The sequence below is a fragment of the Brotonthovivens ammoniilytica genome (assembly GCF_025566885.1).
Lineage (GTDB): Bacteria > Bacillota > Clostridia > Lachnospirales > Lachnospiraceae > Brotonthovivens > Brotonthovivens ammoniilytica.
In genome coordinates this window covers 731,673-789,343 of record NZ_JAOQJQ010000001.1, presented here as the reverse complement: position 1 = coordinate 789,343, position 57,671 = coordinate 731,673, and the positions used below count along the sequence as shown (strand labels likewise).

The window sequence follows — 57,671 nt, the reverse complement described above, 5'->3', positions numbered from 1 at the left end:
ATTATGTGGGAAGAACAGAAGCTGTAGAACAAAAAGATATTATCACAGGGATTGACGGTCTTGAAAAGGAAGACTCTCTGAAAATCAGCTATGAAAATGATAAAGTAGCCAACGTGGGAACGGTGACAGATAAGGTTTATAACGGAGGACAGGTTATCCTGACCCTCAGTGGTACCGCCGAATATACCGGTCATAAAAGCTGGGGAGATACCGGCGTGGAAGAGGATGCCCAAGAGAAACGTCCGGATCTTGAGTTCCAGCTGTGGCGTTATACGAAAAAAGACGGAGAAGATTATCAGCATGCCTCTCCGGTGCAGAATAAAAATGGAGAAATCGTGATTCTCACCATGGACAGCAGCAAATGGAATGCGGATGAGTTTACCATTGATTTTCAGGAAGGTAAGAATGAGGATGGCAGGGAACTTCCCGGATTGGAAAAGGGAAATGCGCTGCTTGGGGATGAAAAACTTCCCAAATATGATCCGGAAGGATATGAATATATTTATTTTGCAAGAGAGGTTGTAAAATCCACATCAGGAGCCGCCTCTTACAATAAGCTTTATGGTGAAGTGGTAAAAAATGAAGACGGAACCTTATCCTTAAAGGATATACTTCCCGATGGACAGACCACGCGGCCGGCTGCAGATACCAGCATTTATAACGGCGGAACCATTGTTAATCAGCTCAGTGATAAAGTGAAAACAAAAGTAGAAAAGAGCTGGGAGGCTGCGTCTTTCCAGGATGAGTTTCAGGACGTCCGCGTGGTAATGACTCTGCAGTCCCGGGTAAGTGAGGAGCCAAAGGGCAGCTGGGGAACGGTTATGAAAAACGGAAAACCGGTGACTGTAACCCTGAAAGACTTTTCGGCGGAGCAGCTGTCCCAAACGGGAGAAGTTTCTTCTGATAAATACGATTATGACGGTTATGAACTGGAATACCGGTGGGTAGAAACAGCAGTATATCAGGGAAAGGACAGTACGACGAATTTACTGGATCCGGATACCGGAAAGATAACATTGACCCAGGCCGGTACAGAGGTGTCCTATACTCCTGAATATGGAGAGACAATTTTTAATGAGGAAGAGAAAACATATACGACACCTGTAAAAAACAGGATGTCAGATACCATCGACTATGAGGTGACAAAGAAATGGCAGGATAAAGACGAAAATCCGGTGGACCCGCCCGAAAATGCCGAGATATCCCTGCAGCTGTACCGCCAGGATCATCTGACCAATGTTGTAGAGACTGGACCCGTTATAAAGCTGGACGGAAAGACGGATGAACCGAAAACCTTTGAGGTAAAGCTGGATGAAGGCGAAGGAGGCCTCTATACCGTTACCTATTATGAGGATCAGCCATGGCATTTATCCGTTGAGGGACTTCCAAAGTACGGCAGCGGCGGTCATGAGTTTTCTTATGTAGTCCTGGAAACTGCAGGAGTCAGCGGATACGTTGCCAGATATTCCACAGAGTTTAAAGATGATACGTATATGACTACCATTATCAATGCGCCTGTAGGAGGCAGCTCAATCTATGTGAAAAAAATGTGGATGGATGACAGTGATGTGCAGCACCGGGGAGATGTATATTTTACCGTTTATGAGAGAAAGGGAGAGAAGCAGTTTATCCCTGTAGCTGGCGCTGACCATGTAAAGATTACCGAATAGGATTTCTGGTGGAAGGAAGTAGGAATTCCTCAGAATGTAAAAGAGGAAGATCTGGTTGTGGTGGAAACCGAAGTGCAGAATATACAGGATCCGGATCGTACGGTTAAGATCTCATATACAGATGAAGAGCTGGAAACTATTTATCAGGAATTAAAGGAAATAAATGCAGAGAATGAAACACAAGAAAATGGGAATGGCGCTGCGATTGGTTCGGAAGATGGAAATTTAGAAGAATCTGATTTTAAAGAATCTGGTTTTGGAACATTAACGGAGTTTCATAAGGAGTTTGACACAGACCAGCATTTATACCTTCAGAGATATTCGATCCGGCAGCTGGAGAATAATAAATTCTATACCGTAACCAATCAGCGGCTTGGAATTATTGATCTTACGGTTACTAAGGACTGGCGTGACGGAGAGGGCGATACAAGAGAAGAATTTTTAAATCTGCTTGAAGAACAAGGCGCTTCCCTTGGAGTACGTCTGGTCTGTACAGATAATGAAGACGCGATAAATTATAAAGATAATACGGTAGATATCGGTGACGGGGCATACCAGATTATGAAACCGGCAGAACAGCAGGATGGAGAGGATTCGGATGATCAGACCGAAACATTAGAGAAAGCCTCTGCGATTCAGAAGATTGATACCGATACCGCTAAGGAGAGTACAAACTATTATTTTTATAATCTCCCGAAATATACCCAGTACGGGCAGGCGGTCCATTATACAGTGGAAGAGGTAGTTATTTATGAGGACGATACGGTGGAAACCTTTGCAGATTTTAAGAAAAAGAATCCAAAGATTATCTATAATGCGACTATGGAATCCACCCCTTATGTAACCGGTGAACAGCATACCCATGATACACAGACCTTCCAGCTTCACAACAGTATCAGCGGCACCAAGGATGTTACCTTCCACAAGCACTGGCAGGATGATTACCGGAATCAGCTGGGAGAACGGCCGGATCTTTCCCTGGATCTTTATCAGAGGCTTCATGACAATAAAGATGACAGGACTGAGGTGGTGTTAAAATCATATTATAAAGATTATGAATGGAGCCGTAATGAAAATGCCGGTGATGATGAGGTATGGGATATTACGCTGAAAGGCCTGCCCAAGTATGATCGGTGGGGCTATGAGATTGATTACTATGCCAAGGAAAACGTAAATATTTCCAGAGAAACCTTTGACTATTTAATGCCTGCCTATCTGTATCCCGCAGACGGTACCACGTATGTGGAGGTTGGCTCCGAGACAGAAGGTCCAAAGGACTCTTATAAGGACGAGGATTATGTTATTCCGCTGGATAACACTAATAGTACATGGCTGCTGAAAGAAAACGGAACCTTTGTAAACAAGATACAGGAGGATGTTATTTTTAACGGTGTGAAGCTCTGGAGACTGATCCCAAGTGGATTCCCGGATGCCCAGCTGCCGGAAGTTACCTTTTCTTTATACAGGAAAGATCTAAGTGGTTCAGGGACGGATGAGAAAGTTGCCTGGGTAACCATTCAGAACTGGGAAAAAGATAGCAGCGGTTCCTATCGTTTTGCTCTTGAATATGAAGGGGAAAACAAAAATAAGATTACAGATGGAAAGCTTGAGGTTACCTGTGGCGGAGATGAGAAAGATGCAAAACGCCTTCAGCAGTATGATGAAAACGGCCGGCTTTACAGCTACTACATCAAAGAAGAGATAAAATTAACAAAAGAGGATGGAAGCACTGTTACAGCTGAAGAGATTTATAATTCGGAAATTTCAGGGTCCACCATCACCAACGGATACAACAGTGAAAAAGGAAATCTTACAGTAAAGAAGATTGTGGAGCTTGGCAGAGACTTTGCCAAAGGAGAAAAATATCCTGAAGTATCCTTTACTCTTACAAGATATTATAAGGATAATGCCGGAAAGCTTTGCCGGGATACTTCCTACAGCGTCACTCAGACAATTACTGCTGCCATGCTGGAGGATGGAGACGGCACTGCTTGGGCAACCTTCCCGAATCTTTTGATTTACGCTCCAAATGGGACGAAATATCAGTACGCAATTAATGAAAATATGGATAAGCTAAAGGGCGGATATGAAGTATTTGCAGGAAGAGGTGATCTGAGTGAGGATCAGGTAACAGCGTCTTATACCCCTCCTGCTGATCTGGAAAATCCAAATGAAGATCTGCTTTTAGAAGCGTCAAAAGATGATACAGAAACACCGGATATTACCTATAAGAACACAAGAAAAGCAGATACAGTAAAACTAGAGGGCAAAAAGGTATGGAACGACCGGGATGACGATGCAGGACTGCGTCCGGATATTGATAAGAATGCTATTACCCTTGAGGTGTCCCGTGAGGCAGCTGCCCAGGGGTCCGGCAATGCGATTCCTAAGCAAAAACTGGCTGAGGATGAGTACGAAGTAGTATGGGAGCAGGATCCTGACAATAAAAATAACTGGACATATACCATAACAGGCAAGGATGACACGGAACTGGAACAATATTCTCCCAACGGAAATCCCTGGAAATATACTGTGAAGGAAATTCTGAGTGAACCCTGGTCAAGCTACTACAGGTATGAAAAGCAGGAAGTGGTGCAATCCGGTACTGTCACCGATAGTACAATTCAGATGCCTGATCTGAAAAACTCTCTGCTTACAAGCAGCATCGGATACAAAAAATGGGTTCCGAAAGATTCAACGGATGGTTTGAAATCTGATTATCTGGGATACAAGATGAAAGTTACCTTCCAGCTCCAGGCCAGAGTGGACGGAGTGGTGGCGGATGGAACCCTTGATAAAGATCAGAAGTCAAACTGGTTTGCGGCAGATAAGCTGTTAGAAAAGATAACTTCGGATAAGGATTTAATTCCAGATCCTATCCAGAAAACAATTGGTCCTAACTTTATTCTGCCAAACGCAAGTAACTGGGGAAATGCAGCTTTCAGTAATTTATTAACGGCGGTGAAAGCAGAGCAGGAAGCTGCTGATCTTGGAATAACCCAGGATAGTATTGTTAAAATCAAATACCGTGTGGTAGAAACTCAGGCAGAGTATTATAAAAATTCTGGCGGCCAGGATACGCTGATTTATACACAGAAATATGGTGTGGATATGGCAAAGGATACCCCGGAGTATACCCTGGAAGGGGCGATTGGGCTTTTTGATCAGGTAACTGTTACCGGCAGCTGGGTAAGAAATGTACTGCCCACGGTGAAACTGGAAATCTGGAAGATCTGGAAAAATGACAGCCATAATGCTTTTAACACAAGACCGCAGGAAAACGGAAATTCTGTAGTGAAATTTGTGGTTCAGAGACGTGAAAAAGGAAGCACAGATGATAATGCCTGGGAAATTGTAAAATCTTATGATAAAGAAGGCAAGGCCACAGATCTGGTACGGACATTACAGCTGGGAAACAGTACCGACAGCGGCCGGGTGATTGTAGAGGCTCTTCCGCAATATGACTTTGTAATTGGGGCTGATAACACGGCAAGGAAAGTGGAATATGAGTACCGGGCCCGGGAATTACAGGCAGGAGCGGATACTTCTAATGGTGTAAAAGAACAAGATATCCTGCAGGATAATGATACTTTTAATACTGCCTATGGGTCAGTGGTGACAGACGGAGCCGAGGCTATTAAGACCGAGACAGGAAAAGTTGTAAACAGTGATTCTGATTATGCCACAGCAGTTACCAACACCATGAAAGAAACAGAGGTTTATGCTGAGAAAGAATGGAAAACGGATGAGATACAGGTTTCTGCTTCCTATCCGGATGTAACACTGATGCTTCAATATTTAAAAGATGATGGCAGTGCTCAGGGCACCTGGACGGACTTTAGCCCGAAAGCAAAAGTGGTGTTAAACGGCGAGCAGGATACGGATACCACAAAACCCTATTATGAGTATGAGGCCTGGAAGGCTCTGTGGAAGGCGCCGGAAGTAATGCCGGGCTCTAAATTAAAAGATAATAAAACACAGTACAGAGTCGTTGAGGTCACAGACAATACCTATCCGGAAGAGGTTGAAAGCGGAACAGGAACAGAAAATGATCCTTATGTGTTCCTGTTTGGAACTGCTGATGGAACCAAGGATAGTCCTTATACAATTACCAATGACAGGACGAAGCTTAAAATAGCAAAATCGGCTGAAACTGGCGGTCTGGATGAAGAATTTATCTTTACCATTAAGCCCAAAGACCAGCGTTCCAGGGTCAAGGCTTATTACGTGAAATATGATGCCGGCGGTACAGCAATACAGGATGGCACAGGAGAGGGAACTCTGGATATGAGCAGCGGAGGCGCGGCATCCTTTACCTTAAAAGACGGCCAGTATGCAGTGATTTACAACCTGGTCAGAGAGGGACAATATCTAGTTACAGAAAGCGGTGTAAAAGGAGAGGAAACCTCACCGGATGCTCTGAAAAATTATGAAATCACCGGAGAGAATCAGGACAATCTTTTAACGATGACATCATCCGGCAAGGGGCAGTTTTCCATTACAACCCCGGAAACAAAACCGGATCAAATACCAGAGCTGACAGTAACCAACAGACTTCAGGGGAAAATCACCATTCAGAAAACAGATGAGAAGGGGAAAGCGTTATCAGGCGTGACCTTCCAGCTGAAATGGAGAGAAAAAGGAAGTCCGGAAGGGACTGAGTATCAGGTGCTGGATGATACGGTGTGCAGTAATGCTGACCTTGTAACAGGGGTTTTAGTAAATGGACAGGAGGTTCCTGGAACGGTTACCACCGATGCAAACGGTGAGGCAGTTTTTGACGGTCTGTACCTTGGGGCTAATGGCCGGGAATACCAGATTACCGAGCTTGCTGCAAAAGACGGCTATAATGTTCTCTCAGAGCCTGTTGAAGGCATTGAGATTCCTTATGAAACTGCTATCAGAACAGTAAATTCAGAACCATGGCGGCGGGTTAAGGGAAAATATTATTATCTGGAGCTTACGCTTACGGTGGAGAATAACAAAGTGTTCCATATGCCTAATACCAGCGGTACAGGTTTCTTCTGGCCGGGAATGGGAGCACTGGCAGTTGCAGTGGCAGCTAGTGGATTTTATATCTGGCAAAAGGAAGGAAAGTACCGAAAAAAACGGCGTAAATCATAAGTAATAAGCAAATATCTGCAGGAGCTCTGCCGGAAAGGGCGGCAGAGTTTCCCGGCAGAAAAGAGGACAGATATGAGGTCCAATGAGGAGGATATGAGATGAAGAAAAAGTGGTTTCGGAGACTGCTGGCGCTTAGTGCAGCGGCTCTGCTGAGTATCGGAAGTCTGACGGCATTTGCCGCTCCGGACGATGATCAGACAAATGTAACGATTACACCTGTGGATCAGGCGTATTATGAATCCCTGCCCGGAATGAATGGAGCAAAGGATGCTGAAATTCAAATAACAAAAAGGATATCGAATGTAGATGGAAATAGTTTTGAGAATAATGCCAAACCTGTAGAAGGTGTAGAATTTGGTATCACACAAGTTGGAATTATGGCTCAGATGCAAAAGGGCAGTACCACGACGATGGTATATGGAATAGAGAATGAACTGGCAAAGTTATTGACCGGTATTGTATGGGATGGTACAGACAGTGATTATAAGTATGTCAAAGATTACAAAAAGATTAATGAGGCATTGCAAAAGATGACGTCGCACCAGCTCCAGGATTATGCCGGACTTCGTAAAGAAAAGACTAACAATTCTGGAGTGGTTACATTCGACGGAGAAGACTTTGGTCTCTACCTGGTTGTTGAAACTGATGTATCAGATGCACAGGTAGATGGAAAGCCTGTTACGATTACCAGAACCCAGTATCCGTACGTGGTGTCAGCCCCTATTTATAATGAAGCAGATAAGACATGGTCAGCGCTTGTGGAGGCCAGGGCAAAAAATGAGACAGGAACTGCCGATTCAGAGAAAAAGATTGTTTACGGAGCAGATGATCTGAATGATTCCAAAGATAAACTGGTGGATAACGATAATACAAATATCGGAGATACCGTGGTTTTCCGTCTGACAAACGGCGTCATTGATCTTAAGCATTCAGCAGATGATGCTGATGTTAAAATTGAGAAATATGTAATTGAAGATCAGTTAAGCAAAGGACTGACCTTTACAAATGATGCATCCGGTATGGAAGTGACTGACAGCCAGGGCGCTGTTTATACGTATGGAACTGATTATAAGGTAAAGGATACAAAAGATGAAAAAGGCACCCAAATTACTATTACCTTTACGAATGCAGGACTTGCTAAATTGACAACGCTTTCAAAAAGCAATGATACGAACAAGAAAGTTTATGTGGATTATACGGCAGAAGTGAATCAGCATGCTGTTGTTGGAACAGCAGGGAATCCCAACCAGTCCAGACTGATTTTTGCTGCCAATGGGAATGCAGAGGTTACAACAGACTGGGATGGAGTAAAAGAATATATTTTCTCCCTAGAAGGAATCAAAGTATTTGATGATCAGCAAAATGATACAAATGCAGCAGAGGTTACCTTTGCGCTGTATCGGGATAAAGCCTGTAAGCAAGCTTTTAATGTATCTGAAGTGACAGAGGGAACACCTGGCAGCTATGTACCGGGCGGAACTTCAAATATTATAAAGCCTGGGACTGACAGTACTTTTATACTGAATGGATTTCCGGCGGACACGACAACCTTGTACTTAAAAGAAACAGATACTGCCGAAGGATATCATCTGGTAAAAGATCCCATTGAAATTAAGCTTACTGCATTTACAAATAAAGATGGAGATGCTGACGCTGGATGGGGAACATTAACAGAAGGAACTGTCAACGGAGAAGATGCCAGAGTGGATGCAGCGTCAGACCCGGCTGTTAACGTTGCATTTACAGTGAATAATACATCGGGATTTAGACTTCCATCTACCGGAGGCCGGGGGGCGGCAATCTTTGCCGTGGCAGGTATTCTGATTATTGCGGCAGGAGGCGGCTTCTACTTTGCGGCAAGCAGAAAGAGAAGATAGGCGTCCGGCTATGAAAAAACCTGTCAGAACGCTGATCAGTATTCTGATTATTGCAGCAGGCGCAGGCTTTGTATCGTACCCCTTTATCAGTAATTATCTGTATGAAAATCAACAGGACCATGAGATTCAGATCTATAACAGGCAGAATCAGGAGCTGTCAGGAAATAAGAGAGAGCAGGAAAAAGAGCAGGCCCAGGCCTATAATAAAGCTCTTTTGGAAAGCCGGGTGATATTATCAGATCCCTTTGATCCGGAAGCCTTTGCAAAAGAAGAGGAAGAAAGCTATGAATCCCTTCTGAATCTGGAAGGGACCGGGATTATGGGATATCTGGAGATACCGGTGCTAAAGCTGAATCTTGGAATCTATCACGGAACAGGAGCCCGTTCGTTAGAGGCAGGGGCAGGGCATTTGGAGAACAGCTCCCTGCCTGTGGGCGGTAAGGGAACACATGCAGTGCTGTCCGCTCATACAGGGCTTCCCGGGAAAAAACTGTTTACGGATCTGGAGCTTATGAAAGAGGGGGATGTGTTTTTTGTCCATGTGCTGGATGATACCCTTGCCTATGAAGTTGATCAGATCAAAGTGGTGGAACCGGAGAATGTCAGCGATCTGATAATTCAGGCTGAGCAGGATTATGTAACTCTTGTCACCTGTACTCCTTACGGTGTTAATTCCCACCGGCTGCTGGTGCGGGGAAGCAGAATCCCCTATGAGGAAGCAAAAGAAGTGTCAGAGGATCTTGTAAAAAGAGAGGGAAGCCAGTGGATGCGGCAGTATGTCTGGGGAATTATGGCAGGCGCTGCACTGCTTTTCGTTATTCTGATCTCATATCAGGTATATTGCAGAAGAAGAAACAGGAAATTCAAAAAAAGAAAAAAAGCAGGCCAAAGGAGAAGCAGATGATGAAACATCAGAAGAGAAAATGGATGTTGCTTTTGTGTATTGCCGCCGGTCTGGCTGTTTTGAATTATCCTTTTCTCAGTCAGCTGGTGAATCAGCGTACACAGAGTACGGTAATCACAACCTATAAGACGAAGCTTTCAAATTTAACGGAAGCTGAGACAAAGAGTTTCATCCAGAAGGCTGCAGACTATAATCAGAAACTTGCAGACAGCCAGACAACCCTTTTGGATGCATTTTCAAAATCCGAAGATGCAGATGCATCTTATGAAGAACTGTTAAATCCCGATGGAAGCGGAATTATGGCTTATGTGGAGATTCCTGCCATAAAAGTATCCCTGCCTGTTTATCACGGAACTTCCGCCAGGGTTCTAGAAGCGGGGGCTGGACATCTTGAAGGCTCCTCCCTGCCGGTGGGGGGAAAGAGCACCCATGCAGTGATTTCAGCCCATAACGGGCTGCCCTCAAAACTGCTGTTTACTGACCTTGATCAGCTTCAGAAAAAGGATCAGTTCTCTTTGTTTGTGCTTGGAGAAGAGCTGCTCTATGAAGTGGACCAGATCCGGATTGTAGAGCCTGAGGATACAAATGAGCTTAAGATCGAAAAAGGAAAAGATTACGTGACTCTTGTAACCTGCACACCCTACGGAGTAAATTCTCACAGGTATCTGGTGAGAGGGCACAGAATCCCTCTGGAAGAGAAGCAGGATACAGACAGGCAGACACAGGGAAAAAGGGAGACAGGACAGCTGGTACTGCTTGTGTCTCTTGCAGGATTAATTGGAACTGTGGTATTCTTATATCTGCCAAAAAGAAAGAAAAGATAACCGTTTTTATGATGTAACGGTCTGTCGAAAAAAGAGAGGAGACCGGTGTGAGGCTGTTAAAAAGAAAGAGATGGTTCACAGCAGTGCTGACCGCCCTGATTATCATTGGAAGCATGGCAGGGGATACAAAAGTATCTGCGGCAGAATATGATAAAAACCGGACAGGAAGCATTACCGTTGAACTCAATGATATTGGCACTGTGAAATCAGAGGTTGGCTTCCGGATCTATAAAGTGTCTGAACTTAATGCACAGGAAGAGCTTGCACAAGCTGATAAATCTTCTGCAGGGGAAATGCGGCAGCTAGCCGAAAATCTGCAGAAAAAAGCTGAAAAAATGAATATTGCATATCTGGAAGAAACCACCAAAACAGACGGCAGGGCAGCGTTTTTGGACCTTGCGCAGGATCTGTATCTGGTCTGCCAGAGCGACAAGGCGCAATACGGTACAGTATCTCCATTCCTTGTTGAGATTCCTTCTGTGGAAGGAAAAGATCAGTGGGTGTATGATGTTGTGGCAAATCCCAAAGGGGAGGCGCCTCAGCGGGAACCGGATAAGCCAGGGGAACCGTCAGAACCGGGTAAAGAAGAGCCAAATGCAGAACCTAAGGCTTCTTCGGAGGGAACAAAACAGGTAAAGACCGGAGATGAAAGCAGAAGTGTTTTATATTTCCTGAGTGCGGCCGGTGCCCTTGCAGTATGTCTGGTTATCGTAAAGCAGAAAAAACAACAAAATATGAAAAACAGTTAATCTATTGATTTTTTCTTAAGTTTGTAATATTTTCAGGGATTTACCAATTGATTTTCTGGACAGACAGCACAGATTGCTTTATGATAAGTTTCATAAGAAGCTGTCCTTTGCGCAGGAACATGCAGAGGACAGCTTTATTTTTTACTCTATAGGAAGTACCGATTCCTATAGAGCAAAAAATGCTCCGCTGTGGATCGCACTGCGGCGGAATGGAACCATGTCGTAAAAGCAACCCGTCGCAGGCGGAGAATATGCTTTGCACATTCTTTTTATATATCAGGAGGAAGTATGGAATTTGTGATTGAGTCACTGGAAAAGAAGTTTGAAAAGAAAGAGGTGTTAAAGGATATTACCTTTTCCTTTGAAAGCGGTAAGATCTATGGTCTGCTGGGACGAAACGGTGCGGGAAAGACTACATTATTTAACTGTTTAAACCGGGATTTAAAGATGGATGGCGGCAGATTTTTTATCCGTGAGGATGAAAGAGAGCGGGATGTTATTTCCTCTGATATGGGATATGTATTATCCACCCCGTCGGTACCGGAATTTTTAACAGCAAGAGAATTTCTAAAATTTTTTATAGAAATCAATGAGAAAAGTATAAAAAATATCAGGCCGCTGGATGAATACTTTGAGTTTATGAATATTGAGCACGGGGACAGAGATAAACTGTTAAAGGATTATTCCCACGGTATGAAAAATAAAATGCAGATGCTGATTAATATTGTGGCACAGCCCAATATTCTGCTTTTAGATGAGCCGCTGACCTCACTGGATGTTGTGGTGGCGGAAGAGATGAAGCAGATGTTAAAGACCCTTAAAAAGCAGCGGATTATCATTTTTTCCACTCACATTATGGAGCTGGCTTTAGATTTATGCGATGAAATTGTGATTTTAAATCATGGGAAACTAGAAGAGATTGACAAGGAAAATCTGAATCAGACAGAGTTTAAGGATAAGATTATTCAGGCGCTGAAGGAGGAAGAGCATGTTTAAATCATTCTGTATTTCTTTCCGCCTGAAAAATACTTACCGTGTTAACAGTATTATTTATTCGCTGAAGCAGTTTCCGGGAATCAGACGGCTGCTTCCCCAGACTTTGTATCAAAACAGAGGCCTGAAAATTCTTGGAAATGTGTTAAGTATTTTATGGGAAATTGTTTCTCTGTTTTTATTTAAGGGCCTGTACCTGGGATTTTTAGTATTTGCTCCGGTATTTTTATATGAGGGACCCAAAGGGGAGAGTTTTCTCCATATTTTTTTCTGTCTGACAATCATTGGGGGATTTTTAAATACCTATATGTTTAATCCCACCAATGATAAGTATTATGCAATGGTGCTGATGCGGATGGATGCCGGAAAATATACGCTTTCCAACTATATGTACGAAATAGGAAAACTGATCATAGGTTTTCTCACATTTATGCTGTTGTTTGGACGGATGCTGGGGCTTCCATACTGGATTTTGATTCTGGCTGTGTTTTTTGCATCGGCGGTCAAGGTGACTGTGATACAGATCACCCTGCGAAAATATGACAGAACCGGGGATACCACCAATGAAAACCTGCCGCTAAAACAGATCTGGATCCTGGCAGGAGTACTGCTGGCGGCCGCATATGGACTTCCCTGTATCGGTGTAACTGCGGGAAACCGGTATTTCTTTTTGACTGCCTGCCTGGTGTTTTTTATCAGTGCTTTTGTGTCTGTCCGGTATATCAGGGATTTTTCCTCTTTTTCGGAAATGTACAAACAGATTTTGGCTCAGAAGCGGCAGGGAGTTACCAATACAAGGGAGAAGCTGGTTCGTGATCAAAGCCGAAAGGCCATCAGTCAGGATACGAACATCACAAGCAATAAAAGCGGATTTGAATATTTCAATGAGTTATTTATCAGGCGCCACCAGAAAATTCTCTGGAAGCCTGTAAGTAAAATGGCGGCGGTCTGCTTGTTTGCAGCTCTTGGAATCGGTTTTCTTATGATGATGAACGGAGAAGTGAAAGCAGGAATGAATAAAATTCTTATGACGTTTCTGCCTTATTTTGCCATTATTATGTATCTGGTAAACCGGGGACTGACATTTACCAGAGCTCTGTTTATGAACTGTGACCACAGTATGCTCACCTATTCTTTTTATAAGGAGCCGAAGTTTATTTTAAAATTATTTCAGATTCGTTTAAGAGAGCTTGTAAAGATGAATCTGATACCCGCAGTTATTATAGCGGCGGCCCTTCCGGTTCTTTTGTACCTTTCCGGCGGCACGGAGCATCCGTGGAATTATGTAATACTGTCTGTTTCCATTCTGGCCATGAGTGTTTTCTTTTCCGTGCATTATCTCACCTGTTACTATCTGCTGCAGCCTTATAATGCAGGGACAGAGACAAAAAGCAGTACGTATCAGGCTGCGGTCTGGGCCACCTATCTGGTATGCGTGGTGCTGATGCAGGTAAGAATGCCCACCTTTGTGTTTGGAATCATGACGATTGTTTTCTGTGTGGCCTATTGTATTCTGGCCAGTATTCTGGTGTATAAGCTGGCTTATAAAACTTTTAAACTGAGAACGTAAACCGGAAGTATTGGAGAGATTTTCCGGACAGAAAAGATAAAAATACGTAAAAAAATCAAAAAGAAAATGTTTGAAATGAGACATAAAAAGTGTCCGGTTTCAGGCATTTTCTTTTTTATTTTCCAAAAGAAATGGCTGAAAAACCGCTGATCATCAGGCTTTAGACCCACTGCAGGGAATATAACCAAACTTTAACGGAAACCCGATAGAAGGGTGAAAAAAAGAATGTTAGTGTAAATAAGGAATTTAAAGAAACGGGAGGAAGTTTCGAAAACATGGAAAGAAAAAAATATTCCAAAATTCTGGCTGCAGCCAGCTGCAGTCAGGTAAAAGAACTTGCAGAACTAGTGACCGCCAGTCATAACGTAAAAAGCCTGCGCCCTCCACAGAAAACACTGACGATGATTCAGATGAAAGATCCTATTGCGTCTACAAGATTTTATCTTGGAGAGGCCCTGTGCAGTGAATGCATGGTGGAAATGGACGGAGTCAGAGGCTTTTCTGTAATGATGGGGGATGACTTTGAGAAAGTAACTGCAGCAGCTGTGATTGATGCAGCGTTCCGGGGGAATATCCCTTTGGCCAAGGAGCTGGAAGTGCAGATTTGTAAACTGGAAGTGGAACAAAAAAATGCGCGCGCTGGATTTAACGGTGAGGTATTAAAATCCAGAGTGAATTTCAATACGATGGGAGGCAGCTGACATGGAGCAGGTCTATACATTTGATTTTGTTTATGATACCCAGAGCATTTTCAGAAAGCTGATGGATGTCATGGCAAAACCCGGGAAGATTCAGAATATCAGCCGGGAAGCGCAGGGGTTTTTAAGAAAAGACAAAGAGCTTCTGGCCCTTTCCTGTACGCTGCTTGACAATGAGGTCAGCTTTTATGTGGAAAAGGATGAAAGCTTTGCCCGGGCGCTTTTAGATGAAACCTTAAGCAGAAGGGGAAAACTGGAAGAGGCAGATTTTGTATTCCTTACCGGAAGCTTAAATTATGAGTCTATACGGAACATGTTTTTTAAAGTAAAAACGGGGACGCTGGAAAATCCTCAGGATTCAGCAGTTTTTCTCATATACTGTCCTGCGTTGTCAGGAGAGGAGACCCTTTGTCTGACAGGTCCCGGAATACAGAAAAGCAAAGAGCTTAAGACCACAGAATATATTAAGACAATTCTTGCAATCCGTCAGGAGACAGCCATTGAATATCCCTGCGGTATTGATTTGATTTTTGCGGATTCCAAGGGAAATCTCATGGCAGTACCAAGATTAGTAAAAGCAGTGCAGAAAAAGGAGTGTTAAATTATGGCATACGTAGCAGTAAAAGGCGGAGAGGCAGCCATTGAACAGTCTTTAAAGCTGTTAAAACACTGTCATGCGGCAAAACGGCCAATCTTAGTGGAAGATATTCTGGAAAATATGCCGTATCTGATTGATCAGATTATGAGTGAAGCTGGGCTTTATGCACCAGAGTATGCCGCTTTGGCCTTAAAACAAAGCAGCGGAAGTACAGAAGAGGCAGTATTTTTGCTGAGAGCTTATAGAAGTACCTTAAAAAGGGACTATTACTCCCTTCCGGAGGACTGTAAAGATATGAGAATCTGCCGGAGAATTTCAGCGTCTTTTAAAGATATTCCCGGAGGACAGATTCTTGGACCGACGTTTGACTATTCTCACAGAATGCTTGATTTTTCTCTGATGGATGATAAAGAAAATTTCGAAGCTGAGGGCAAAGAGGATAACATAAAAGGTTATGAAGGCGAAGCGTGCGGGCAGGAAGAGGTACGGAATGCAGAAGATATTTATTGCACAAGAGTAGACGATATTTTAAGAAAAGATGGAGTCTTAGAGGAAGTATCGGAAGATGATTCGGAACCATTTGATGTAACAACTCATGTACTGACGTTTCCGGCTCCCAGAAGCGCAAGGCTTCAGACTCTAACAAGAAGTGAAACCGGATTTTTAGAGGGTGTTGCCTACAGCGCCATGCGGGGATACGGTGCAGTGCATCCCACTGTCAGCGAGCTTAGGAGCGGATGGCTGAGCATTGAGATTATGGATCCGTTAGAGGAAGGGGAGACCATCGTCATCGGGGAACTGTATCTGACAGAAGTGGAAGCCCTCTGGCCCAGTCATACAGAAACTGACGAAGAATTTGACCAGCTGACACTTTCCGGAGGTTACGGATGTGTGATTGGCAGAAATGAAACCAAAGCCATTGCCATGTCCATTGCAGACGCCAGCTTAAATACTGTGGGCGGGGCGCCTTCTCAGGACGAGGAATTTGTGCTGACACACGGAGACTGCCTGGAGATGCAGGGATTTATTTCCCATTTAAAGCTTCCTCATTACGTAACCTTCCAGTCAAAACTGGACCGTGTCAGAAAGAAGGAGAACAAACATGATTGACAGCCGACATTATAATTTCGCTTTTCTGGATGAGAATTCCAAACGGGAAATTCGAAGAAGTCTGTTAAAAGCCATTGCAATTCCTGGTTATCAGGTTCCTTTCGGAAGCAGGGAGCTTCCTATCGGAAGAGGCTGGGGAACCGGAGGCATACAGATTACTTTGTCTATTATTGGCAGAGATGACCGGTTAAAAGTGATTGACCAGGGAAGTGATGACAGTGTAAATGCAGTAAATATAAAAAAGTTTGTATCTGCCTGCACCGATGTAGAACTTACTGCGGATTCTGAAGAGGCAACATTGATTCAGACCCGTCACAGAATTCCGGAAATCCCTCTGAGGGAAGATCAGATCCTGGTTCTTCAGGTTCCTACCCCGGAGCCCTTAAGGGTAGTAGAACCCAGGGAGGCGGTAACAAAACAGATGCATGCGGAAGCCGAATACAGCCCCATGTGGCTGACACTGTATGAGGATTTAATCCGGTGCGGTAAAATCGGCATCAGTTCGGAATATCCGGTATTTGTGGAGGACCGTTATGTTATGAATCCAAGTCCGGTTCCAAGATATGATACGCCAAAGTTAAATGACAGTGACGCCCTGTATCTGTTTGGCGCCGGAAGAGAGAAAAAAATATATGCAATTCCTCCCCACACAAAAGTAATCCCTATGGCATTTGATGATGTGCCTTTTGAAACAGAAGACTTTTCAGGCAAAACCTGTCGTCTCTGCGGTGCAGAAAATGTTTTTCTGGATGAGCTGGTGGATGAGGAAACAAATGAGCGCTATTACGAATGCAGCGATACGGGATTCTGCAGAAAAAGGAGAGGTCTTTTATGAGCAATCAGGAACAGCCATTGTTACGGGTAAAGGGACTGACCGTGCGGTATGGAAATGGATGTCCCCACTGTATCGGCGGCGGAAGGTTAAATAAAAATACATGTCCGGAGTGTAAAACAGTCTGGGCGTGTAAAGATGTGGGATTTGAATTATATCCCGGAGAGATTTTAGGTGTGGTTGGAGAATCCGGTTCCGGAAAGTCAACCATGATGAAGAGCCTTTATTTTGACTTCCCGGTTACAAAAGGAGAGGCTTATCTTGGCAACTATAAAGATGGGAAAGAAGATATCTTTCATCAGAATTTACAGCAGAAAAAATATATCCGCAATCACATTATGGGAATGGTTTATCAGAACCCTGTGCTGGGGCTGCGCATGGATTATTCCAGCGCCGGCAACATTGCAGAAAAGCTCATTGCCTCCGGACACCGGGAGTTTCAGGGGATGACAGACCGTGCGCTTATGCTGTTAAAAGCAGTGGAAATCCTTCCGGAGCGTATGAAAGAGCCGCCGAAAAACTTCAGCGGAGGTATGCAGCAGAGAGTGCAGATTTCAAAAGCTTTAGCCAACAATCCGGCGGTGCTGCTGCTGGATGAAGTTACAACGGGACTAGATTTGTCGGTGCAGGCTAAGGTTTTAGATCTGATCCGGAAAATCAGACAGGAATTTAATATCTCTATTCTGCTGGTTTCCCATGATCTGGCGGTTATCAGGATGCTGGCAGACCGCACCATTGTGATGCTTGACGGACAGATTATTGAACGGGGACTGACAGATCAGATTCTGGATGATCCCCAGCACAGTTATACACAGCAGCTGGTGCATTCCCTTTTATAAACCTAGGAGAGAAACAAAGCATTATGAAAAAGATATTATATAACGCAAATATCGTAACAGAGGATCAGGTGGTGCACGGAAGTCTGGTTCTTGACGGAGAACTGATACAGGAAGTGATTCCCTCTTCCCAATCGGAAGAAACAGTTTCTGGGGAAAATACTGTAGACTTAAAAGGCGCTTTTATCCTTCCGGGATTGATTGACATTCATTCTGATATGATTGAAATGCTTGTTCAGCCCAGATCTACAGCTTTTATGGAGATTGGTGCTGCTCTTGAGAGTGCAGAGCGGGAACTGGCAGCCTGTGGAATTACCACTATTTTTCATTCCATTGCCATGTACCGTTCCGGCAGCTGGGATGCAAAAGAATGCAGAAAAGCGGACTGTGTCAGAAAGCTTGCAGAGGAAATTAAAAAGATACAAAACCGTCCCCATATGATTCACAACCGCTTTCATCTGCGCTATGAGCTGGATAACCTTGAATGTTATGACCAGGCGTTAAAGATGATGGAAGAGGGGTGCGTAAATCTCCTGTCAGTGATGGATCACCGGCCGGGACAGGGGCAGTATAAAGATCTGAATATTTATCGGAGACATCTTCCCGCAGATCAGCGTTCCATCAGTGAGGCAGAATTTCAAAAGCTTCTGGAAATTGAGAGAACAAAGCCTATGGTAGAGGGAGAAGCTTATGACCGTCTGTTAAAAGAAGCGGCCCGCCTTTCCATCCCCGTTGCCAGTCATGATGACGATACACCAGAGAAAATCCGGAAAAATAAGGCTGACGGTATTTTGATCAGTGAGTTTCCAATTACCATGGAAACAGCAAAAGAAGCGGCACAGGCAGGACTTTATGCCATGGCGGGAGCGCCCAATATACTCCTTGGGAAAAGCCATTCCGGTAATCTGAGAGCGGAGGATGCCATACGGGAAGGATGTATTTCGATTTTGTGCAGTGATTATTATCCCCAGGCGCTGCTTAGGGCAGTGTTTTATCTGAAAAACAAAGGAATACTGACCTTGCCTGCGGCCTGCCGTCTGGTCAGCTTAAATCCTGCAAAGGCAGTGGGGATCTCAGAGGATACAGGCTCTATAACACCGGGGAAACGGGCAGACTTCCTGGTAATCTCAGAGGAGCAGGAACGTCCGTATCTGAAATCTGTCTTCACCAGCGGAAATTATGTAATGAAAAATGAGTATTACAGGAAAGGCAGGGACCGGCAATGGGAGTCATTTTAAATATTGATCATCTCACAAAAGATTTTTATCTTCATGAGCAAAAAAAACAAATCAAAAGCTGCAGCAATATTTCCTTTCAGCTGCAAAAAGGCGGATTTATTGGAATTGTAGGGACTTCCGGAGCAGGGAAATCCACGGTGCTCCGCTGTATTTACCGGACATATCTGGCAACCGGCGGAAGTGTTATTTATGATTCTTTAGCTTATGGGCCTCTTGATCTTGTAACGGCAGATGAGCGGCGGATTATACATTTAAGAAAAGCGGAAATTGGATATGTATCACAGTTTTTGTCTATGCTGCCAAGAACAACTGCCCGCCAGCATGTGATAGATGCCGCCTTGGAGGCTGGATTTTCTCAGGAAGAGGCAGCCAGGAAGGCGGAAGAAATGCTTCGGTATTTCAGACTCAGTGAAGAACTCTGGGAACTGTATCCGGCCACCTTTTCCGGGGGAGAAAAACTCAGATTAAATCTGGCTCATGCCATGGTAAAGGCTCCGCGGCTTCTGCTGTTAGATGAGCCCACAGCCAGCCTGGATCCGGATACAAAGCTGCTGGTAAGAGATCTTCTGCTCCGTTTGAAAGAAGAGGGGACATCCATGCTTGGGATTTTCCACGATCTTGAATTTATGGATGGCCTGTGCGATCAGGTTTATAACTTAAGCAAAGGTCATTTTGCGGATAAAGGAGGGATGTCATGACGGGAGATCTGCATGTGCATTCCACTCATTCCGATGGAAGCGAAACAGTGGAAGCAATCGTAAAGGAAGCCTCCAAAAAGGGTATTTCCTGCCTGTCATTTACAGAACATGACAGTGTTGCCTGGACGAAGCAGACAAAAGAGATTGGAAAAAAGTATAATATCCGGATTATCCCGGGAGTGGAAATTTCGGCTTATGACTTTAGTCAGAACAGAAAAGTACATATACTTGGATACAATTACAAAAACACAGAGGCTGTAAGTGCGCTTGGCGCTCCCCTTTTAAAACGGCGGGATGAAAACTGCCGCCGCCAGATTCAGATACTAGGAGAGCTTGGATATCAGATTACCGTTGCTGATGTTTTGCAGCTGACAGAAGGGACCATTTACAAACAGCATATTCTTAAGTATCTGTTTGAAAGCGGTCAGAGCGAGGCGTTATTTGGACGGATTTACAGTGAGATTTTTAAAAATGGCGGCCCCTGTGATTTTGATATTACATATATTGATGCAAAAGATGCCATCCGCGCCATCCGTCAGGATGGGGGATGTGCGGTTCTGGCTCATCCGGGCCAGCAAAAAACCTTTGATCTGATTCCGGAATATGCACAGCTTGGACTTTTTGGGGTGGAAATGTATCACCCGGATCATTCAAAAGAAGATGAACTGCTTGCTGAGCAGTACTGCCGTGACTTTGGACTGATGCCTTTTGGAGGCAGTGATTTTCATGGTTCTAATGTACGGCATCAGACCTGTCTGGGACAGTGCACAGCACCGGAGCAGACGCTTAAAGCTTTAACCGGTGAGAGGTAAGAAGAAAAAGATGAAAACTATGAAAGAGGTAAAAAGGTGAAGATTATGAAAAAGATGAAAACTATGAAATGGGCAGCTGCAGCATTAAGCGCTGTACTGGCTGCAGGAGCGTTAACAGGCTGCGGTGTGAAAAATGTAAATGAAACAGGCGGCAGTGCAGATACTGCCGAGACCCAGGATGAAAATACATTAAATATTTATACGGCTCTGGAAGATGATCAGATCAATGATTATCTGACAGAATTTAAAGAAAAATATCCGGATGTGCAGATTAATATTACTAGAGATTCTACCGGTATTATTACTGCAAAGCTTCTGGCGGAAAAGGATAACCCTCAGGCTGATGTGGTATGGGGGCTTTCAGCAGCAAGTCTTCTTGTTTTAGAGGACCAGGATATGCTAGAGCCTTATGCTCCGGAAGGAGTAGACAGGATCCAGCCGGAATTTAAAGATTCAGCCGAGACACCGAAATGGGTGGGAATTGATGCCTGGGAAACAGCCTTTCTTGTAAATAAAGAAGTTTTAGCTTCCCATGGAGTAACAGAAATTCCGGAAAGCTACGCAGATCTCACAAAACCGGAATATAAAGGGCTGATTGCAATGTCTAATCCTGCTTCTTCCGGAACAGGAACATTAACAGTTAATGGACTTCTGACACTTTACGGAGAAGAAGAGGGATGGAATTATCTGGATAAACTTCATGATAATGTAGCGGTATATCTGCATTCCGGAAGCGCTCCGGCAAAGGATACTGCCAAAGGAGAATACGGAATTGGTATCAGCTTTGGTTACAGATGTATCAAATCAGCTGAGGAAATGGGAGATAACGGTGTTGTTGTATTTCCAGAAGAGGGTTCCGGCTGGGATGTGGAAGCAAACTGCCTGATTAAAAAGGACGGGGGAGAAAAAGAAATTTCCAAGAAATTCCTGGACTGGGCAATCTCAGATGGTGTGATGGAAAAATATGCACAGAATTATCCCATCGTTGCTACCGGAGTGGGCGATCAGATTCCGGAAGGATATGAAAAAAATCCTATGGATCAGCTGATTAAAAATGTAGATCTGAAATGGTGCGCTGAGAACAGAGACCGCATTTTAAATGAGTGGACCAACCGGTATGATGGTAAAAGCGCAGCAGAAGAATAGGAGGAATCAATCATATGGCTAAAAGCGCAATTCGAATCGAACATGTTGTAAAGCAATATGGAAATCATACTGTTTTAAAGGATATTAGTCTGGAGATCCAGGAAGGAGAGTTTGTCTGCCTGCTGGGACCCTCAGGATGCGGAAAATCAACATTACTCCGATTGATTGCGGGACTGGATATGCCTACAGAAGGCAAAATATATCTGAAAGAGAAGGAAGCCACCTGGCTTCCTTCTTCCAAAAGAAATTTTGGGATTGTATTTCAGTCTTATGCACTGTTTCCAAATCTGACGGCATTTGAAAATGTGGCGTACGGGCTTCGAAACAAAAAAGTCCGGGAGCGGGATGTCAATGAAACCGCGGACCGTTTTCTGCATATGGTAGGGCTTTCTGATGCCAAAGGCAGATATCCTTCTCAGCTTTCCGGCGGGGAACAGCAGCGTGTGGCTCTGGCCAGAGCACTTGCAATTTCTCCCAGCTTTCTTTTGCTGGATGAACCCCTTTCTGCTCTGGATGCAAAGGTAAGAATCCGGCTTAGAAAGGAAATCTGCCAAATCCAGAGAGAACTGCATTTAACAACTATTATGGTGACTCACGATCAGGACGAGGCGCTGACTATGGCGGACCGGATCATTGTCATGAATAAAGCAGAAATTATGCAGACGGGGACACCCCAGGAAATTTATGAACAGCCGGGAAATAAATTTGTGGCTGATTTTATTGGAGCTATTAATTTTTATCGGGATTTTGAGAGGGAAGATCAGTTGAACGCAATTCGTCCGGAAAATATTCAGGTGGAAACAAAAGATTTTGCAGGAAGTATTCTTGCGGTAATTGATGATTTGGAATTCAGAGGTAATTTCTGCCGGCTGACAGCAAAAGTATCTCATGTACTTAGGAAAGATGAGCTTATGGTAGATCTGCCATATTCAGAGGTAAAAAAGAAAAATCTGCATGTGGGTACTAAAATTTATCTGGCTATACCCGGGCAGCAGACGCTGCATTTTGCGGTATAGTCAAAGGAGTGTTTCATGAAAAATAAATTGTTAAAGCTGAAATCCTATACGATGCAGGACTTTATGAAGCTGATTTTGATTCTATGTATTTTGTTTTCCTTCTGCGTATTTCTGCTGGGTCCTCTGTGCATTCTGTTTGTAAAAGCATTTCAGAATAAAGACGGAGACTTTACGGGATTTGCTCAGTTTGCGCAGTATTTATCATCCCCTAATATGGTGGCATCCCTTGGAAATACGCTGTTTATTGCAGTAACATCCACAGTGATTTCGGTAGCTCTTGCATTTTGTATGGCTTATGTGCTTACTAGGAGAAAGATACCCTTCCGGGGATTTTTCCGGTTTTTGTCTATGCTTCCCATGTTTGCGCCCACTATGCTTTTTGGTATGTCGCTGATCTATCTGTTTGGAAACAAAGGATTGATCACACAGCTTGGGCTGCGGCTTCCTATATATGGAAGACTTGGCATTGTCATTGCAGAATCCATCTATTGTTTTCCGGTGGCGCTTATGATTCTTATGGTTGCGTTTTCCGCTGCGGACAACCGGCTGTATGAGGCGGCGGAGGCTATGGGGACCAGTCCCTTTCGAAAGCTGATGACCATTACAATTCCCGGTATCAAATACGGACTTATCAATGCTGTATTTGTGTGTTTTACTTACAGTTTTACGGATTTTGGTGCTCCAAGTATTGTGGGCGGCAATTATAATGTACTGGCCACGGATATTTATAAACAGGTAATTGGACAGCAGAATTTTAATATGGGAGCTGTGGTGGGAATTATTATGATGATACCTACCGTGATTTCTTTTGTGGTAGACCGTCTTACCAGTTCTCGTCAGGCCAGTGCAATTACAGCCAGATCTGTACCTTATCAGATCAAGCCTGCCAAAGGGGCCGACCGGGCGGGACTGATATTTTGTATCGTGATTTCAGCGCTTTTGATTGGATTTTTTGCGGTATCATTTTACGGGGCGGTAGTTACATCCTGGCCTTATAATATGAAACTTACCTGGAGCCATTTTGATTTTTCTCAAATAGATGCAGGAAATGGTCTGAGGTCTTTATTACAGTCGCTGAAAGTATCGGCTCTTACAGCGGTGTGCGGAACAATAGCGGCATTTCTCACGGCGTATCTCATCGAGAAGCTGAATGTTTTTCCAAAACTCAGAAAAGTACTTTACTTTTTTTCCATTACGCCCAATGCAGTGCCCGGAACGGTCATCGGACTTTCTTTTATTCTGTTTTTTAATCCCAGATGGTTTCAGATACCCGGAACGGCGCTGGCAGTGGAAAACGGGTTTAATTTCCTGTATGGAACCACCGCCATACTTGTAATCGTAAATATCATTCACTATTTTTCCGTTCCCTTTGTAACTGCTTCCACGGCTTTAAAACGGCTGGACAAAGAGTTTGAGATTGTTTCGGATTCTCTGAAAGTACCCCTGATCAGAACTTTTTTCCGGATTACGGTGCCTATTTCAGCAGGCGCTGTCTGGGAAATGTTTATTTATTATTTTATGAATGGTATGATTACCGTTTCGGCTGTTATTTTCCTGTATACACCTTTAACGAAAATTGCCAGTGTCGTAATTTTAAATGTACAGGGCGCAGGTGATGATGCAGAAGCGGCGGCTCTTTGTATGGTTATTTTTGGAATCAATATCATTGTAAGGCTGGTCTATGAGCTGGTGAATAAAAAAATCAGAAAGAAAACAGAAAAATGGATGCACAGATAAATGCAATCTGTTAAGGAACACGCTTGAGATTAATATCCGGCGTGTTTTTATATTAAAAACACAATAAAAATCTGATTATCCGCTAAAACACAGTATCTATCAGCATTTTCAAGGAAACAAACACATCAATTTACTACTTATTTACTACTAACGAATGAGCCTTGATACGCAAGTTTTCCTAGATATGCAAAGATATGGTACAGCATATCAGTATTGAAACAAGAAAAAATTGAATAACTCATAGATTATGGAACGCCTAAAATGACGTTCCTTTTCTATTTTCAGCCGTTCTTATTGGACGGCTTTTTTATTACCCAAAATGAAAGGAGCATTAGATTTATGAAAAAGACATTGAAACGATTGTGTACGGGCTTCTTAGCTCTTGCAACTGTCGTTACTGCTTTACCGACTACACCCGTTCATGCAGAAAGCAAGCAATACTGGACGGAAAGTGCAGAGCGTGTCGGTATCATTGAAAAAGTAATGAATGACGGTTCTATCGGTTCTACATTTAATGAGGGCATGATGAAAGTTGAGGGCGAAACTGCCTATTGTATTGACATTAACACAGATTTTAAGAATGGCTACAAGACCAGAGCTGACGCAAGCTCACGCATGAGTGCCGACCAGATTTCAGATGTGGCGTTATCCTTAGAGTATGTCAAACAGTATAGCGAAGCTCACAAGGAACTGAACTACAAACAAGTCTATCTGTTGGAACAATGTGTAGTCTGGCAGAGATTGAGCGTACATCTTGGCTGGCAATGTGATAACGTGCGAGCTTCTTATGATGAAATTCCAAAGGCAACGCAGGACGAAGTTTTCGCTGGTGCAAGAGCCTTTGTCAAAGAAAATAAAGGACGCTATGAATGTGGCGGTTATATCTACTCTGGCGAGGGGCAGGAATTGGGACAATTCTGGGCGAAGCTGAATGTCGGAAATGCGAAACTGCAAAAGACTTCCAGTAATACCAGCATTACAGACGGTAACGGGAATTACTCTATTGCAGGTGCGACCTATGGTGTCTTTTCTGATAAGGACTGCACGAAACAGCTTGCCACCCTTACGACTGATGAAAACGGAAATACAGATGTTGCAGAGGTAAAGGCTGGCACAGTTTATATCAAGGAACTATCCGCACCAGCAGGATATAAAGTGGATAAAACAATCTATCCATTAACAATCAAAGCTGGCGAAACAGCGACCTTGAAAGTATCAGATACACCCAAAGTAACAGACACTTTGATTGAGCTTTTCAAGATTGATATGGAAACACAGAAAGACAATCCGCAGGGAAACGCTTCTTTAGCAGGTGCGGAATTTACATGGAAGTATTATGCTGGCTTCTATAACAAAGACAATCTCCCTGCCGAAGCTACTCGTACATGGGTTACAAAGACAATCGCTGAAACAGACAGCGACGGAACAACCCACTACATCACAAAATTAGCGGACGCATACAAGGTATCTGGCGACAGTTTCTATATGCAGGACGGCAAGGCGGTTCTTCCACTTGGGACGCTAACCATAGAAGAAACAAAAGCTCCAAACGGCTACTTATTAGAGGGTGCATATATGCAGGCTGGCGATAAGTCCGAACAGATAAAAGGCTTATACCTTACACAGATTACCGAGGACGGCGACCTTGCCGTACTATCTGGAAGTAACCAGTTTTCCGTATCAGACAAGGTTATCCGTGGCGGTGTGGAAATTCAGAAACGAGATTTAGAAACGGGCGATACGAAGCCACAAGGAAGTGCCACTTTGAAAGATACTGCTTTTGACATCATTTCCTTAAATGACAATTCTGTTTTGGTTGAGGGCAAGCTATACAAGAAAAATGAAGTGGTAAAGACAATTCGTACCGATATTGAGGGTATCGCTTCTACTTCTGCCGACCTTTTACCTTATGGAAATTTCCGTATCGTTGAGAGTGAAGCTCCAAACGGATATTTGACAGACGGTGCAAAACCGATTGATTTTGCAATCACAGAAAACGGGAAAATCGTGGACTTAACCGACGAAGCCCACTCTATCTACAATCAGATTAAGCGTGGGGATATTGAGGGCGTGAAAATCGGAACAGGCACACACAAACGTCTTGCTGATGTTCCCTTTAGGATCACAAGCAAGACAACGGGCGAAAGTCATATTGTGGTAACTGATGATAACGGGCAGTTCTCCACTTCTTCTGAATGGGCTTCTCACAAGCACAATACCAACGCAGGAAAGACCAGCGAGGACGGTGTGTGGTTTGGAACTTCTGAACCAGACGATAGCAAGGGTGCATTACCTTATGATACTTATATCATTGAAGAAATGCGTTGTGATAGTAACAAAGGCTTTGAACTTATCCCACCTTTTGAAATTGTGGTATCAAGAAATAATCTTGTGATTGATTTAGGAACGCTGACTGATGAATACGAAAAAGAAATCTCTATCCATACCACAGCAACCAGCAAGGACGGCGAAAAGACTATCCTTGCAGGAAAAGAAGTAACAATCGTTGATACTATAAAATTGGACGGACTTACAAAAGGCACAAAATACCAGCTCAAAGGCTGGCAGATGTTAAAAGAAGAAAATGCCGAGCTTATCATTGATGGGAAACGTGTAGAAAATGATTATACCTTTGTTGCTGATGATGAAGAAATGAAAGTGGAAATTTCCTATACATTCAATACGTCTGCTTTAGGTGGCAAGAACCTTGTTACCTTTGAAGAATTGTATGATTTGAGCAATCCAGACGAACCCGTGAAAGTTGCGGAACACAAGGACATTGAGGACGACGGACAGACTGTATTGATTACAGAGCGTATCATCAAGATACATACAACTGCTACCGATAAGGACGGCAACAAAGAGCTTGAAGCTGGAAAAGAGGTAACAATCATTGATACCGTAACCTTAGAGGGCTTAGAAGTCGGTACACAGTACAAACTTGTGGGCTGGCAGATGTTGAAAGAAGAAAATGCAGAACTTCTTATCAACGGAAAGCGTGTGGAAAGTGATTATACGTTTACCGCTGACAGCGAAGCTATGAAAGTGGAAGTTGCTTTTATGTTTGACGCTACTTCTCTTGACGGCAAACAGCTTGTAACTTTTGAAGAATTATACGATTTCAGCAATCCAAACGAGCCGAAGAAAGTTACCGAGCATAAGGATATTGAGGATAAGGGACAGACGATTACTTTTAAGGAAAAGCCAGAAGAACCAGAAAAACCCGAAACACCACCGACACCAGAAAAGCCTAGCAGACCTAGCGACAGTCCAAAAACGGGCGATAACACAAACCTTTACGGACTGCTTGCACTTCTTTTGACTTCTGGTGCTGGACTGGCAGGTATCTTCTTCTACAAACGCCGTAAAATGAAGAAATCATAAGGCGGTAACGATATGATGAAAGAAAAATCACGCTCTCCGCCGAAGTGGTCAAACGGCAGACTTCCGCTTATTCTGGCTTGTCTACCAACAATCTGCAAGAACACGGATAGTCAAGGGTGCGAAAGCATTGATTTTACCCTTTACTATCTGTGGGATTGCTGGTACTTCCCGAACCGCCAGAATAAGAAATCACAATCAATTAACTTATCAAAATAGAAAGAAATGAGGTAAAACATTATGGAAATGAAATATGTCGTGCCAGATATGGCACAGTCTTTTGGAACTTTTGAATTTGCAGGCGAAAGTGAGCCAGTCTTTGAAAGAGATAAAAATAACCGCAGGGTCTTAGCCAGACGAAGCTATAACCTTTATTCTGACGTACAGAAAGGCGAAAATGTTGTAGTGGAAATTCCCGTGCAGGCAGGCGAAAAGCATTTCAAGTATGAGCAGAAAGTAAAACTTGTCAATCCGAAGTTATACGGCAGAGGTTACGCTATCGGGGATATGGGACATACCGATTATGTGTTAGTTGCTGATGATATTGTAGCAGTTGAAGAAAAGTAAAGGAGTGAAGAATTTATGAGATTATCAAACGGTTTTGTTATTGACAAAGAGAAAACATTTGGAGAATTAAAATTTACAGCGGTGCGTGATGTTTTCTTACAGAATGAGGACGGGACACCGAGTACCCAGCTTAAAAAGCGTATCTATGATTTGAAGTGCAGTCTGCATGGTGGAATTATCCCCGTATCTGTACCGCCAGAAGTACCGTTAAAGGACTTTCCGTACAATGCAGTTGTGGAACTTGTCAATCCAGTAGCCGATACGGTATCAAGAAAGACCTATACGGGTGCAGATGTGGACTGGTATGTAAAGGCAGAGGATATTGTGTTGAAGAATAAAGGTAACCAGAACGCAGGCAATCCACAGAACCATACACCGCAGGGACAGACGAAGAAATAGAATGATACAATCAGCTTTTTACTTTGAATAAAGTGTAAAGAAAAGTTATAATCTATGTATATTTTTATAATGTCAAAGCAGGTTGACAAATTGCCAACAAAGATTGGTTGAAGAAAACTCTTATTTTTGTAATACTATTCTTGCGGTCGCAAATAAAGAATACTATTAGGAGGCAATATATGAATTTTAATGAAAAGCTGATAAACCTTAGAAAATCAAAGGGACTTTCTCAAGAAGAATTAGGAAATGAGTTAAAAGTTTCCAGACAAACAATTTCAAAATGGGAGTCATGTCAATCTTATCCAGATTTTCAACGCTTAGTATTGTTAAGCGATTATTTTGGATTAACATTAGACGAATTAGTAAGAGATATTGATGTACAAGAGGTAAGAGAAAAAAACTTGAATAACGAAAAACTATCTTCAATATACAGCGATATGAATGAAGCAAAAAATTTTATTAGAGTTTGTCTTGTTATTGGTGTAGTAATTCTTATCTTTTTTGCAATGATTGTTACGTATGGAATATTCTTTGTAAAATAAAATGTAAATTCTTGTATATCAATCAAAGCAGTTAGTTTTAGGATTGACTGCTTTTTTCGTACCCAGAAAGGAGTGATTGATTTATGCAAAAGATTTGGAATAAAGGACACCGTATTAGAGCCAGCGACAAGCACTACGCTCCGCAGGGACAGCCGAAAAAATAGGATTGCTAACTAGATTTTCATTGTAGAGGATATATGGAACTGTTATAATATGGGTATGGTGAAAGCGACAAATTAGTAGTTTTGGAGGTAATACGGTATGAAATATATAGGTGGTATTATAACGGCATATATTGTTTTACTCGTTTTGGATATAATACAAAGCAGAAATCACAAACGAACTCAATCTATAAAAAAATTCACTATAAGAACAATAACTGATGTATCATTTATATGTGCAATAGGTGCTTTGTTTGTACTTGTTGTCTTTATTTGGGGATTTTGGAGTGAACCTGAAAATTTTTGTTCTAAAAGATATTTGATGATCATTATCCCATTTTCTATTATTTGGTTTGGAGTTACTTTTTTTGGTATGATTGCTCCGTTAAAAGGAGTGTGGGAGATAAAAGTTGAAGAAGATAATATCACGGTTATTAAAATGTTTATTTTTAGAAGACATTGGAAAATATCAGACATATCCTATTGTAAAATGAAACGCGGTGGTATGAATGTGTATGTCAATGGAAGAAAGAAAAAAGCATTTTTTGTTGATGGTATGACAGACCATTTTGATAACTTTATAAAACGGATGGAAAAAGAGGGAAAAGAGATTATTATTCCAGAGCCAAAAGAAAAGAACTAAGTGTATTAAAAAAAGTGAATTTTAGTTTTGCAACTTTATATCCATACATACAAAGCAGTTAGTCTTAGGATTGACTGCTTTTTTCATACCCAGAAAGGAGTGATTGATTTATGCGTAAAATTTGGAACAAAGGACACCGTATCAGAGCCAGCGACAAGCACCTTGTCTATCATTTTTCCATAGGGACGCTTCTGTTTGTATTCGTGGTGGTTCTTCTGCTATTGAATATCAAACAGCTCATGCGTACCGATTGGGAGCATTTCAGCTTATTAGAGAACGGATTGACGCTTTCCCCTTACAACTTCATAACCATAGGGATAGCGACTGGTGTTTGTGCATTGGTCGCTTTTCTGTATTACCGCTTCTGTTACGACAGTTTCAAGAAGCTCCTGCACCGTCAAAAGCTGGCAAGAATGATACTGGAAAATAAGTGGTATGAAGCCGATACCGTACAAGACAGCGGTTTTTTTACTGACCTGCAAAGCAGATCAAGGGAAAAAATCGTCTGGTTTCCGAAGATTTATTATCAAATGGAAAAAGGCTTGCTTCATATCCGCTGTGAAATTACGCTGGGGAAATATCAAGACCAGCTTTTACGGTTAGAGGATAAATTGGAAAGTGGCTTGTATTGTGAGCTGACCGACAAAACTCTGCATGACGGCTATATCGAATACACTCTGCTTTATGATATGATAGCAAACCGCATTACCATTGATGAAGTACGGGCAGAAAACGGCTGTCTTAGACTGATGAAAAATCTTGTCTGGGAATATGACACACTCCCTCACGCTCTGATTGCTGGTGGGACTGGTGGCGGTAAAACCTATTTTCTGCTGACGCTCATTGAAGCCTTACTGCATACCGACGCTGTCCTTTATATCTTAGACCCGAAGAACGCTGACCTTGCAGACTTAGGGACAGTTATGGGAAATGTGTATCACACCAAAGAAGAAATGATAGATTGCGTCAATGCCTTTTATGAGGGTATGGTACAGCGAAGTGAGGAAATGAAGCGACACCCGAACTATAAGACGGGCGAAAACTACGCCTATCTGGGACTGCCACCCTACTTTCTTATCTTTGATGAATATGTGGCGTTTTTTGAAATGCTGGGGACGAAAGAAAGCGTAAGCCTACTTAGCCAGTTAAAGAAAATCGTTATGTTAGGACGACAAGCAGGTTATTTCCTTATCGTTGCCTGCCAGCGTCCAGACGCAAAGTATTTCTCGGACGGTATCAGAGATAACTTCAATTTTCGTGTGGGACTTGGGCGTATCAGCGAATTAGGTTACGGTATGCTGTTCGGTTCAGATGTGAAAAAGCAGTTTTTCCAGAAGCGTATCAAAGGGCGTGGCTATTGTGATGTAGGAACAAGCGTCATCAGTGAATTTTACACGCCTTTAGTCCCAAAAGGACATGATTTTTTACAAACTATCGGCTCTCTTACACAAGCAAGGCAGGACGGGACGGCGACGTGCGAAGCGAAAGGCGACGGCTCGGACTAGCCGTTGCTGGTGTGGCGTAAGCCACGCCAGCAGGTAAAACCCCTCGGTATCTAACAGAGGGGTACGTTTGCAAATAGACAATAGACAAAAAACATAGGAAACATAAGGCTTCTGATATGGTTTTCTAGTAAAAATCAGTTGTGAAGTCGCCTTAAAAAACTTCACACTTTACAGATTGGGGGTATGGTTCTGAATGAAGAACAATGGATAAAAGAATTACGGGAGAAACGGATTGCTTACGGTATCTCACAAGGCAGGCTGGCGGTGGCTTCTGGTATCACAAGAGAATATCTCAACAAGATAGAAAGCGGAAAAATGAAGCCGTCAAAAGAACTTCTGGAAACTCTGCATAAGGAACTGGCAAAGTTCAATCCAGAAGCACCGCTTACCATGCTGTTTGATTATGTGAAAATTCGTTTTCCCACGCTGGATATACAGCACATCATCAAAGATATATTAAAACTGAATATCAATTATATGCTCCATGAAGATTACGGACATTACAGTTATACGGAGCATTATTCTTTAGGGGACATCTTTATCTATACGTCGGCTGACGAAGAAAAAGGTGTCCTTTTAGAATTAAAGGGGCGTGGTTGCAGGCAGTTTGAAAGTTATCTGCTGGCACAGCAAAGAAGCTGGTATGACTTCCTTATGGACGCACTCGTAGACGGTGGCGTGATGAAGCGTATCGACCTTGCTATCAACGACCATACGGGCATTTTGGATATTCCAGAGCTTGCGGAAAAATGCAGAAAACGGGAATATATCGGAAAGTCCAGAAGTTATAAGTTTTACCAGTCGGGCGAGCTTATCAAGCATAGAGAGGACGACAGAGAATATATGGGACGCACCCTTTATCTTGGTTCGCTGAAATCAGATGTGTATTTTTGTATCTATGAAAAGGACTATGAGCAGTACGTCAAGTTAGGGACACCGCTTGAAGAAGCCGACATTATCAACCGTTTTGAGATACGGCTTAGAAATGAACGTGCCTATTATGCAGTACGAGATTTGCTGACCTATTATGACGCAGAGCAGACCGCCTTTTCTATCATCAACCAGTATGTACGGTTTGTTGATGAAGAACCCGACAAGCGAAAAAATGAATGGAAACTCAATGACCGCTGGGCTTGGTTTATTGGCGATAACAGACAGAGCTTGAAGCTGACGACAAAGCCAGAGCCTTACACCTTAGACCGCACATTGCGTTGGGTACAAAGGCAGGTAGCACCAACCTTGAAAATGCTAAAAAAGATTGATAAAGGAAACGGTACAGACTACATGGAAACAATCGAACAGCAGGCAAAGCTCACAGAAAAGCATAAAATGATAATCAAACAGCAGACGACCCCTGCAAAAGATTTGGTGGAAAGTTAGGAGTGATAAAAAATGTGGGTATTATTAAAAGATTTCCTGCTGGTATCTATGGGAATGGGTATCGGCGTAGTCTTGATGTGTATTTTGAATGTCGGCAAAGAAGCTGACTATGAAATGAAACAATTAGAAGAAAGCGAGGACAATTAAATGAATTTCGGACAAAATTTATATCAATGGTTTTTATCAAACGCACAGAGCTTAGTGCTTATGGCGATTGTGGTTATCGGTATCTACTTAGGTTTCAAGCGTGAGTTTTCCAAACTTATCGGCTTCTTAGTAGTTGCCTTGATTGCTGTCGGTTTGGTATTCAACGCTGGCGGTGTGAAAGATGTATTGTTAGAGCTGTTCAATAAGATTATCGGTGCATAAAATTTTATTGTGGTGCTGATATGCGAATGTTATAATGTGGATATGAAACACAGTATCTAGGAGTGATGGAATGAAATATATAATGCTTCACGGTTTGGGACAATCTTCTGAAAGTTGGAGTGATACCGTAAAAGTATTCAATGATGATTTTGAAGTTTTATGCCCTAATTTATCAGATTGGCTTTTTGGAAAAATACCATGTTATGATACATTGTATCGGACATTGGAAACATACTGTGAACAGTTTGAAGAACCGCTAAATATTTGTGGACTTTCTTTAGGTGGTATTCTTGCTATGCAGTATGCGATAGAACACCCAGAAAAAATGAACTCATTAGTGTTAATAGGCACACAATATGAAATGCCAAAGTATCTGTTAAAAATGCAAAATCTGATATTCCGTATTATGCCTTGTTCAGCATTTGAAAAAATGGGTTTTCAGAAAACAGATTTTATCAATCTATGCAAATCTATGACAGAACTTAATTTTAAACATGAACTGAAAAAAATATCATGTTCGGTACTTGTTGTCTGTGGCGATAAGGATAAGATAAATAAAAAAGCTTCTTTAGAATTGCAACAACAGATAGAAAACGCAGAAATAGCTATTATTGAAAATGCAGGACATGAAGTAAATACAGATAACCCAACACTACTAGGGCAAAAGTTAAATGTATTTTTCAAACAATATGTCTGATAAACAATTTCATGTCCATACACACAAAGCAGTTAGTCTTAGGATTGACTGCTTTTTTCTTACCAAAATTTCAGATTGGAGTGATGAAATGAGCGATATTTTTAAGGATATGCAGGCAAACGTCAGCTGTGAATACATTTCCGACCTGCCCTCTTACAAGCGTAAAGTGTGGCAGGAAATGAAACGGCTGAACCCTGCCGATTATGAAATAAGACAGTTAGAAGATTTTTCTAAATATGTGTTTGGTATGCCGTACCAGACTTTAAAAGATGTGATGAAACAACAGAAAGGACGTGAGGAACAATGCAGGAAACAAGGGTGCTGGTGGAAACGAGAGGAACAACTGGCGAAGAAACAACATCATACTGGTTCGACCTGCCGATAGATGTTGCCGAGTTTGAAGAAAAGTTAGGTGTCGGTGCAGAAAGTGGGGATTACCGCATTATCGAAAAGGTGTTGCCTTATGCTGATGAAGTTCACGAACATACAAGCGTGTACCAGCTCAATGAATTAGATTTTATGTACCGCCAGCTTTCAAGCGATATGCAAGAAGAATATACAGCACTTCTTACCGTGTATGAAAATTTAGAAGCACTTTATATTTGCAGGAACGTGATTACGGTTTATCCCAACTGCAAAAGTATGATAGATGTTGCAAGGCAAAAGCTGATGAACGACCCGACATTTAAGCATTTATCCGAGGATTGTCAAGAATATTACTTTGACTTTGAAGCCTACGCTTCTCACTTGCAGGAACACGGGAAATTTTTAGTAACAGAACACGGTATCTTTGAACTGCCAGAGTAGGAAATGAGGTGGTGCTTATGATGGATGATATGGCGGTTTATATTGCTAATCTTGGCAAATACAATGAGGGCTATTTAGTCGGTGCTTGGTTCACATTTCCCATTGACGAGGAAGATGTGAAAGAAAAAATCGGCTTGAATGAACAATATGAGGAATACGCTATCCATGATACCGACAACTTCCCCATTGCGATTGGCGAGTATGTTTCCATTGAAGAACTCAATGAGATGTATGAAATGATAGAGGAACTTCCCGACTATATCGTAGAATGTCTGGACGAATTTATCAGCCACTACGGGACGCTGGAAGAAGTCGTGGAACATAAGGACGATATTTATTATTATCCCGACTGTGAAACCATGACAGACGTTGCCTACTACTATATAGACGAATTGCAGGCACTTGGCGACATTCCACCCAGCTTACAGAACTACATTGACTATGAAGCCTACGGGCGAGATTTGGATATGGGCGGTTGCTTTATTGAAACAAGCCGAGGTATGTGCGAGATACCATATTAACGCTGGAAGATCAGCAACAAGCTTTGTTGCTACTGACAGCGTATTTCTCTTTTAAGGGACAGTCTGAAACATGGCTGTCCTTTTCTATTTTGAAAGGAGCTGAAAGAACTTGAAAAAGATTAAATCTTATACGGGTATCTGGAACGTGGAAAAAGTCTTGTATGCAATCAATGACTTTAACTTGCCCTTTCCCGTTACTTTTACGCAGATTACATGGTTTGTGATTACAGAATTTATCATCATTCTGTTTGGGGATATTCCCCCACTTTCCATGATTGAGGGAGCATTTCTCAAATATTTTGGTATTCCCGTTGCTCTCACTTGGTTTATGTCGCAGAAAACTTTTGACGGAAAGAAGCCGTACAGCTTTTTGAAATCACAGATAACCTATGCCCTGCGACCTAAAATCACTTATGCAGGAAAAGCCGTAAAACTGCATAAGCAGACCTTGAATGAAACAATCACGGCAGTAAGGAGTGTGAACTATGTTCCCGATAAAATATATTGACAATAACCTTGTCTGGAACAAGGACAATGAGGTGTTCGCTTACTATGAGTTGATACCGTATAACTATTCTTTCCTATCCGCAGAGCAGAAATTTATCGTGCATGACAGCTTTCGCCAGCTTATCGCACAGTCCCGTGAGGGTAAAATTCATGCCTTGCAGATTGCCACAGAAAGCTCCATACGAAGTATGCAGGAACAGTCAAAGAAACTGGTAACTGGAAAATTAAAGGAAGTTGCCTATCAGAAGATAGACGAACAGACCGAAGCGTTAGTATCTATGATTGGGGACAATCAAGTGGACTACCGTTTTTTTCTTGGCTTTAAGCTCATGGTTACGGAAGAACAGCTCAATCTGAAGAACATCAAAAAATCGGCGTGGCTGACGTTTACGGAATTTCTCCATGAAGTGAACCACACGCTGATGAATGATTTTGTTTCCATGCCGAATGATGAAATCAACCGTTACATGAAAATGGAAAAGTTACTGGAAAATAAAATATCAAGGCGTTTTAAGGTGCGTCGCTTGGAAATCAATGATTTTGGGTATCTCATGGAACATCTTTACGGCAGGGACGGTATCGCCTATGAAGATTATGAGTACCAGCTACCAAAGAAAAAATTGAACAAAGAAACGCTGATAAAATACTACGACCTTATTCGTCCGACAAGGTGTGTGATTGAGGAAAGCCAGCGGTATTTACGATTGGAGCATGAGGACAAGGAAAGCTATGTATCCTACTTTACCGTCAATGCGATTGTCGGGGAGCTTGATTTCCCGTCGTCTGAAATCTTCTATTTCCAGCAACAGCAATTCACATTCCCCGTTGATACTTCTATGAATGTAGAAATCGTGGAGAACAGAAAGGCTCTTACCACAGTAAGAAATAAGAAAAAGGAATTGAAAGACCTTGACAATCACGCTTATCAAGCAGGAAGTGAAACCAGCTCAAATGTGGTGGACGCATTAGACAGCGTGGACGAGCTGGAAACGGATTTAGACCAGAGCAAAGAAAGTATGTATAAGCTCTCTTATGTAGTGCGTGTATCGGCTGATGATTTGGACGAATTAAAACGCCGTTGTGATGAAGTCAAAGACTTTTACGACGACCTCAATGTAAAGCTGGTGCGTCCTGCTGGGGATATGCTGGGGCTTCATTCTGAATTTTTTCCTGCCAGCAAGCGATATATCAATGACTATGTGCAGTATGTAAAATCAGACTTCTTGGCTGGGCTTGGTATTGGAGCGACCCAGCAGTTAGGAGAAACTACGGGTATCTATATGGGCTATTCCGTTGATACGGGAAGAAATGTGTACCTGCAACCGTCTTTGGCTTCGCAGGGCGTAAAAGGTACAGTTACCAACGCCCTTGCGTCTGCTTTCGTCGGTTCTCTTGGCGGTGGGAAGTCGTTCTGCAACAATCTTCTGGTGTATTATTCGGTGTTGTTTGGCGGTCAAGCAGTCATTTTAGACCCCAAAGCCGAGCGTGGCAACTGGAAAGAAACGCTCCCAGAGATAGCCCATGAAATCAATATCGTAAATCTTACCAGCGACAAGGACAATGCAGGACTTCTTGACCCGTTTGTGATTATGAAGAATGTAAAAGACGCTGAAAGTCTGGCAATCGACATCTTAACATTCCTTACGGGTATTTCCTCTAGGGACGGCGAAAAATTCCCCGTACTTCGTAAGGCGGTACGCTCCGTTACCCAGAGCGACAGTCGGGGCTTACTCCATGTGATAGACGAGCTTCGCCGTGAAGATACGCCCATATCAAGAAATATTGCAGACCATATCGACAGCTTCACGGACTACGACTTTGCACACCTGCTGTTTTCAGACGGTACGGTGGAAAATGCAATCAGTCTGGATAACCAGCTCAATATCATTCAAGTAGCAGACCTTGTACTGCCAGATAAAGATACCACTTTTGAGGAATACACGACCATTGAATTATTGTCGGTGTCTATGCTGATTGTGATTAGTACCTTTGCACTCGACTTCATTCACAGCGACAGAAGCATTTTTAAGATTGTAGACCTTGATGAAGCGTGGGCGTTCTTAAATGTAGCACAAGGCGAAACCTTATCAAGTAAGCTGGTTCGTGCTGGGCGAGCTATGCAGGCAGGCGTTTATTTCGTTACACAATCTTCTGGGGACGTGTCAAAGGAAAGTCTGAAAAACAATATCGGCTTGAAATTTGCCTTTCGTTCTACTGACATTAACGAGATAAAGCAGACCTTAGAATTTTTCGGTATCGACAAGGACGACGAGAACAACCAGAAACGGCTTCGTGATTTGGAGAACGGACAATGCTTATTGCAGGACTTATACGGGCGTGTCGGTGTGGTGCAGATACACCCAGTCTTTGAAGAACTGTTGCACGCCTTTGATACCAGACCGCCCGTACAGAGAAATGAGGTGGAGTGATGAAAGAAAGGATAAAAGGTGCGTTCACAAAAAAGAAGATTTTCCACTTTCTCAAAATGGCTCTGTTTGTCGTGGCACTCTCCCTTATCCTGCTTTCACTTTTGGGGACGGTGGCTCATGCGACGGGGCTTGTGGACGATACCATAAACGCAGAAAATCTTTACTCAAAATACCCCCTTTCCAACTACCAGCTTGATTTTTATGTGGATAATAGCTGGTCGTGGCTTCCGTGGAACTGGCTGGACGGTATCGGAAAATCGGTGCAGTACGGGCTTTACTGTATTACCAACTTTGTCTGGACGATAAGCCTTTATTTAAGCAATGCCACGGGCTATGTGGTGCAGGAAGCCTATAAGCTGGACTTCATCAACGATATGGCAGACAGTATCGGGAAAAGCATACAGACCCTTGCAGGCGTAACACAAAACGGCTTTTCTTCTACGGGCTTCTATGTTGGTTTTCTGCTTCTCATTATCTTGGTGGTAGGACTTTATGTTGCCTATACGGGACTTATCAAACGGGAAACCAGTAAGGCACTTCACGCTGTTATTAACTTTGTGGTAGTGTTCGTGTTGTCCGCTTCGTTTATCGCCTATGCTCCCGACTACATCAAGAAGATAAATGAATTTTCATCAGACATCAGTACCGCTTCACTTGATTTGGGAACAAAAATCATGCTCCCCAACTCTGAAAGCGAGGGCAAGGACAGCGTGGACTTGATACGGGACAGCTTATTTTCTATTCAAGTGGAACAGCCGTGGCTACTTCTGCAATTTGGAAACAGCAACGCAGAGGAAATCGGGACAGACCGTGTAGAAGCTCTTGTATCGGCAAGTCCAGAGGACGAGGACGGGAAAACCAGAGAGGAAGTCGTGAAAACAGAAATAGAGGACAACGACAACAACAATCTGACAATACCGCAGGTGGTAAACCGTTTAGGCATGGTGTTCTTCCTACTGTTCTTCAATTTAGGGATAACAATATTTGTATTCTTGCTTACGGGCATGATGTTGTTCAGCCAGATACTTTTTATTATCTTTGCAATGTTTTTACCTATCAGCTTTTTACTTTCCATGATACCGAGCTATGAAAGCATGGCAAAGCAGGCAATCGTGAGGGTGTTTAATACCATTATGACACGGGCAGGAATAACGCTCATTGTAACGGTGGCGTTCAGTATTTCCAGTATGTTTTATAACATATCCACAGACTATCCATTTTTCATGGTGGCGTTCTTGCAGATAGTATGTTTCGCTGGTATCTATATGAAGCTGGGCGACTTAATGAGTATGTTCTCTTTGAACGCTAATGATAGTCAAAGCATGGGACGAAGAATTTTCCGCAGACCGTATCTGTTTATGCGACATAGGGCTAGGCGTATGGAACACCGTATTGCAAGGGCGGTAAGTGCTGGCGGTATTTCGGGCGGTGTCGCTGGTGCGGTGGCTGGAAGTGCCGTTGCTGGAAAACGAGCTGAAAGAAAAAATACAGCTTCTAAAGAAAATCGGGGCAATACCACTTCCAGCATGGGACAGCGTGCAGGTTCAAAAGTAGGTGCTGTCTTAGATACGAAAAATAAAGTGAAAGACAAAGCAAACGCTGTCAAAGAGAATATCAAAGATATGCCGACACAGACCGCTTATGCGGTGTATTCCGCAAAGGAAAAGGCAAAGTCCAGCGTGTCCGACTTCAAGCGTGGCATGGTGCAGGAACAGCAGTCCAGACAGACGGGACGATTGGAAAAGCAGGAACAGCATAGACAAAATATCGCTGACAAGCGTATGGAGCTTCAAAAGGCACAAGAAGCAAGGCAGGCACAGCGAAAGGCTGACGGATCAGCGACAACGGGAGCTACCCGTCCCCATGAGCGACCAGCCACAGCTTCAAAGCCGAGTGCGGAAAAAACGCAGGAAGTCAAACGTCCTGCCACAGCGACCACTTCAAAAGCAAGTGAACCAGTCAAGACAAATGTTATCAAAGAGCGTCCTTTATCTTCTGGTGCTTCTGATAAGAAAGCGACCCAGTCGGCACAGATAGCACATAGGCAAAATGTAGAAAAAATGGTATCACAGGAAACACGCCAGAATTACACCAAAGACCGTAGGACAAAGGTTCAGCAGACGCAAACCGTCCAAAAGAACCAGCAGACAACAGAGAAAACTCGTAACCTTGTGATGAAGAAAGGACAGAAGAAAAAATGAAACTGAAACATATCGCTCTCATTGGCACTCTGTTTCCTATCCTCTTTTCTCTGGTGCTTTTCTTTGGTGTGTTAATTAGTGCGGACAGCGACGACGAGAATAGCAATTTTTCTTCTGGCATTACGGGTATGAACTTATCCGCAGAAGTCTTGAAACATCAGCCTATGGTGGAAAAGTACGCCAGAGAAAACGGTATCTCCGAGTATGTCAATGTGCTATTGGCTATCATTCAAGTAGAAAGTGGCGGTACGGCAGAAGATGTTATGCAGAGTTCGGAAAGTCTGGGACTACCGCCTAATTCCTTAGATACGGAAAGCTCAATCAAGCAGGGGTGTAAATATTTTGCGTCCCTGCTTTCTTCCTGCAAAAATCAAGGTATCGACGATTTGAATGTAGCGATACAGTCCTATAACTATGGCGGCGGCTATGTGGGATATGTGGCAGGAAAAGGAAAGAAACACACCTTTAACCTTGCAGAGAGCTTCGCTCGTGAGAAGTCGGGTGGAAAGAAAGTAACCTACACCAACCCGATAGCCGTTGCAAAGAATGGGGGCTGGCGGTATGGCTATGGAAATATGTTCTATGTGGAATTAGTCAATCAATATCTGACCGTGGCACACTTTGATAATGCAACGGCACAAGCGATTATGAATGAAGCGTTGAAATATCAAGGCTGGAAGTATGTGTATGGTGGCAGTAATCCGAACACTTCCTTTGATTGTAGCGGACTTGTGCAATGGTGCTATGGAAAAGCTGGTATCTCCTTACCGAGAACAGCACAAGCACAGTATGACGCTACCCAACATCTTCCACTCTCGCAAGCAAAAGCTGGGGACTTGGTATTTTTCCATTCTACCTATAACGCTGGTTCGTATGTAACCCACGTCGGCATTTATGTAGGAAATAATCAGATGTACCATGCAGGCGACCCGATAGGATATGCAGACCTAAGTAGTAGTTACTGGCAACAGCACTTAATCGGTGCAGGACGAGTAAAACAATAGAAAGGACTTGAAAAATATGTTTAAGAAGAATAAGAAACAGACAGAAACTATCAAAGAACTAAAAGAAAGAAAGGTGCGTACTGTCAAGGTAGGCACACATCAGAAAACCGTGATTGCGTTGTGGGTGGTGCTTATCGCAAGCGTGAGTTTTGGGGTGTATAAGAATTTTACGGCTATCGACCAGCACACGACCCATGAAAAAGAAACCATTGAACTTCGCTTGCAGGACACCAACGGGATAGAAAATTTCGTGAAGAATTTTGCGAAGTCCTATTATACATGGAATAACAGTAAAGAAGTTATCGAAGCAAGGACGCAGGCAATCAGAGGTTATCTGACAAAGGAATTGCAGGACTTGAATGTTGATACAATCAGAACAGATATACCGACCAGCTCCATAGTTACAGATGTGATTGTGTGGAGTATCGAACAGTCGGGAACGGACACTTTTTCTGCTACCTACGAAGTAGATCAGCAGATAAAAGAGGGAGAACAGACAAGCAATGTGAAAGCAACCTATACTGTAAAAGTCCATGTAGACGCTGACGGGGATATGGTAATCGTTCAGAACCCTACCCTTGCACCAGCAATCGAAAAATCAGACTATGAGCCTAAAACACCAGAAACAGACGCAAGCGTGGACGCTGATACCGTAAATGACGCTACTGCATTTCTGGAAACATTCTTTAAGCTGTACCCGACAGCCACAGAAAAAGAGCTTGCCTACTATGTAGCTGGAAATGTGCTTGAACCTATCGGCAGGGACTGCCTTTATTCTGAATTGGTAAACCCTATCTTTACAAAGGACGGGGAGAATGTGAAAGTCAAAGTTGCTGTAAAATTCCTTGATAATCAGACAAAGGCGTCGCAGGTATCGCAGTATGAGCTTGTGCTACATAAGGATAGCAACTGGAAGATTGTTGGATAAAAGAAAAAGGCTTGCAGTTCTGTATTGATTTGCAAGCCTAAATATATTATTTATACTTCTGGAAAATCCCGACTAATAAAGTATCTATCGCTTCAGCTAATTCAAATCTAACTTTATCTGAGGCAGAAAAAGCGTTTCCTAATTGCAAAGTTGTATAACCGTGAATTATTCCAGTAAGCATATTTAATATTTCAAGTGTTTTGTCTTTGTTAAGACTGCACGATTGGATAAGAGTAGTTAATAATGAAAGATAGTTGTTAAAAATGGTTGCTGTTTCCTCTGTTCCGTGCCACACAGCCCATTGAATTGTTTCATAAACTCCGGGGTGTTCAATCATATAGTTTAGGTATTCGATAGAAACTAACTTAATTGCTTCTTTCCCCATTTTTCCAACGGCAATTTTCATCATTCTTTCATTCATGTCACGCATACCATTATGAGCAACTTCTAAAAGAAGATTATCTAAACTTTCTATGTGATTATATAAAGATGGTGTACGAATGTTTAATTTTTGAGCAACAGCTTTTAACGAAACGTTATTTAATCCTTTTTCATCTGCTAAGTCTGATGTTGCTTTTATTACTGCTTCTTTAGTGGTTTTCATAGTTATGCACCTCATTCAAAATATCATACAAACACAATTCTAGCTAATTGAATTAGTGTAGTCAATAACACAATTAGAAAATTATGATTATTTATTGACTTTCCTACAAAAACATTTTAAAATACTAATTAGATTAGTTAAATGACTATTTGAAATAGTATTTTGAGGAGTGATTATATGTGTACAAGATTTGTTTACAATGGTATAGATAAAATTGTTGGTTTTAATTTTGATATTGACCTTTCTGTATGGGATCATACTGTAATTACCGAAGAAAATAGATTTTATATTGGTATTAAAATGCCTGACGGTCTGTATCATTCATTTCATGGGATAAATAAAAATGGTAATGTAGGAACACTTCTTTATGTTCATGGTAATGAAAATGCAAGGTATATAGAAAGCGAGGATTGTATTACAATATCTGAATTAACAGAAAAATTCATTAAGGCAGAGATTTCTTTTGATAAAGCCTTGGACATTGTTAAAAAGAAAAAAATTATTTATGCACCAGATGCTACTATGCAAGCTATGCTTTCTGATAAAAAAGGACGAGTTTTAATTATTGAACCCGGAATTGGGTATAGATATGAACAAGAAAATTTTTCACTTATTACAAATTATTCTATTCTAAAACCAGATATAACAAAGCCGTACATTGTTTCTGGGGATACAAGATACGAAGTGGCTAAAGAGTTATTGGCAGGATATGATAAAGATTTTTCAGTAAATGACGCATTTAAAGTATTAAAATCTGTTTCTCAAAAAGACTTGTGGGCAACTAGGGTTTCATTTGTATATTCTACAGAAAAAAATAAAGTTTATTATGTCTTGAACAATGATTTTAGTAATGTATTTGAATTTCAGTTTTAATACTAATGAATTTATAAATTTGCAATTATGATAAGAAAGGTTATTATGATAGGACTAAAAAAGCGAGATATAAAAAAAGCGTTGAAAGCTGGTGCAAAAGCTGGCGGTGTATCATTGGCTGATGTTCGGGCAGATATTGAAGCAACGATTGATGAAGCTATGAATAGCACCGCCCCAGAAGTGCAGGCAAATTTCAAAAAATATTTTGGTAATAAACGCCCTACCCCAGAAGAATATATTTACAAGATTACCAAAAAGACAAAGATTTGAAAAAAGGCTTGCTCCATACATAGTGTATGATCTGCAAGCCTTAATCTATTTCAGAGGAAATTTAACAGTAAAAGTAGCACCTCCACCAGCAGTATCATTGATAATGATAATACCGTTCAGCATTTGGGTTAATTCTTTGGCGATACTTAGTCCCAGTCCAAAATTCGATTTGTTCGTATGGGACTTGTCGCCACTATAAAATCGGTCAAAGATATACTGCTTATCTTCATCAGAAATGCCTTGCCCGTGGTCTACCACAGAAAAAGCAATATTTTTTTCGGTGGCGATTACTTCTATCTCTATTAAAGAATTATTCTTGGAATGTTGAATGGCATTATCCATAAAGACACACAAGATTTGAAATAATCGGTCTTTGTCGGTAAACATAGCAGGATAACTTTCCTCGGATAAATGCAGTTTTAGTTCTAAATTCTGCTTCATGCAGACGGGTTCGTAGGTTTCATATAACGTAATGAGCAAGGTATCTACATTGATTGTGCTTTTATGCAATGTCCATGTTTTAGCGTCGGAAGAAGCCAAAAGCAACATATCTTTGACTAAACGGGATAACCGCATACATTCAAAATCTATGGTCTGTACGGCTTGCTTTGCCTGCTCGTTTAAGGAAACATTATCAAGAAGCATATCCGTGTTGGAAATCATAACAGCAAGTGGAGATTTTAATTCATGGGACGCTGTTGCAACAAAATCTTTTTGGCTTTGCAGTATTCGTTCCGTTGGAGCAAACGACTTTTTCAGCAGATAACGGGTTAGCATGATAACAACGATACAAGCCAAAAGCCAGATAAGAAGATATATTGGCAATGTCTTTTGTAAAATATCCGTCAAACTGGCTGTCTGATAAAGAAAGGTTGCATGATATACGGTATCATTTGCTGTCCTAATTGTAGCAGGAATAACAAAATAAGTATCGTGATGTTTTCCTCTTATTTCCAGAAAACCGCCTTGTGAAGTTGTGTTGCTTTCTGTTTGTGATAATGGCTGTGTAGAAATCTGCTTTTCTACATCATGCAACAGATTGTTCGCAGAAGTTGGAAATGGGAAATCACTCTGATAAATGGTATTCCCTTTTGTATCGCTAATCAAAGAAAAAATATGATAACTTTCTTCGTAGGCTTTGAGTGATTTATCCATATCCGAAGAAGCACTTTCCACTTGATAAATCAGCAAGGTTGTTAATCTCTGAAACAAGGTGCTTTCGTTGATTTTCTCTGTATGAACTGTGTTCGCAACGACAAAGGAAATCACAAGGGTAATAATCAACATAACAGAACTTGCAAACAGAATATGAAGTTTTCGGTATAAATTATTTAACATGTTTCTTTCTCCAGTTTGTACCCTGCACCGTAGACCGTTGTTATTTTACAGGAACTTTTTAATTCTTTTAGGCGTTTTCGCAGAAAAGAAATGTAACTGTCTACATTGCCAGTTTCTACCTCGGAAGAACTGCCCCAGATTTTAAGGATTAGCTGTTCACGGGAAAATAGTGTTTCTGGGTTCTGCATAAATACAAAAGTCAACTCGGTTTCTTTTGAAGTTAATAAAAGAGAATTATTTGGTGTGGATAAGGTTCTGCTGTCTTTATCGAAAGTCAAATCTCCATATTGTAATTTAGACGATAACTGAATATTGGCAGGTCGCCTTGTCAATGCCCGAACCCTTGCAAGCAATTCTTTGATATGAAATGGCTTTACTAAGTAATCATCAGCACCGCCGTCTAAACCCTCCACCCGATTGTCAAGGGTACTCATGGCAGTAATGATAAGGATAGGAATAGATATTCCTTTTCTACGCATAGATTTTATGATTGTTAAGCCGTCAATAATCGGTAGCATACGGTCTACAATGGCGAGGTCATAAGCATAGTCTGTATTTAAAGCGTACAGCATAGCGGTTTCCCCGTCATTGCAACAATCAACCATATAGTTTTCTTTTTCGAGAGAAATTTTTATATTTTTACATAACTCTAAATCATCTTCCAGAAGAAGTATTTTCATAATGTATCAATCCTTTTCTATATAAATTATAGACAGTATAACAGAAAAGTCTGTAAAAATCCTCTAAAAAATGATGATGATTTTCTTACTTTTTTACAGGATTTTTAGAATGGTTTGCTTTTACAATAGGGGCATATCGAACAAGAAAGGTGGAATACAAAAATGAAAAAAACAAACATCAGTAAATTTGTAGCAGTTGGATTATGTATCTGTGCATTGACGGGGTGTGGTGCAAGTCCAGATGAGAAACCAGATACGTCTAATCCTATTGTCAATTCTAATACGAATGAAGAAAATGCAAATGGTTCTTCAGAAAATAAAGGAAACGACATATTAGAGTCTGCTAATTTGATAGGAAGTGTTTTGGAATTTACAGACAATGGTTGTTCCGTAAGTCAAGCAAAAGAAATTGAGGGGGGAGCTGGAATAAAATCGGAAGCGGCGGGATTGGAAAATAAAGACAATGCTGTTTCTGTAACTTATAACCAAGATTGTGAATTTGTTGTTGCGACACTAAATAAACAGTTGGGTTCTGTTACGAATATAACAACGGGGTCTATATCTGATGTAAAGAAACAATCAAATGTATATCTCTATGGAGAATTTGCAGACACAAATCATTTCAATGCAACAAAGGTTGTCATAGCCCGTTGGGAATAGAGGTGTGAAGTATGAAGTTTTATCAACTTGGTTTTCGCTATTTACAGCGAAAAAAAGGAAAAACCATTCTTCTGTTGATTGTTTTGATACTTGTAAACAGTATGATTTTAGGTACAAGCATGATTTTAAGGACTACAAATGAGTCCAAACAAGCCATGCAGGAAAAGACAAACTCTAAGATTGTGGCTGAAATTACAAGTAAGGACAGCAAGATAACCGAGAATGAAGTAAACAAGATTGAAACGCTGGAAGATGTTTCGTCTATCAACCGTATCGGCAGACAAGAGGTATTTCCGAATAATTTTGCTCCCGTTACGCTCAATACTTCTACGAATGAGGAAAATTTGAAAATAGCGTTGTTCTCCTATGATGATTTGGAAAAAGACAGTCCTTTTTCAGAAATGCAGTACCGCTTAGCTTCTGGCGATTATATCAAACATGAGAAAAAAGGTGCTGTTATCAATGCGAACCTTGCAAATCAAAATGAGCTAAAAGTTGGAGATACGATTGAATTAAGTACAGAAAACGGAACAAAAGTATCTGTTCAAATTATTGGAATTTTCATGTCCGCAGGAAATGTGGAAAAAGACCAGCCAACAGAAACTACCGCAGTCAATCGAATAGAAAATCAAGTCTTTATTGACAACAGCACTTATAAAGAATTGTTCAAAGAAGCTGAATTTGAAAAACTCTGCGTTTATTCAAAAAGACCAGAAAAATTAGATGTGCTGGAAACCAGCTTGCAAAAAATATTCGGAAATGATGTAGAACTTAGCACTTCCGATACCCTTTATCAACAGATGTCTGCTCCATTAGAGCAAATCAGTAAGGTGGCAAATCTTATGCTGGTACTTACATTGGTAACTGGTACTGTTGTTGTTTCCCTGCTGTTATGTATGTGGATGCGGACAAGGCAAAAAGAGGTGGCAATCTTTATGAGCCTCGGCAAGACAAAAAGTGAAATTTTCCTGCAAACTTTCTTAGAAGCAGGCAGTGTATTTACACTTTCGGTTTTAGGAGCAACAGCCATTGGTAAATTGTTCTCGGGCGTTTTGCAAAACGTCATTACCGGTTCAGAAACAGTAACAGAAAATCTGAAAGTGGTTTTGCAGATACAAGATATTGGAATGTTGTTCCTTTTAGGCGGTGCAGTTATTTTGGTGGCATTGTGCTGTTCCATTCTTCCGATATTACGAGCAAACCCAAAAGATATATTAGCAAAAATGGAGGGATAGTACATGAATTTTTTTGGATTGGCAAGGCGTTCTGTGTTCAGAAAGCCCGTAAAAAGTATTCTCTTATTGTTGATTGTTTTTGCAATCAGTACCTTGCTTCTTGCAGGTGTGGCGAGCAAAAATGCCAGTATTGAGGTGCAGGACAAAACCAGACAAGCCATAGGTGCAGGCTTTCTTTTAGAAAGAAATGCAGAGTACCGAACAAAGCGAGTTCGTGAATACTCAGAAAAGATTGGTAATGATAAGGAAGGTAGTTTTGGTGGCTACCATCAGGAAAAAGAGATTATCAATGGTGTGGAGACTTGGACAGGCTGGACAACAAATGAATTTGAAAGCTTAGATATAAAAGACATTGAGAAATTGGCAAAAGCAAAAGGAATTGCTGATTACAATATTACAACAGTAACAACTCCCGTAAACCCTGTAAATTTCAAAAGGATTGAAGATAAAGATGTAGACCAGAATGCAGATGTTGGCGGTGTAAGTTTAATTGGAAACAAAGATATGAAACTAGACAGAAATGTTTTATCTGGAAACCTGCATATCAAAGAGGGACGAATGATAACCCCAGAGGATAAAGATATGTGTGTCATTTCAGAGGAACTGGCAAAGCAAAATAATCTGAAAATCGGCGATAAGATTTCTTTTAATGATTACCACGATACTGAAAATTCAAAGGTATCAGAAGCTGAGATTGTTGGAATTTATCAAGTGGATCAAAAGATGTCCCCACTTATGCAGGGAGATACTTACCGTTCGGAAAATGTAATATTTACAGATTTGAGATTTCCAGAAAAGGCAGAGGGTGAAACAAGTCCATTATATGAAAGAGCCTATTTCAAAGTGGAAGATGTGGAAGCTTACGACGAAGTAAAAGAAAATCTGCAAAAAGTAGACATCAATTGGGAGCAATATGATTTGATTGACAATAACGGAAATTCCGAAACCATGTCCTCAAACTTCAATGATTTAGCAAAAGTAAGCGAAATGATGATATTGGTAATCTCTGTTGCAAGTTTTGTTATCCTTGTTTTAGTATTTCTTTTCTGGTTGAAAAATCGGGTGCAGGAAGTCGGTATTTTCTTATCTCTCGGTGTTCCGAAATTTAGAATTATCGGACAAATTTGGAGCGAAGCGATTATGATTGCTGTTCTTTCCCTTATGTTATCCTTTGCTGTCGCTCCTGCCGTTTCCAAAGCAACTGCAAATTATCTGGTATCACAGCAGGTTCAGCAAATGCAGGAGGAAGAAAAGAATAATGAGGGAAAAGTATCCACAGAATACGTTGCACCAAAGCAGGACGTGCAGAGTATCAGCGTAGAGGTTACACCAGAAATGTATCTACTGGACGGTGTAAGTGTTCTTGTGTTGATAACGGCTTCCGTTCTGGTATCTGGAATTGTAATACTAAAGAGAAACCCGAAAGATATTTTATCGGAAATGAGTTAGGAGGACGACGAAAATGTTAGAAGTAAAGAATGTAAGCTATGCTTACAAAACAAAAAAAGATAAAACCATTTTGAATAATGTATCTGCTACTTTCGAGGAGGGTATCTTCTATACCATTGTCGGTCCGAGTGGTGCAGGAAAAACAACACTCTTATCGTTGTTAGCAGGCTTAGACACAGCGGTAAAAGGGACTGTACTTTGCAATGGCGAGGACATTACAAAAAAAGGGCTGAATTACCACAGAAAGCATAATATCTCATTGGTATTTCAAAATTATAATCTGATTGATTATTTGACAACGGTTGAAAATGTCAAATTAGGTGGTAGTGGAAATGCTGAAAAATTATTGGAAGAAGTCGGCATTGGAAAAGAATACTGGCAGAGAAATGTATTGCAACTATCTGGTGGACAACAACAGCGTGTGGCGATTGCAAGAGCTTTAGCCAGCGACGCTCATGTACTTTTGGCAGATGAACCGACGGGAAATCTTGATGAAACTACCGCTGATGAAATCATTGCTTTGCTGAAAAAGACTGCACATGAATTAGGAAAATGTGTTGTTGTCGTTACACATAGTAAGCATTTGGCAGAAGAAGCCGACGAAATCTTAGAAATTAAAAACGGTGCAATTTCTTTTCTGTCTGAATAAACAAGAATAGTGCCGTAAAGGAGCTGTCATTATGGAATATTTTAGATATACCTCGACACAATCAATTTGACCCTAACGGCATTTTTATAAGAACTAAATACAATACAGTTTCAAAGGCTCGTACAGACTATATGTTTTGTGCGGGCTTTTTTCATGCCAGAAAAAAATTTTTTAAGTTTTTTTTGATTTTGGTTACGCTGTACCCCACTTTCAACGCGGTATATATGAAAAGGGGCAGACACCTCTTTTCGACTAGCGAAAGGAGGTGAGGAAAATGAAACCGTCAGAACTACAAGAAAAAACCTGTCATCAATTCGATTGTGCTATTAAAACAGTTATACGTCATAGAGCGATTGACTTCTATCGAGCGATACGTCGTTCAGAGAAAAAAGAAATGCCATTCGCCGAAATTATGGACGACCTCTTAAATTCCATAGGTACAGAAGATACATATTCTACGGATTATGTTGCAGTATTTGAAGTCTGTGGAGAAAAAGTATCAATCGAAGATGAACAACTGGCTCGTGCATTGAAAGCTATTGAAGAACGAAAGCGTAATATCGTTTTACAGTATTTTTTCATTGGGGACACGGACACTTACATTGGGAAAATGCTTGACTGTTCCAGAGCGAATGTAACGAAGTGCAGAATACAAGCACTAGACAAGTTAAAGCAACTGATTGAGGAGGAAAAAGAAAAATGCCAAAAGAGCTGACACCGACTTTCACGGTTATTTCCAAAGCCTGCGACGGCGACGAAACAGCAATTTCAAAAATCTTGGAATTTTATGACCCATATATCAATCAATGCTGTATGCGTCCGTTTTACGACGATAACAACAACTTACGTCTTGCGGTAGATTTGGAAATGAAAGGTTTTATCAAAGAAGCGATTCAGTACAGATTTACACGCTTTTTCTATATGGCATAATCATAAATTCCACACAAAAAGTAAGAAATATGTTATAATAAGCTGAAATTAAAATAAGGCGGTGGCTAAATGGCAAAGCAAAAGTATTCTTTTGACAGCAAGATACATATTTATAGAGCTACAAAACGAATGAGCCAGCAGGAACTCGCTGACCTTGTTGGAGTATCTCGGCAAACGATAATACAGCTTGAAAGAAACCGATACAATCCGTCCATGTTGTTAGCATATAGTATTGCGAAAGTATTTGATGTAGCGATTGAAGATTTATTTGACTTTGAGGAGGCAGAAAAATGATAGAATTGTTTGAGTCAATTATCAATAATAAAACAATACTTGTAATAGGAACATATTACTGCATACCTATTACCATTGCTGTAATTGTATTATTCTTTTTGAAAACATCACGAGATGAAAGAGGACGAGCAATTATCGGAAAAGCGAGTATTATATCTACGATTGTGTTTATTATTCTCGTCAATGTTTTTGCAAAACTTTCTATGCGGACACCTATGGATTTTTATAGTATGGCTAACGGTGTACAATGGATATATAATATTGTATTAACGATACAAGTTGTCGCAATTTTGATATATAAGAAAATTGAGTAAAGAATATTATATCGTGCTTGTTTCCCGTACAAAAAAAACAAGCATGATTTTTTTACAACAAATAGTAAGAAATACTTTACATTCTGATTGAAAAAAATTATAATGAAAGAGGGAGATAACTTCCGACAATTTTGAAAGGAGTTGCGATTATGGCAGACAAACATTTAGCAAAAAATTATTTTTCAAGCGAAAGAAAAGACATGAAGTTTCTAAAAGGCTTTACTTTAGTTGCGTTACTTCCTTTTTGGGCTGGATATGCTTTTGCCCTTTATAATGGTAATAGTAACAATTTGTCAAATTACTCTTTATTGATTTTAGCATTTTCATTGATGAATTTTAATGCTATATGCGGAGTAGAAAAAATAGAAAACAAAGTCTTGAATTTGATTGCTAAGCTGGACGGTGTTCTGTTCTTCATTTGGGTATTTGTAACTATTATTCAATTACTTATAAAATAAAAGGGAAAGGTGTTGTATTATGGCTATCTTAAAAAAACGAGATATTAAAAAAGCATTGAAAGCTGGTGCAAAAGCTGGCGGTGTATCATTGGCTGATGTTGAAGCGACGATTGATGAAGCTATGAACAGCACCGACCCAGAAGTGCAGGCAAATTTCAGAAAGTATTTTGGAAATAAACGCCCTACTCCAGAAGAATATATTTACAAGATTACAAAAAAGACAAAAGTTTAATAGAAATCAAGTGCTGTAAGGGGGCTTGTATTATGGAAAGTTTTAAGCATAATCTTATACGGTCATACACTACCTAACAGCATTTTATCAACAACTGAATATCTCACAGCTTTAATAGCTCGTACAGACTATATGTTTTGTGCGGGCTTTTTTTGTACCCGAAAAAATTTTTTCACTTTTTTTCAAATTCATGCAACAAATCACACCTTGCTGTACAGATATGGTGCGGAAAGAGGGATAAACACTTTTCACGTCATAACGGAAAGGGGGTGTGATGATATGAAACCGTCGGACTTCCAAAAGACAATACAATGTCAATTTGACTGCAAGCTCAAACGTGTAGTAAAAGGCATTGTCCGTAATTATCGCAAAGAATTAAAGCGACGAAGAAATAAGGAAATTTCCTATTGTGAACTTCCAGAAATCGTCGTGGAAAAGCTGGCAGTCTGGGACGAATACGAAAGCGATTATACCGCCTTTGATGTATGTGGTATTGAGGTTCGTGTCCTTGATGATGATTTAGCAGAAGCGATTAAGTATCTGTCTGAAAAGGATAGAGAAATCTTGTTGATGTATTTCTTCTTAGGCATGAGTGATACTGAAATCGGCGACAGATTAAAAATTAACCGTTCAACGTCGTTCCGCAGTAGGAAGAACTCACTTGAAGAAATCAAGAAAAAATTAAAGGAGAACATGAATGATGAATAACACACGCCCGTCATTTTATCTTATTTCGTCGGCTGTGGACGGCAACGTAAATGCGATTGAAAAGATACTGGCATTGTATGACCCGTACATATCGAAATGTTGTTTGCGTCCGTTCTACGACAAATATGGTAATGTCTGCATAGTCGTAGACATGGAATTAAAAGGACGTATCAGAGAAGCACTTATTAAAATGATTTTGGACTTTGATATTCCTTTAGAAACCGAAGAATAACAAGCAGTAACCGCAGAGCATGATTTGTTCAATCCCCCCTCTTTCCTGCTCTGCACCTGCTTTTACATGAAAGCAACACGCTTTCGCCACAGTTCTTTGACAACTGAATAAAGCAGACAGATACGTTTGTGAGATAGCGAGCCACGGGGACTGTACGCCACGACCTTTTCAAAAGAAAGCGAGCGACCCACGCAGTGATCCGAGAGCGACTGTTGGAAAAGTCGTTTTGCCACGACCTATCCTCACAGAATAATGATACGTCCGCATGGTGCGGTTCTGCCCACAAGAATGGGAATAGTTGAGATACTAACGGAGCTTTCCAAAGCCGTCTGTCTGCTTGTAAAAAATGACACACAGTAAAGGGGGTGCATAGATTATGAACAATACTGATGTGCCTATCTGGGAAAAATATACGCTGACGATTGAAGAAGCGTCTAAATACTTCCGCATTGGCGAAAAGAAATTGCGTAAATTAGCCGAAGAAAACATTGACGCTGGCTGGGTTATCGTGAATGGTAACCGTATTCAGATTAAGCGAAAACAATTTGAAAAAATCATAGATACATTGGACGAAATCTAATGTCATTGAGCCGTAGATATGGTATAATAAAGTATAGCGTATCACGGCTCATTCCATGACGGAAAGGAGCTTTACACTATGTCTAATGTGAAACGAAAAGACAGTAAAAATCGCAATTTGCGTAATGGAGAGAGCCAGCGAAAAGACGGAAGATACGTTTATAAATATACCGATATATACGGAAAGCCACAATTTATCTATTCTTGGAAACTTGTACCGACAGACAAGACACCTGCTGGAAAACGTGATGATATTTCATTGAGGGAAAAAGAAGCACAGATTAAAAAAGACCTTAACGACGGTATCGACACAGCAGGCGGTAAAATGACAGTCTGCCAGCTCTACGACAAGAAGAACAGCCAAAGAAAGAACATCAAGAGGGCTACTGAAAAAGGACGACAGTATCTTATGAACGCTCTGAAAAATGACCCATTAGGTATGAGGGCGATTGATACTGTGAAGCAGTCGGACGCTAAAGAATGGGCTATCAGAATGAGCGAAAAAGGATATGCCTATAAAACGATTGATAACTACAAGCGTTCCTTGAAAGCGTCATTTTACATGGCGATACAAGACGACTGTATCAGAAAGAACCCGTTTGAATTTAAGCTGAGTGATGTTCTGGAAGATGATACAGAGCAGAAAGTTATCCTTACACCAGAGCAGGAAGAACGCCTGCTTGCCTTTATGGAAACGGACAAGATTTACAGTAAGTATTATGATGAGGTTGTGCTTCTGCTGGAAACGGGACTTCGTATTTCTGAATTTTGCGGACTGACGACGCATATTGATATGCAGAACAGAATACTCAATATAGACCACCAGTTATTGAAAGATAGCGAAATGGGCTACTATATTGAAACGCCAAAGACCAAAAACGGAAAACGGGAACTTCCATTGACAGAACGGGCTTATCAAGCAATCCAAAGAATACTAAAGAACAGAGGAAAGGCACAACCGTTGATTGTAGGTGGTTACAGCAATTTCCTATTCTTAAACCGTGAGGGCTTGCCTAAAGTTGCAGGAAACTATGAGGGCATGGTGCGAGGGCTGATTAAGAAGTATAACAAGTATCACACGGACAAGTTACCGAACATCACACCACATTCATTCCGACATACTTATTGTACGAATATGGCAAACAGAGGAATGAACCCAAATACTCTGCAATATCTCATGGGACACGCTAACATAACCATGACACTTGGCTATTACGCACACGGCACATTTCAATCTGCAAAAGCAGAACTGGAAAGACTGGCTTGTTAATATCGGAGCTTATATTTACTACTCATTTACTACTTTTGGTTGCATTTTCATGCTGGTAAATGCCAGCTTATGCAAGGTATCTTCCAAAAAGAAAATACCGATAAAGCCCGAAAATACGGGATATATCGGCATTTACCAACTTATGAAAAGATAATCAGAAATTTAGTAAGTTTTTATATTAAAAAGAATCCTGCCATGGCAGGGTTTCCCGCCACTTGCCTGCATTGGCATTTAATGATATGGTAGTAGACAGATATCCTCCGGGAAAGGAGTTATGAAAGAATGAAGAAAAAACAAATGTGCTGGCATGGAATTTTTACAATGCTGGCATTGGTTTGTTTGGTTGCAGCACTGCTTCCCTTTGCGGGAATATTGATAATGAAAATACTTATTGCAGCGGCAGTGGTCTGTATTATCTTATGCATTTACACCGGACATAAAATGTTAAAAACAAAATGAAAAAAATAATTCAAATTTACAAAAAAATATAATACGGAATTGGGAAAATATGATATAATATCGGGAGATATTATATCTGCGCATCTGTTTTTTGCGGACCCGCAAAAATACAGGCGCTAAAATCCGCCGGAGGCATCATAACCGTGACCTTCGGGAGCGGATATGATATAATATCGAAAGATATTATATCTGCGCATCTGTTTTTTGCGGACCCGCAAAAATACAGGCGCTAAAATCCGCCGGAGGCATCATAACCGTGACCTTCGGGAGCGGATATGATATAATATCGGGAGATATTATATCTGATTAGGAGGCGTAGTACGCCGGGAAGGGGATTTATGAGCAGAGTATTGCTGAAATTAAGCGGCGAAGCGCTTGCTGGTGATAAAAAGACCGGATTTGATGAACCTATTGTGACTGCAGTTGCAAAACAGGTAAAGCAGCTGGTGGATGACGGTGTGGAAGTTGGAATTGTAATTGGCGGCGGGAATTTCTGGAGAGGACGGACAAGCGAAACCATTGACCGGACAAAGGCAGATCAGATCGGGATGCTTGCCACAGTTATGAACTGTATTTATGTATCCGAGATTTTCCGTTCTGTGGGAATGAAGACGTCTGTGCTGACGCCTTTTGCCTGTGGGTCATTTACGGATTTGTTTTCTAAGGATACGGCAAATCGGAATTTTGCCCACGGAAAGGTTGTATTTTTTGCAGGGGGGACAGGCCATCCGTATTTTTCAACGGATACGGCAACGGTTCTGCGGGCTGTTGAAATTGAAGCGGAATGCATCCTGCTGGCAAAAGCCATTGATGGAGTGTATGACAGCGATCCAAAGACCAATCCCAAGGCTGTAAAATATGAAGAAGTGACTATTCAGGAAGTTATTGACAAACAGCTTGCAGTTGTGGATATGACGGCTTCTATTTTATGTATGGAGAATAAAATGCCTATGCTGGTGTTTGGTCTGAATGAGGAAAACAGCATTGTAAAGGCAATGAAAGGCGAAATTAACGGTACAAGAGTAACCGTGTAAAGCCAGGTATAGAGTACCTGTGATAGATTATAATAAACTGGAGGTTTTTAAAATATGAATGAAAGAATTCAGCCATTTGATACAAAAATGCAGAAATCCTATAACAATCTGATTGAGGAGTTTGGCTCTATCCGGGCAGGCCGTGCGAACCCACACGTGCTGGATCAGATTAAAGTAGACTATTATGGAGCACCTACACCATTACAGTCTGTGGCAAATGTGTCTGTTCCGGAACCACGTATGATTATGATTCAGCCCTGGGAAGCTCCTATGGTAAAAGAGATTGAGAAGGCTATTATGGTTTCTGATCTGGGGATTAATCCTACCAATGACGGAAAATGCATCCGTCTGGTATTCCCGGAGCTTACGGAAGAGAGAAGAAAAGATCTTGCAAAGGATGTTAAGAAAAAAGGCGAAAGTGCAAAGGTGGCTGTCCGGAATATTCGTCGTGATGCCAATGACACTATGAAAAAGCTTGGCAAAAGCAGTGATGTATCTGAGGATGAAGTGAAAGATCTGGAAACCCAGATTCAGAAGCTTACAGATAAATATATTTCTGAGATTGATAAGGCAGTGGAAGAAAAGACGAAAGAAATCATGACTGTTTAATATTTTGGGGGACATGAGCGATTGCTATGTCCTCTTTTTGCTCTATAGGAAATACTGTGTTGTAATAAAGCCGAAAAGTGCTGATTCCTATAGAGCAAAAAAGACGCTCCGCTGTGGCAGGATTCTAATTTGCTCTATAGGCAATACTGTGTTGTGCAAAAGCTGAAAAGTGCTGATTCCTATAGAGCAAAAAAGACGCTCCGCTGTGGACCGCACTGCGGCAGAGTGGAATCATGTTGCTCACGCAACCCTCTGCAGGCGGAGAATCCTGCTGTGGCAGGATTCTAATTTGCTCTATAGGAAATACTGTGTTGTGCAAAA

The 57,671-nt window shown here is 41.5% G+C and carries 58 protein-coding genes and 1 pseudogene (1 of these 59 only partly in view); 56 read left to right on the top strand and 3 right to left on the bottom strand.

The genetic code is table 11. From position 1 onward, the window contains the following. The 37 genes and pseudogenes from OCV88_RS03640 to OCV88_RS03460 all read left to right on the top strand — a co-directional run. Window positions 1-1,670: the 3' portion of a Cna B-type domain-containing protein gene (locus OCV88_RS03640; protein ID WP_158424231.1), read on the top strand. 1,624 nt of this gene lie to the left of the window's left edge; only the last 1,670 of its 3,294 coding nucleotides appear in the window; its start codon lies beyond the left edge, outside the window; it ends in the stop codon at window positions 1,668-1,670. A 57-nt stretch (window positions 1,671-1,727) separates the two neighbouring features. Beyond that, a complete protein-coding gene (locus OCV88_RS03635; protein WP_158424230.1) occupies window positions 1,728-6,794 on the top strand; it encodes a SpaA isopeptide-forming pilin-related protein in 5,067 nt (1,688 codons plus the stop codon). A gap of 98 nt (window positions 6,795-6,892) precedes the next feature. Further along, window positions 6,893-8,671 carry a SpaH/EbpB family LPXTG-anchored major pilin gene (locus OCV88_RS03630; RefSeq protein ID WP_158424419.1) on the top strand — a complete coding sequence of 593 codons (1,779 nt, stop codon included), beginning with the start codon at window positions 6,893-6,895 and terminating at the stop codon, window positions 8,669-8,671. Then, window positions 8,646-9,575: a class C sortase gene (locus OCV88_RS03625; protein ID WP_158424229.1), complete on the top strand. Its 930-nt coding sequence runs from the start codon at window positions 8,646-8,648 to the stop codon at window positions 9,573-9,575. The genes OCV88_RS03630 and OCV88_RS03625 overlap by 26 nt, the downstream gene beginning before the upstream one ends. Then, the gene (locus tag OCV88_RS03620) at window positions 9,572-10,399 is read left to right on the top strand and encodes a class C sortase (RefSeq protein WP_262590653.1); all 828 of its coding nucleotides are present in this window, start codon (window positions 9,572-9,574) and stop codon (window positions 10,397-10,399) included. Before OCV88_RS03625 ends, OCV88_RS03620 begins: the two co-directional genes overlap by 4 nt. A 47-nt stretch (window positions 10,400-10,446) precedes the next feature. Next, window positions 10,447-11,148, top strand: coding sequence for a pilin N-terminal domain-containing protein (locus tag OCV88_RS03615; protein WP_158424228.1), 702 nt, complete (start codon window positions 10,447-10,449; stop codon window positions 11,146-11,148). A 288-nt stretch (window positions 11,149-11,436) separates the two neighbouring features. After that, window positions 11,437-12,144, top strand: a complete 708-nt coding sequence (locus OCV88_RS03610) for an ABC transporter ATP-binding protein (RefSeq protein ID WP_158424227.1) — start codon at window positions 11,437-11,439, stop codon at window positions 12,142-12,144. Continuing rightward, window positions 12,137-13,711, top strand: a complete 1,575-nt coding sequence (locus tag OCV88_RS03605) for a hypothetical protein (protein WP_158424226.1) — start codon at window positions 12,137-12,139, stop codon at window positions 13,709-13,711. Before OCV88_RS03610 ends, OCV88_RS03605 begins: the two co-directional genes overlap by 8 nt. A 275-nt stretch (window positions 13,712-13,986) precedes the next feature. After that, entirely contained in the window at window positions 13,987-14,412 is a 426-nt protein-coding gene (phnG, locus tag OCV88_RS03600) for a phosphonate C-P lyase system protein PhnG (RefSeq protein WP_158424225.1), read from the top strand. Between the two features lies 1 nt (window position 14,413). Next, complete coding sequence (phnH, locus tag OCV88_RS03595; protein ID WP_158424224.1) at window positions 14,414-15,010, top strand: phosphonate C-P lyase system protein PhnH; 597 nt, start codon at window positions 14,414-14,416, stop codon at window positions 15,008-15,010. A gap of 3 nt (window positions 15,011-15,013) precedes the next feature. Further along, a complete protein-coding gene (locus OCV88_RS03590) occupies window positions 15,014-16,117 on the top strand; it encodes a carbon-phosphorus lyase complex subunit PhnI (RefSeq protein ID WP_158424223.1) in 1,104 nt (367 codons plus the stop codon). Then, window positions 16,110-16,952 carry an alpha-D-ribose 1-methylphosphonate 5-phosphate C-P-lyase PhnJ gene (locus tag OCV88_RS03585; RefSeq protein ID WP_158424222.1) on the top strand — a complete coding sequence of 281 codons (843 nt, stop codon included), beginning with the start codon at window positions 16,110-16,112 and terminating at the stop codon, window positions 16,950-16,952. Before OCV88_RS03590 ends, OCV88_RS03585 begins: the two co-directional genes overlap by 8 nt. Continuing rightward, a complete protein-coding gene (locus tag OCV88_RS03580) occupies window positions 16,949-17,788 on the top strand; it encodes an ATP-binding cassette domain-containing protein (protein WP_158424221.1) in 840 nt (279 codons plus the stop codon). The genes OCV88_RS03585 and OCV88_RS03580 overlap by 4 nt, the downstream gene beginning before the upstream one ends. A 23-nt stretch (window positions 17,789-17,811) precedes the next feature. After that, window positions 17,812-19,023, top strand: coding sequence for an alpha-D-ribose 1-methylphosphonate 5-triphosphate diphosphatase (locus OCV88_RS03575; RefSeq protein ID WP_158424220.1), 1,212 nt, complete (start codon window positions 17,812-17,814; stop codon window positions 19,021-19,023). Next, window positions 19,008-19,721, top strand: a complete 714-nt coding sequence (locus tag OCV88_RS03570; RefSeq protein ID WP_158424219.1) for a phosphonate C-P lyase system protein PhnL — start codon at window positions 19,008-19,010, stop codon at window positions 19,719-19,721. Before OCV88_RS03575 ends, OCV88_RS03570 begins: the two co-directional genes overlap by 16 nt. Continuing rightward, the gene (locus tag OCV88_RS03565) at window positions 19,718-20,533 is read left to right on the top strand and encodes a PHP domain-containing protein (RefSeq protein ID WP_158424218.1); all 816 of its coding nucleotides are present in this window, start codon (window positions 19,718-19,720) and stop codon (window positions 20,531-20,533) included. The genes OCV88_RS03570 and OCV88_RS03565 overlap by 4 nt, the downstream gene beginning before the upstream one ends. 45 nt (window positions 20,534-20,578) lie before the next feature. Continuing rightward, window positions 20,579-21,679 (top strand): putative 2-aminoethylphosphonate ABC transporter substrate-binding protein, encoded by a 1,101-nt coding sequence (locus tag OCV88_RS03560; RefSeq protein WP_262590649.1) that lies wholly within the window; start codon window positions 20,579-20,581, stop codon window positions 21,677-21,679. A gap of 14 nt (window positions 21,680-21,693) precedes the next feature. After that, window positions 21,694-22,695 (top strand): ATP-binding cassette domain-containing protein, encoded by a 1,002-nt coding sequence (locus OCV88_RS03555; RefSeq protein WP_158424217.1) that lies wholly within the window; start codon window positions 21,694-21,696, stop codon window positions 22,693-22,695. Between the two features lie 15 nt (window positions 22,696-22,710). Next, a complete protein-coding gene (locus OCV88_RS03550) occupies window positions 22,711-24,432 on the top strand; it encodes a putative 2-aminoethylphosphonate ABC transporter permease subunit (RefSeq protein ID WP_262590648.1) in 1,722 nt (573 codons plus the stop codon). A 339-nt stretch (window positions 24,433-24,771) separates the two neighbouring features. Next, entirely contained in the window at window positions 24,772-27,816 is a 3,045-nt protein-coding gene (locus tag OCV88_RS03545) for an SrtB-anchored collagen-binding adhesin (protein ID WP_070117060.1), read from the top strand. A 237-nt stretch (window positions 27,817-28,053) separates the two neighbouring features. Beyond that, on the top strand, window positions 28,054-28,380 hold the full coding sequence (locus OCV88_RS03540) for a YdcP family protein (RefSeq protein WP_055261573.1): 327 nt from the start codon (window positions 28,054-28,056) through the stop codon (window positions 28,378-28,380). A gap of 15 nt (window positions 28,381-28,395) precedes the next feature. Next, entirely contained in the window at window positions 28,396-28,779 is a 384-nt protein-coding gene (locus tag OCV88_RS03535) for a YdcP family protein (protein ID WP_055261575.1), read from the top strand. 179 nt (window positions 28,780-28,958) lie between these two features. Beyond that, window positions 28,959-29,321, top strand: a complete 363-nt coding sequence (locus OCV88_RS03530; RefSeq protein ID WP_055261577.1) for a helix-turn-helix domain-containing protein — start codon at window positions 28,959-28,961, stop codon at window positions 29,319-29,321. A gap of 261 nt (window positions 29,322-29,582) precedes the next feature. Next, on the top strand, window positions 29,583-30,125 hold the full coding sequence (locus tag OCV88_RS03525; RefSeq protein ID WP_055261579.1) for a DUF6560 family protein: 543 nt from the start codon (window positions 29,583-29,585) through the stop codon (window positions 30,123-30,125). Between the two features lie 110 nt (window positions 30,126-30,235). Continuing rightward, the gene (locus tag OCV88_RS03520; RefSeq protein ID WP_158424216.1) at window positions 30,236-31,630 is read left to right on the top strand and encodes an FtsK/SpoIIIE domain-containing protein; all 1,395 of its coding nucleotides are present in this window, start codon (window positions 30,236-30,238) and stop codon (window positions 31,628-31,630) included. Between the two features lie 183 nt (window positions 31,631-31,813). Beyond that, complete coding sequence (mobT, locus tag OCV88_RS03515) at window positions 31,814-33,010, top strand: MobT family relaxase (RefSeq protein WP_022620534.1); 1,197 nt, start codon at window positions 31,814-31,816, stop codon at window positions 33,008-33,010. A 33-nt stretch (window positions 33,011-33,043) separates the two neighbouring features. Then, window positions 33,044-33,157 (top strand): annotated as a pseudogene (locus tag OCV88_RS03510) (DUF3789 domain-containing protein); the annotation flags it as partial. Further along, window positions 33,158-33,379 (top strand): hypothetical protein, encoded by a 222-nt coding sequence (locus tag OCV88_RS03505; RefSeq protein WP_002323342.1) that lies wholly within the window; start codon window positions 33,158-33,160, stop codon window positions 33,377-33,379. Window positions 33,380-33,449: 70 nt separating this feature from the next. Beyond that, a complete protein-coding gene (locus OCV88_RS03500; RefSeq protein WP_022620533.1) occupies window positions 33,450-34,076 on the top strand; it encodes an alpha/beta fold hydrolase in 627 nt (208 codons plus the stop codon). A gap of 88 nt (window positions 34,077-34,164) precedes the next feature. Next, entirely contained in the window at window positions 34,165-34,461 is a 297-nt protein-coding gene (locus OCV88_RS03495) for a hypothetical protein (RefSeq protein ID WP_044298020.1), read from the top strand. After that, on the top strand, window positions 34,380-34,883 hold the full coding sequence (locus OCV88_RS03490) for an antirestriction protein ArdA (protein WP_022620531.1): 504 nt from the start codon (window positions 34,380-34,382) through the stop codon (window positions 34,881-34,883). The genes OCV88_RS03495 and OCV88_RS03490 overlap by 82 nt, the downstream gene beginning before the upstream one ends. Before the next feature lie 17 nt (window positions 34,884-34,900). Beyond that, window positions 34,901-35,404, top strand: a complete 504-nt coding sequence (locus OCV88_RS03485) for an antirestriction protein ArdA (RefSeq protein WP_044298016.1) — start codon at window positions 34,901-34,903, stop codon at window positions 35,402-35,404. A gap of 109 nt (window positions 35,405-35,513) precedes the next feature. Beyond that, complete coding sequence (locus OCV88_RS03480; RefSeq protein WP_004843362.1) at window positions 35,514-35,912, top strand: conjugal transfer protein; 399 nt, start codon at window positions 35,514-35,516, stop codon at window positions 35,910-35,912. Continuing rightward, window positions 35,890-38,340 carry a conjugal transfer ATPase TcpF gene (gene tcpF / locus OCV88_RS03475; protein WP_158424215.1) on the top strand — a complete coding sequence of 817 codons (2,451 nt, stop codon included), beginning with the start codon at window positions 35,890-35,892 and terminating at the stop codon, window positions 38,338-38,340. The genes OCV88_RS03480 and tcpF overlap by 23 nt, the downstream gene beginning before the upstream one ends. After that, window positions 38,340-40,541 carry a CD3337/EF1877 family mobilome membrane protein gene (locus OCV88_RS03470; protein ID WP_071143787.1) on the top strand — a complete coding sequence of 734 codons (2,202 nt, stop codon included), beginning with the start codon at window positions 38,340-38,342 and terminating at the stop codon, window positions 40,539-40,541. The genes tcpF and OCV88_RS03470 overlap by 1 nt, the downstream gene beginning before the upstream one ends. After that, window positions 40,538-41,545, top strand: coding sequence for a bifunctional lytic transglycosylase/C40 family peptidase (locus tag OCV88_RS03465; RefSeq protein ID WP_071143788.1), 1,008 nt, complete (start codon window positions 40,538-40,540; stop codon window positions 41,543-41,545). The genes OCV88_RS03470 and OCV88_RS03465 overlap by 4 nt, the downstream gene beginning before the upstream one ends. A 16-nt stretch (window positions 41,546-41,561) precedes the next feature. Beyond that, the gene (locus tag OCV88_RS03460) at window positions 41,562-42,473 is read left to right on the top strand and encodes a conjugal transfer protein (RefSeq protein ID WP_158424214.1); all 912 of its coding nucleotides are present in this window, start codon (window positions 41,562-41,564) and stop codon (window positions 42,471-42,473) included. A gap of 46 nt (window positions 42,474-42,519) precedes the next feature. Here the strand turns inward: OCV88_RS03460 and OCV88_RS03455 are convergent, their stop codons facing one another. Continuing rightward, window positions 42,520-43,077 carry a TetR/AcrR family transcriptional regulator gene (locus OCV88_RS03455; protein WP_077725006.1) on the bottom strand — a complete coding sequence of 186 codons (558 nt, stop codon included), beginning with the start codon at window positions 43,075-43,077 and terminating at the stop codon, window positions 42,520-42,522. Window positions 43,078-43,254: 177 nt separating this feature from the next. On the opposite strand from OCV88_RS03455, the gene OCV88_RS03450 reads away from it, so the two are divergent. Together OCV88_RS03450 and OCV88_RS03445 are read left to right on the top strand one after the other, a co-directional pair. Further along, window positions 43,255-43,950 carry a C45 family peptidase gene (locus OCV88_RS03450; protein WP_009905043.1) on the top strand — a complete coding sequence of 232 codons (696 nt, stop codon included), beginning with the start codon at window positions 43,255-43,257 and terminating at the stop codon, window positions 43,948-43,950. Window positions 43,951-43,995: 45 nt separating this feature from the next. After that, on the top strand, window positions 43,996-44,220 hold the full coding sequence (locus OCV88_RS03445; RefSeq protein ID WP_009905044.1) for a hypothetical protein: 225 nt from the start codon (window positions 43,996-43,998) through the stop codon (window positions 44,218-44,220). A 45-nt stretch (window positions 44,221-44,265) separates the two neighbouring features. Here the strand turns inward: OCV88_RS03445 and OCV88_RS03440 are convergent, their stop codons facing one another. Continuing rightward, complete coding sequence (locus tag OCV88_RS03440; protein ID WP_059026949.1) at window positions 44,266-45,558, bottom strand: sensor histidine kinase; 1,293 nt, start codon at window positions 45,556-45,558, stop codon at window positions 44,266-44,268. Next, window positions 45,552-46,238, bottom strand: a complete 687-nt coding sequence (locus OCV88_RS03435) for a response regulator transcription factor (protein WP_003431898.1) — start codon at window positions 46,236-46,238, stop codon at window positions 45,552-45,554. Before OCV88_RS03435 ends, OCV88_RS03440 begins: the two co-directional genes overlap by 7 nt. Before the next feature lie 162 nt (window positions 46,239-46,400). On the opposite strand from OCV88_RS03435, the gene OCV88_RS03430 reads away from it, so the two are divergent. From OCV88_RS03430 to frr, 17 genes are all read left to right on the top strand, one after another. Further along, window positions 46,401-46,898, top strand: coding sequence for a chitinase (locus tag OCV88_RS03430; protein WP_158424213.1), 498 nt, complete (start codon window positions 46,401-46,403; stop codon window positions 46,896-46,898). A gap of 11 nt (window positions 46,899-46,909) precedes the next feature. Further along, a complete protein-coding gene (locus tag OCV88_RS03425; RefSeq protein WP_077727558.1) occupies window positions 46,910-48,133 on the top strand; it encodes an ABC transporter permease in 1,224 nt (407 codons plus the stop codon). A gap of 3 nt (window positions 48,134-48,136) precedes the next feature. Next, window positions 48,137-49,582: an ABC transporter permease gene (locus OCV88_RS03420; protein ID WP_005342380.1), complete on the top strand. Its 1,446-nt coding sequence runs from the start codon at window positions 48,137-48,139 to the stop codon at window positions 49,580-49,582. Window positions 49,583-49,595: 13 nt separating this feature from the next. Then, on the top strand, window positions 49,596-50,231 hold the full coding sequence (locus OCV88_RS03415) for an ABC transporter ATP-binding protein (RefSeq protein WP_005342381.1): 636 nt from the start codon (window positions 49,596-49,598) through the stop codon (window positions 50,229-50,231). A 274-nt stretch (window positions 50,232-50,505) separates the two neighbouring features. Then, entirely contained in the window at window positions 50,506-50,946 is a 441-nt protein-coding gene (locus tag OCV88_RS03410) for an RNA polymerase sigma factor (RefSeq protein WP_003431889.1), read from the top strand. After that, window positions 50,931-51,161 (top strand): helix-turn-helix domain-containing protein, encoded by a 231-nt coding sequence (locus OCV88_RS03405; RefSeq protein WP_077727559.1) that lies wholly within the window; start codon window positions 50,931-50,933, stop codon window positions 51,159-51,161. The genes OCV88_RS03410 and OCV88_RS03405 overlap by 16 nt, the downstream gene beginning before the upstream one ends. 69 nt (window positions 51,162-51,230) lie before the next feature. Continuing rightward, window positions 51,231-51,455: a helix-turn-helix transcriptional regulator gene (locus OCV88_RS03400; RefSeq protein ID WP_004613729.1), complete on the top strand. Its 225-nt coding sequence runs from the start codon at window positions 51,231-51,233 to the stop codon at window positions 51,453-51,455. Continuing rightward, entirely contained in the window at window positions 51,452-51,769 is a 318-nt protein-coding gene (locus OCV88_RS03395; RefSeq protein WP_077727560.1) for an ABC transporter permease, read from the top strand. Before OCV88_RS03400 ends, OCV88_RS03395 begins: the two co-directional genes overlap by 4 nt. Before the next feature lie 149 nt (window positions 51,770-51,918). After that, entirely contained in the window at window positions 51,919-52,227 is a 309-nt protein-coding gene (locus OCV88_RS03390) for a hypothetical protein (protein WP_077727561.1), read from the top strand. Between the two features lie 19 nt (window positions 52,228-52,246). Next, a complete protein-coding gene (locus OCV88_RS03385) occupies window positions 52,247-52,459 on the top strand; it encodes a hypothetical protein (protein ID WP_158424212.1) in 213 nt (70 codons plus the stop codon). A gap of 279 nt (window positions 52,460-52,738) precedes the next feature. Beyond that, window positions 52,739-53,167 (top strand): RNA polymerase sigma factor, encoded by a 429-nt coding sequence (locus OCV88_RS03380; protein WP_008787630.1) that lies wholly within the window; start codon window positions 52,739-52,741, stop codon window positions 53,165-53,167. Next, a complete protein-coding gene (locus OCV88_RS03375) occupies window positions 53,160-53,399 on the top strand; it encodes a helix-turn-helix domain-containing protein (RefSeq protein ID WP_025487352.1) in 240 nt (79 codons plus the stop codon). The genes OCV88_RS03380 and OCV88_RS03375 overlap by 8 nt, the downstream gene beginning before the upstream one ends. Before the next feature lie 376 nt (window positions 53,400-53,775). Next, on the top strand, window positions 53,776-53,979 hold the full coding sequence (locus OCV88_RS03370) for an excisionase (RefSeq protein WP_004613735.1): 204 nt from the start codon (window positions 53,776-53,778) through the stop codon (window positions 53,977-53,979). Between the two features lie 78 nt (window positions 53,980-54,057). Beyond that, the gene (locus tag OCV88_RS03365) at window positions 54,058-55,248 is read left to right on the top strand and encodes a tyrosine-type recombinase/integrase (RefSeq protein WP_077727562.1); all 1,191 of its coding nucleotides are present in this window, start codon (window positions 54,058-54,060) and stop codon (window positions 55,246-55,248) included. Window positions 55,249-55,530: 282 nt separating this feature from the next. Further along, window positions 55,531-55,707 (top strand): hypothetical protein, encoded by a 177-nt coding sequence (locus OCV88_RS03360; protein ID WP_262590618.1) that lies wholly within the window; start codon window positions 55,531-55,533, stop codon window positions 55,705-55,707. A gap of 338 nt (window positions 55,708-56,045) precedes the next feature. Continuing rightward, the gene (gene pyrH / locus OCV88_RS03355) at window positions 56,046-56,741 is read left to right on the top strand and encodes a UMP kinase (protein WP_158424211.1); all 696 of its coding nucleotides are present in this window, start codon (window positions 56,046-56,048) and stop codon (window positions 56,739-56,741) included. A gap of 54 nt (window positions 56,742-56,795) precedes the next feature. Then, the gene (frr, locus tag OCV88_RS03350; protein ID WP_158424210.1) at window positions 56,796-57,350 is read left to right on the top strand and encodes a ribosome recycling factor; all 555 of its coding nucleotides are present in this window, start codon (window positions 56,796-56,798) and stop codon (window positions 57,348-57,350) included. The last annotated feature ends 321 nt before the right edge of the window (window positions 57,351-57,671 follow it).

Bases quoted from the DNA above. Each gene is read 5' to 3' on its own strand.
- OCV88_RS03505 (WP_002323342.1), top strand. From the start codon at position 33,158: ATGAATTTCGGACAAAATTTATATCAATGGTTTTTATCAAACGCACAG.
- OCV88_RS03380 (WP_008787630.1), top strand. From the start codon at position 52,739: ATGAAACCGTCGGACTTCCAAAAGACAATACAATGTCAATTTGACTGC.
- phnH (WP_158424224.1), top strand. From the start codon at position 14,414: ATGGAGCAGGTCTATACATTTGATTTTGTTTATGATACCCAGAGCATT.
- OCV88_RS03490 (WP_022620531.1), top strand. From the start codon at position 34,380: ATGCAGGAAACAAGGGTGCTGGTGGAAACGAGAGGAACAACTGGCGAA.
- OCV88_RS03370 (WP_004613735.1), top strand. From the start codon at position 53,776: ATGAACAATACTGATGTGCCTATCTGGGAAAAATATACGCTGACGATT.
- OCV88_RS03620 (WP_262590653.1), top strand. From the start codon at position 9,572: ATGATGAAACATCAGAAGAGAAAATGGATGTTGCTTTTGTGTATTGCC.
- OCV88_RS03415 (WP_005342381.1), top strand. From the start codon at position 49,596: ATGTTAGAAGTAAAGAATGTAAGCTATGCTTACAAAACAAAAAAAGAT.
- OCV88_RS03360 (WP_262590618.1), top strand. From the start codon at position 55,531: ATGAAGAAAAAACAAATGTGCTGGCATGGAATTTTTACAATGCTGGCA.
- OCV88_RS03390 (WP_077727561.1), top strand. From the start codon at position 51,919: ATGGCAGACAAACATTTAGCAAAAAATTATTTTTCAAGCGAAAGAAAA.
- phnG (WP_158424225.1), top strand. From the start codon at position 13,987: ATGGAAAGAAAAAAATATTCCAAAATTCTGGCTGCAGCCAGCTGCAGT.
- OCV88_RS03565 (WP_158424218.1), top strand. From the start codon at position 19,718: ATGACGGGAGATCTGCATGTGCATTCCACTCATTCCGATGGAAGCGAA.
- OCV88_RS03485 (WP_044298016.1), top strand. From the start codon at position 34,901: ATGATGGATGATATGGCGGTTTATATTGCTAATCTTGGCAAATACAAT.
- OCV88_RS03405 (WP_077727559.1), top strand. From the start codon at position 50,931: ATGCCAAAAGAGCTGACACCGACTTTCACGGTTATTTCCAAAGCCTGC.
- OCV88_RS03365 (WP_077727562.1), top strand. From the start codon at position 54,058: ATGTCTAATGTGAAACGAAAAGACAGTAAAAATCGCAATTTGCGTAAT.
- pyrH (WP_158424211.1), top strand. From the start codon at position 56,046: ATGAGCAGAGTATTGCTGAAATTAAGCGGCGAAGCGCTTGCTGGTGAT.
- OCV88_RS03530 (WP_055261577.1), top strand. From the start codon at position 28,959: ATGAATTTTAATGAAAAGCTGATAAACCTTAGAAAATCAAAGGGACTT.
- OCV88_RS03585 (WP_158424222.1), top strand. From the start codon at position 16,110: ATGATTGACAGCCGACATTATAATTTCGCTTTTCTGGATGAGAATTCC.
- OCV88_RS03550 (WP_262590648.1), top strand. From the start codon at position 22,711: ATGAAAAATAAATTGTTAAAGCTGAAATCCTATACGATGCAGGACTTT.
- OCV88_RS03385 (WP_158424212.1), top strand. From the start codon at position 52,247: ATGGCTATCTTAAAAAAACGAGATATTAAAAAAGCATTGAAAGCTGGT.
- OCV88_RS03395 (WP_077727560.1), top strand. From the start codon at position 51,452: ATGATAGAATTGTTTGAGTCAATTATCAATAATAAAACAATACTTGTA.
- OCV88_RS03590 (WP_158424223.1), top strand. From the start codon at position 15,014: ATGGCATACGTAGCAGTAAAAGGCGGAGAGGCAGCCATTGAACAGTCT.
- OCV88_RS03545 (WP_070117060.1), top strand. From the start codon at position 24,772: ATGAAAAAGACATTGAAACGATTGTGTACGGGCTTCTTAGCTCTTGCA.
- OCV88_RS03455 (WP_077725006.1), bottom strand. From the start codon at position 43,077: ATGAAAACCACTAAAGAAGCAGTAATAAAAGCAACATCAGACTTAGCA.
- OCV88_RS03560 (WP_262590649.1), top strand. From the start codon at position 20,579: ATGAAAAAGATGAAAACTATGAAATGGGCAGCTGCAGCATTAAGCGCT.
- OCV88_RS03535 (WP_055261575.1), top strand. From the start codon at position 28,396: ATGAGATTATCAAACGGTTTTGTTATTGACAAAGAGAAAACATTTGGA.
- OCV88_RS03425 (WP_077727558.1), top strand. From the start codon at position 46,910: ATGAAGTTTTATCAACTTGGTTTTCGCTATTTACAGCGAAAAAAAGGA.
- OCV88_RS03495 (WP_044298020.1), top strand. From the start codon at position 34,165: ATGAGCGATATTTTTAAGGATATGCAGGCAAACGTCAGCTGTGAATAC.
- OCV88_RS03580 (WP_158424221.1), top strand. From the start codon at position 16,949: ATGAGCAATCAGGAACAGCCATTGTTACGGGTAAAGGGACTGACCGTG.
- OCV88_RS03555 (WP_158424217.1), top strand. From the start codon at position 21,694: ATGGCTAAAAGCGCAATTCGAATCGAACATGTTGTAAAGCAATATGGA.
- OCV88_RS03525 (WP_055261579.1), top strand. From the start codon at position 29,583: ATGAAATATATAGGTGGTATTATAACGGCATATATTGTTTTACTCGTT.
- OCV88_RS03520 (WP_158424216.1), top strand. From the start codon at position 30,236: ATGCGTAAAATTTGGAACAAAGGACACCGTATCAGAGCCAGCGACAAG.
- OCV88_RS03430 (WP_158424213.1), top strand. From the start codon at position 46,401: ATGAAAAAAACAAACATCAGTAAATTTGTAGCAGTTGGATTATGTATC.
- OCV88_RS03420 (WP_005342380.1), top strand. From the start codon at position 48,137: ATGAATTTTTTTGGATTGGCAAGGCGTTCTGTGTTCAGAAAGCCCGTA.
- OCV88_RS03610 (WP_158424227.1), top strand. From the start codon at position 11,437: ATGGAATTTGTGATTGAGTCACTGGAAAAGAAGTTTGAAAAGAAAGAG.
- OCV88_RS03630 (WP_158424419.1), top strand. From the start codon at position 6,893: ATGAAGAAAAAGTGGTTTCGGAGACTGCTGGCGCTTAGTGCAGCGGCT.
- mobT (WP_022620534.1), top strand. From the start codon at position 31,814: ATGGTTCTGAATGAAGAACAATGGATAAAAGAATTACGGGAGAAACGG.
- OCV88_RS03450 (WP_009905043.1), top strand. From the start codon at position 43,255: ATGTGTACAAGATTTGTTTACAATGGTATAGATAAAATTGTTGGTTTT.
- OCV88_RS03410 (WP_003431889.1), top strand. From the start codon at position 50,506: ATGAAACCGTCAGAACTACAAGAAAAAACCTGTCATCAATTCGATTGT.
- OCV88_RS03470 (WP_071143787.1), top strand. From the start codon at position 38,340: ATGAAAGAAAGGATAAAAGGTGCGTTCACAAAAAAGAAGATTTTCCAC.
- OCV88_RS03440 (WP_059026949.1), bottom strand. From the start codon at position 45,558: ATGTTAAATAATTTATACCGAAAACTTCATATTCTGTTTGCAAGTTCT.
- frr (WP_158424210.1), top strand. From the start codon at position 56,796: ATGAATGAAAGAATTCAGCCATTTGATACAAAAATGCAGAAATCCTAT.
- OCV88_RS03465 (WP_071143788.1), top strand. From the start codon at position 40,538: ATGAAACTGAAACATATCGCTCTCATTGGCACTCTGTTTCCTATCCTC.
- OCV88_RS03540 (WP_055261573.1), top strand. From the start codon at position 28,054: ATGGAAATGAAATATGTCGTGCCAGATATGGCACAGTCTTTTGGAACT.
- OCV88_RS03575 (WP_158424220.1), top strand. From the start codon at position 17,812: ATGAAAAAGATATTATATAACGCAAATATCGTAACAGAGGATCAGGTG.
- OCV88_RS03500 (WP_022620533.1), top strand. From the start codon at position 33,450: ATGAAATATATAATGCTTCACGGTTTGGGACAATCTTCTGAAAGTTGG.
- OCV88_RS03435 (WP_003431898.1), bottom strand. From the start codon at position 46,238: ATGAAAATACTTCTTCTGGAAGATGATTTAGAGTTATGTAAAAATATA.
- tcpF (WP_158424215.1), top strand. From the start codon at position 35,890: ATGTTCCCGATAAAATATATTGACAATAACCTTGTCTGGAACAAGGAC.
- OCV88_RS03460 (WP_158424214.1), top strand. From the start codon at position 41,562: ATGTTTAAGAAGAATAAGAAACAGACAGAAACTATCAAAGAACTAAAA.
- OCV88_RS03605 (WP_158424226.1), top strand. From the start codon at position 12,137: ATGTTTAAATCATTCTGTATTTCTTTCCGCCTGAAAAATACTTACCGT.
- OCV88_RS03445 (WP_009905044.1), top strand. From the start codon at position 43,996: ATGATAGGACTAAAAAAGCGAGATATAAAAAAAGCGTTGAAAGCTGGT.
- OCV88_RS03400 (WP_004613729.1), top strand. From the start codon at position 51,231: ATGGCAAAGCAAAAGTATTCTTTTGACAGCAAGATACATATTTATAGA.
- OCV88_RS03375 (WP_025487352.1), top strand. From the start codon at position 53,160: ATGAATAACACACGCCCGTCATTTTATCTTATTTCGTCGGCTGTGGAC.
- OCV88_RS03570 (WP_158424219.1), top strand. From the start codon at position 19,008: ATGGGAGTCATTTTAAATATTGATCATCTCACAAAAGATTTTTATCTT.